39 protein-coding genes (2 of these 39 cut by a window edge) are annotated in these 57,671 nt (G+C 49.7%); 32 read left to right on the top strand and 7 right to left on the bottom strand.

Annotated elements, in window-relative coordinates; translation table 11 throughout:
- The 5 genes from MHB80_RS25525 to MHB80_RS25505 all read left to right on the top strand — a co-directional run.
- Positions 1-826, top strand: the 3' portion of a protein-coding gene (locus tag MHB80_RS25525; RefSeq protein WP_341279594.1) for an ABC transporter substrate-binding protein. Its footprint begins 218 nt before the window's first position; the window shows 826 of its 1,044 coding nt (coding positions 219-1,044); the start codon falls outside the window, past its left edge; the stop codon is at positions 824-826.
- 133 nt (positions 827-959) lie between these two features.
- Complete coding sequence (locus MHB80_RS25520) at positions 960-2,480, top strand: sugar ABC transporter ATP-binding protein (RefSeq protein WP_341279593.1); 1,521 nt, start codon at positions 960-962, stop codon at positions 2,478-2,480.
- Between the two features lie 6 nt (positions 2,481-2,486).
- Positions 2,487-3,515, top strand: a complete 1,029-nt coding sequence (locus tag MHB80_RS25515; RefSeq protein ID WP_341279592.1) for an ABC transporter permease — start codon at positions 2,487-2,489, stop codon at positions 3,513-3,515.
- A complete protein-coding gene (gene yjfF / locus MHB80_RS25510) occupies positions 3,508-4,473 on the top strand; it encodes a galactofuranose ABC transporter, permease protein YjfF (RefSeq protein WP_341279591.1) in 966 nt (321 codons plus the stop codon). Before MHB80_RS25515 ends, yjfF begins: the two co-directional genes overlap by 8 nt.
- A gap of 158 nt (positions 4,474-4,631) precedes the next feature.
- Complete coding sequence (locus MHB80_RS25505; RefSeq protein WP_341279590.1) at positions 4,632-5,717, top strand: ABC transporter substrate-binding protein; 1,086 nt, start codon at positions 4,632-4,634, stop codon at positions 5,715-5,717.
- A 125-nt stretch (positions 5,718-5,842) separates the two neighbouring features.
- Here the strand turns inward: MHB80_RS25505 and MHB80_RS25500 are convergent, their stop codons facing one another.
- On the bottom strand, positions 5,843-6,256 hold the full coding sequence (locus tag MHB80_RS25500; RefSeq protein ID WP_341279589.1) for a chemotaxis protein CheW: 414 nt from the start codon (positions 6,254-6,256) through the stop codon (positions 5,843-5,845).
- A 194-nt stretch (positions 6,257-6,450) separates the two neighbouring features.
- Between MHB80_RS25500 and MHB80_RS25495 the strand changes: the two genes are divergently transcribed.
- Positions 6,451-7,092, top strand: coding sequence for an NAD(P)-dependent oxidoreductase (locus MHB80_RS25495; protein WP_341279588.1), 642 nt, complete (start codon positions 6,451-6,453; stop codon positions 7,090-7,092).
- A 111-nt stretch (positions 7,093-7,203) separates the two neighbouring features.
- Here MHB80_RS25495 and MHB80_RS25490 read toward each other — a convergent pair whose 3' ends face one another.
- Complete coding sequence (locus MHB80_RS25490) at positions 7,204-7,440, bottom strand: hypothetical protein (RefSeq protein ID WP_338553137.1); 237 nt, start codon at positions 7,438-7,440, stop codon at positions 7,204-7,206.
- A gap of 111 nt (positions 7,441-7,551) precedes the next feature.
- A complete protein-coding gene (locus MHB80_RS25485; protein WP_341279587.1) occupies positions 7,552-8,436 on the bottom strand; it encodes a YihY/virulence factor BrkB family protein in 885 nt (294 codons plus the stop codon).
- Between the two features lie 183 nt (positions 8,437-8,619).
- Here MHB80_RS25485 and MHB80_RS25480 point away from each other — a divergent pair, with 183 nt between their 5' ends.
- From MHB80_RS25480 to MHB80_RS25435, 10 genes are all read left to right on the top strand, one after another.
- Positions 8,620-8,889 carry a hypothetical protein gene (locus MHB80_RS25480; protein WP_341279586.1) on the top strand — a complete coding sequence of 90 codons (270 nt, stop codon included), beginning with the start codon at positions 8,620-8,622 and terminating at the stop codon, positions 8,887-8,889.
- Positions 8,890-9,066: 177 nt separating this feature from the next.
- Positions 9,067-10,812 (top strand): histidine kinase, encoded by a 1,746-nt coding sequence (locus MHB80_RS25475; RefSeq protein ID WP_341279585.1) that lies wholly within the window; start codon positions 9,067-9,069, stop codon positions 10,810-10,812.
- The gene (locus MHB80_RS25470) at positions 10,809-12,434 is read left to right on the top strand and encodes a helix-turn-helix domain-containing protein (protein WP_341279584.1); all 1,626 of its coding nucleotides are present in this window, start codon (positions 10,809-10,811) and stop codon (positions 12,432-12,434) included. The genes MHB80_RS25475 and MHB80_RS25470 overlap by 4 nt, the downstream gene beginning before the upstream one ends.
- Before the next feature lie 1,041 nt (positions 12,435-13,475).
- Positions 13,476-14,345, top strand: coding sequence for an ABC transporter permease subunit (locus MHB80_RS25465; protein WP_341283075.1), 870 nt, complete (start codon positions 13,476-13,478; stop codon positions 14,343-14,345).
- 12 nt (positions 14,346-14,357) lie between these two features.
- Positions 14,358-15,251, top strand: a complete 894-nt coding sequence (locus MHB80_RS25460; protein ID WP_341279583.1) for a carbohydrate ABC transporter permease — start codon at positions 14,358-14,360, stop codon at positions 15,249-15,251.
- Between the two features lie 75 nt (positions 15,252-15,326).
- Positions 15,327-16,862: an ABC transporter substrate-binding protein gene (locus MHB80_RS25455; RefSeq protein ID WP_341279582.1), complete on the top strand. Its 1,536-nt coding sequence runs from the start codon at positions 15,327-15,329 to the stop codon at positions 16,860-16,862.
- 24 nt (positions 16,863-16,886) lie between these two features.
- Complete coding sequence (locus tag MHB80_RS25450) at positions 16,887-17,756, top strand: sugar phosphate isomerase/epimerase (protein WP_341279581.1); 870 nt, start codon at positions 16,887-16,889, stop codon at positions 17,754-17,756.
- A 113-nt stretch (positions 17,757-17,869) separates the two neighbouring features.
- The gene (locus MHB80_RS25445; RefSeq protein WP_341279580.1) at positions 17,870-18,961 is read left to right on the top strand and encodes a Gfo/Idh/MocA family oxidoreductase; all 1,092 of its coding nucleotides are present in this window, start codon (positions 17,870-17,872) and stop codon (positions 18,959-18,961) included.
- Between the two features lie 179 nt (positions 18,962-19,140).
- A complete protein-coding gene (locus MHB80_RS25440; RefSeq protein WP_341279579.1) occupies positions 19,141-21,117 on the top strand; it encodes an AraC family transcriptional regulator in 1,977 nt (658 codons plus the stop codon).
- 352 nt (positions 21,118-21,469) lie between these two features.
- Positions 21,470-25,240: an S-layer homology domain-containing protein gene (locus tag MHB80_RS25435; protein WP_341279578.1), complete on the top strand. Its 3,771-nt coding sequence runs from the start codon at positions 21,470-21,472 to the stop codon at positions 25,238-25,240.
- Between the two features lie 245 nt (positions 25,241-25,485).
- On the opposite strand, the gene MHB80_RS25430 is transcribed toward MHB80_RS25435, so the two are convergent.
- A complete protein-coding gene (locus MHB80_RS25430; RefSeq protein WP_341279577.1) occupies positions 25,486-27,216 on the bottom strand; it encodes a methyl-accepting chemotaxis protein in 1,731 nt (576 codons plus the stop codon).
- 465 nt (positions 27,217-27,681) lie between these two features.
- Between MHB80_RS25430 and MHB80_RS25425 the strand changes: the two genes are divergently transcribed.
- Both MHB80_RS25425 and MHB80_RS25420 read left to right on the top strand, forming a co-directional pair.
- On the top strand, positions 27,682-33,786 hold the full coding sequence (locus MHB80_RS25425; protein WP_341279576.1) for a X2-like carbohydrate binding domain-containing protein: 6,105 nt from the start codon (positions 27,682-27,684) through the stop codon (positions 33,784-33,786).
- A 645-nt stretch (positions 33,787-34,431) separates the two neighbouring features.
- Positions 34,432-36,060 (top strand): copper amine oxidase N-terminal domain-containing protein, encoded by a 1,629-nt coding sequence (locus tag MHB80_RS25420; protein ID WP_341279575.1) that lies wholly within the window; start codon positions 34,432-34,434, stop codon positions 36,058-36,060.
- Between the two features lie 117 nt (positions 36,061-36,177).
- Here MHB80_RS25420 and MHB80_RS25415 read toward each other — a convergent pair whose 3' ends face one another.
- Genes MHB80_RS25415 through MHB80_RS25405 form a run of 3 tightly spaced genes read right to left on the bottom strand, consistent with a single transcriptional unit; the run spans position 36,178 to position 40,160 of the window.
- Positions 36,178-37,230 carry a hypothetical protein gene (locus tag MHB80_RS25415; protein ID WP_341279574.1) on the bottom strand — a complete coding sequence of 351 codons (1,053 nt, stop codon included), beginning with the start codon at positions 37,228-37,230 and terminating at the stop codon, positions 36,178-36,180.
- Between the two features lie 20 nt (positions 37,231-37,250).
- Positions 37,251-38,318: a hypothetical protein gene (locus MHB80_RS25410; protein WP_341279573.1), complete on the bottom strand. Its 1,068-nt coding sequence runs from the start codon at positions 38,316-38,318 to the stop codon at positions 37,251-37,253.
- Positions 38,319-38,345: 27 nt separating this feature from the next.
- Positions 38,346-40,160 (bottom strand): HSP90 family protein, encoded by a 1,815-nt coding sequence (locus tag MHB80_RS25405; RefSeq protein WP_341279572.1) that lies wholly within the window; start codon positions 40,158-40,160, stop codon positions 38,346-38,348.
- A gap of 1,108 nt (positions 40,161-41,268) precedes the next feature.
- Here MHB80_RS25405 and MHB80_RS25400 point away from each other — a divergent pair.
- From MHB80_RS25400 to MHB80_RS25335, 14 genes are all read left to right on the top strand, one after another.
- On the top strand, positions 41,269-41,715 hold the full coding sequence (locus tag MHB80_RS25400; RefSeq protein ID WP_341279571.1) for a hypothetical protein: 447 nt from the start codon (positions 41,269-41,271) through the stop codon (positions 41,713-41,715).
- Positions 41,716-42,083: 368 nt separating this feature from the next.
- Positions 42,084-42,836 (top strand): Wzz/FepE/Etk N-terminal domain-containing protein, encoded by a 753-nt coding sequence (locus MHB80_RS25395; RefSeq protein ID WP_341279570.1) that lies wholly within the window; start codon positions 42,084-42,086, stop codon positions 42,834-42,836.
- Positions 42,817-43,494 carry a CpsD/CapB family tyrosine-protein kinase gene (locus tag MHB80_RS25390; protein WP_341279569.1) on the top strand — a complete coding sequence of 226 codons (678 nt, stop codon included), beginning with the start codon at positions 42,817-42,819 and terminating at the stop codon, positions 43,492-43,494. The genes MHB80_RS25395 and MHB80_RS25390 overlap by 20 nt, the downstream gene beginning before the upstream one ends.
- Before the next feature lie 1,138 nt (positions 43,495-44,632).
- Positions 44,633-45,550 (top strand): UTP--glucose-1-phosphate uridylyltransferase GalU, encoded by a 918-nt coding sequence (gene galU, locus MHB80_RS25385; protein ID WP_341283074.1) that lies wholly within the window; start codon positions 44,633-44,635, stop codon positions 45,548-45,550.
- Positions 45,547-46,212, top strand: a complete 666-nt coding sequence (locus MHB80_RS25380; RefSeq protein ID WP_341279568.1) for a sugar transferase — start codon at positions 45,547-45,549, stop codon at positions 46,210-46,212. The genes galU and MHB80_RS25380 overlap by 4 nt, the downstream gene beginning before the upstream one ends.
- Positions 46,213-46,298: 86 nt before the next feature.
- Entirely contained in the window at positions 46,299-47,438 is a 1,140-nt protein-coding gene (locus tag MHB80_RS25375; protein ID WP_341279567.1) for a glycosyltransferase family 4 protein, read from the top strand.
- 4 nt (positions 47,439-47,442) lie between these two features.
- Positions 47,443-48,942, top strand: coding sequence for an O-antigen ligase family protein (locus MHB80_RS25370; protein ID WP_341279566.1), 1,500 nt, complete (start codon positions 47,443-47,445; stop codon positions 48,940-48,942).
- Positions 48,939-50,099, top strand: a complete 1,161-nt coding sequence (locus MHB80_RS25365; protein ID WP_341279565.1) for a glycosyltransferase — start codon at positions 48,939-48,941, stop codon at positions 50,097-50,099. Before MHB80_RS25370 ends, MHB80_RS25365 begins: the two co-directional genes overlap by 4 nt.
- Positions 50,092-51,393, top strand: a complete 1,302-nt coding sequence (locus MHB80_RS25360) for a glycosyltransferase (protein WP_341279564.1) — start codon at positions 50,092-50,094, stop codon at positions 51,391-51,393. The genes MHB80_RS25365 and MHB80_RS25360 overlap by 8 nt, the downstream gene beginning before the upstream one ends.
- Positions 51,394-51,496: 103 nt before the next feature.
- Positions 51,497-52,372: a UDP-N-acetylmuramate dehydrogenase gene (gene murB / locus MHB80_RS25355; protein ID WP_341279563.1), complete on the top strand. Its 876-nt coding sequence runs from the start codon at positions 51,497-51,499 to the stop codon at positions 52,370-52,372.
- Between the two features lie 201 nt (positions 52,373-52,573).
- On the top strand, positions 52,574-53,911 hold the full coding sequence (locus MHB80_RS25350) for a UDP-N-acetylglucosamine 1-carboxyvinyltransferase (protein ID WP_341279562.1): 1,338 nt from the start codon (positions 52,574-52,576) through the stop codon (positions 53,909-53,911).
- Position 53,912: 1 nt separating this feature from the next.
- Positions 53,913-55,220: an oligosaccharide flippase family protein gene (locus tag MHB80_RS25345; protein ID WP_341279561.1), complete on the top strand. Its 1,308-nt coding sequence runs from the start codon at positions 53,913-53,915 to the stop codon at positions 55,218-55,220.
- 27 nt (positions 55,221-55,247) lie between these two features.
- The gene (locus MHB80_RS25340; protein WP_341279560.1) at positions 55,248-56,237 is read left to right on the top strand and encodes a glycosyltransferase; all 990 of its coding nucleotides are present in this window, start codon (positions 55,248-55,250) and stop codon (positions 56,235-56,237) included.
- Between the two features lie 212 nt (positions 56,238-56,449).
- Positions 56,450-57,671 carry the 5' portion of a sugar phosphate nucleotidyltransferase gene (locus MHB80_RS25335; protein WP_341279559.1) on the top strand. 212 nt of this gene lie beyond the right edge of the window, so only the first 1,222 of its 1,434 coding nucleotides appear in the window; the start codon lies at positions 56,450-56,452; its stop codon lies off the right edge, out of view.

Raw genomic sequence — 57,671 nt, 5'->3', positions numbered from 1 at the left:
AGCGAATACGAATTCCATTAAGGAATCGGCTACAGCAGCGGGTTACGATTTGAAGTTTTCCGATGCTCAGCAAAAACAAGAAAATCAAATTAAAGCGATCCGTTCCTACATTCAGCAAAAGGTAGACGTTATCGCATTTTCTCCAGTCGTAGAATCTGGCTGGGATACGGTATTAAAAGAAGCGAAGGATGCGGGTATTCCGGTCATCTTGACAGACCGCGCTGTTGATTCGGCAGATACTTCGCTGTACCAAACGTTTATTGGCTCCGACTTCGTTGAAGAGGGCCGCCGTGCTGGACAATGGCTCGTTGATAAATACAAGGATTCGACTGAAGAAATCAACATTGTTGAGCTGCAAGGCACAACAGGCTCGGCACCAGCGATCGATCGCAAAACAGGCTTTGAGGAAATCATCAAGGGCAATGCCAACCTGAAGGTTATCGCTTCACAAACGGGTGATTTCACTCGTGCGAAGGGCAATGAGGTTATGCAATCGTTCTTAAAAGCGAATAAAAAAATCGATGTTCTCTATGCTCACAATGATGACATGGCGCTGGGCGCGATTCAAGCGATTGAAGCAGCAGGCCTTAAGCCGGGCGAGGACATTATCATCATATCCATCGATGGCGTCAAAGACGGTTTCGTTGCAGCAAGCGAAGGCAAAATCAACTTTATCGTCGAATGCAATCCACTGCTCGGACCGCAATTGATGCAGGCGGTACAGGATGTGCTTGACGGCAAGACGATTGAGAAGCGTATCGTAACCGAGGAAGGCGTCTTTACTTCGGAGCAAGCGAAGGCTGCCCTGCCTGACCGGAAATACTAGAAGCAGCACAGAAGCCAGCGAAGGAAGCCGCGTAAGGCTGGTCTACGTACCAGGCGGACGGCTTCCTTTTTTATCGCTTACACATAAGCGAATAGGAGCATAGGCAAAATTCAAAACCAAAGGGGAGAAGAAGATGGAGCGGGAACGCGAACCTATCCTGCAAATGAGCAATATCCATAAAGGCTTTCCAGGCGTAAAAGCTTTATCCGGCGTCAGCTTTCGCCTCTTTCCCGGCGAGATCCATGCGCTGATGGGCGAAAATGGTGCAGGAAAGTCTACCTTGATTAAAGTGCTGACAGGTGTTTACTCCATTGATCAAGGCACGGTAGAGCTTGCGCGTCAGCGTATGGCCATCGACAGCCCTCAGTCGGCGCAAACGGCTGGCATTAGTACGGTTTATCAGGAAGTGAATCTATGTCCGAATTTGACAGTTGCTGAAAATATTTTTATCGGCCGCGAGCCGCGGCGTTTTGGCCGTATTTTGTGGAAAGAGATGAATGCGGCAGCCGAGGAGCTGCTGCTTACCCGCTTGCAAATTCGTTTGGATGTAAAGCTGCCGTTATCGGCCTATTCTGTCGCGATTCAGCAGCTTGTTGCTATTGGGCGGGCGCTGAATATTTCGGCGAAGGTGCTCATTTTGGATGAGCCGACGTCAAGCCTTGACCGCAATGAAGTGAAGCAGCTGTTCGAGGTGATGAACAAGTTGAAGGCAGAAGGGCTGGCCATTTTGTTCGTCACGCATTTTCTGGATCAGGTGTATGAGGTGTCCGATCGAATAACCATTCTCCGTGGCGGAGAATTTGTAGGGGAGTATTTGGCGAAGGAGCTTCCCCGGATAGAGCTCGTATCGAAAATGATCGGCAAGGAGCTGGAGCAGCTCGATGCGCTGCCGCGTGAGAAAGAGGCGGCACCCGCTGCTGAGCATTCGAAGGATCTGGTTATCGAAGCGAAGGCTCTGGGCCGCAAAGGGGCCATTGAGCCGTTCGACCTGACTATTCGCAAGGGCGAGGTTGTTGGTCTTGCAGGCCTGCTCGGCTCAGGAAGGACGGAGCTTGCGCGGCTATTCTTTGGCGCAGATCGGCCTGATAATGGCGCGCTGCGGGTGAATGGAGTGAAGGAAGGCATCGCTTCTCCTCGCGAGGCGATTGATCAGGGAATTGCCTTCTGCCCGGAAAACCGCAAAACAGAAGGCATTATCGACGAGCTGACGGTTCGTGAAAATATGATTCTCGCCCTGCAGGCGACGCGCGGCTGGTTTCGCGCCATTCCCCGCAAGCGCCAGGATGAGTTTGCTGACGAATATATCAAGGCGCTCAATATTAATCCGCCTAACCCGGAGCAGCTGATTAAGAACCTTAGCGGCGGCAATCAGCAGAAGGTCATTCTTGGACGCTGGCTGCTGACGCAGCCGAAGCTGCTCATCCTTGATGAGCCGACGCGCGGTATTGATGTTGGCGCAAAGGCGGAAATCCAGAAGCTTGTGCTGAAGCTGTCGGGTGAAGGCATGTCGGTGCTGTTCGTCTCCTCGGAGCTGGAGGAGGTGCTGCGGGTCAGCGACAGGATCGCGGTGCTGCGAGACCATGTAGTAGTCAAGGAAATAGCAGAAGATGAAATGAGCCAGCAGCAGCTTATGCAGGCCATGGCAGGGGAGTGAGCAAGCATGGTGAAACATCATTTATTTTGGCCGCTGGTCATGCTGGGGGCGCTGTTATTATTTAATTTGATTTATGAGCCGGAATTTTTCTCCGTGCAAATGCGGGCAGGCAAGCTGTACGGCAGCTTGATTGATATTTTGAATTTTGGCGCGCCGCTTATTCTCGTCGCTATCGGCATGACGCTCGTTATTGCCACGAAGGGCATCGACCTATCGGTCGGCTCGATCGTGGCTATCGCAGGCGCCATGGCCTGCATGATGCTCAGCCAAGGCACGGATCAGAACATGTTGGGCCTCGTGCTCAGCGCGATCGGCATTGCTCTAGTGCTGGCGCTAGTGCTGGGCTTATGGAACGGCATGCTTGTGGCAGTCTTCGGCATTCAGCCGATTATTGCCACGCTCATTTTAATGGTTGCTGGGCGCGGAGTTGCCCAGCTCATTACAGGCGGGCAGATTATTACCGTATCAAGCAGCTCCTATAAGTTCATCGGCGCAGGCTCGCTGCTCACGCTGCCCTTCTCCATCTTTATCGCTGGCGGAGTGCTGCTGATTGCAGCGCTGCTGACGCGCAAAACCGCCCTCGGCCTGTTCATCGAGTCCGTTGGCTGCAACCCCGAAGCGAGCCGCCTGGCCGGCATTCGCTCCCGAGTCGTCATGATCGCCGTTTATATGTTTTGCGGCTTATGTGCGGGCATAGCCGGTTTGCTGCTCAGCGCCAATGTATCCAGCGCCGACGGCAACAACGCCGGGCTGTGGTATGAGCTTGACGCGATTCTTGCCGTCGTCATCGGGGGCACCTCGCTCAACGGCGGACGCTTTTATTTACTCGGCACGGTTGTTGGCGCGCTCATTATTCAGACGCTGACGACGACGATCTACATGATCGGCGTTCCGCCGGAAATAACGCTTGTAGTCAAAGCGTTTGTCGTGCTGCTCGTCTGCCTTATTCAGTCGGAGACGTTCCGCAAGACGCTGGCACATCGCTTCAAGACACGCCGCTATCCGGCAGAGAGTGAGGTTAAACGCCATGCTTAAAAGGCAGTATATCCCAATCGTGGTGACAGCCGCGCTGCTTGCTTTGATGTTTGCGGCAGGCTCGTTCCGCTACACCGGCTTTTTCTCGCTGCAGGTGCTGCTCAATCTGCTCATTGACAACGCCTTTCTGATTATCGTTGCGGTCGGCATGACCTTCGTCATCGTTTCCGGCGGCATTGACCTGTCGGTCGGCTCGGTCATTGCGCTGACGACGATGATTTCGGCGAGCCTCGTCCAGCAGCAAGGCTGGCCGCCTGCCGTCGTCATTCCGCTTGTGCTCGTGCTGGGCGCAGCCTTCGGCTGGCTGATGGGAGCGATCATCCATTATTTTAAAATCCAGCCGTTCATCGTCACGCTCGCCGGCATGTTTCTGGCCCGGGGGCTGTGCTACGTCATTAGCATCAATACGATTACGATTGATCACCCATTTTATACGAGCATGGCGCAGACGAAAATCAATCTGCCGGGCGGCTTTTTCATCTCCATCAGCGTCATTATCGCATTGGTTGTGGTAGCCGCAGCGATTTATTTGGCCCATTATACCCGCTTCGGACGCAATACGTATGCGCTTGGCGGCAGCGAATCCTCCGCGCTGTTAATGGGGCTGCCCGTAGCCCGCACGAAAATTCTCGTCTATACCTTTAGCGGACTTTGCTCTGCCCTTGCAGGCGTCGTCTTTACGTTCTATATGCTGTCAGGCTACGGCTTGCATGCGGTCGGACTGGAACTGGATGCCATCGCTGCGGTCGTCATTGGCGGTACACTGCTGACAGGCGGCGTCGGCTATATTCTCGGAACCTTTTTCGGCGTATTGATTCAAGGGGTTATCCAAACGATTATCAGCTTTGAAGGCACGCTCAGCTCCTGGTGGACCAAGATTGTCATCGGCCTGCTGCTGCTGCTGTTCATCGTCCTGCAGCGTCTGCTCAGTGCAAGGCGGCAAATGCAAAAAGCTTAATAGATTGCGGTTCAGGGGTGCAGCGCAACGATTCGACGTTGTTCGCGGCACCCCATGAGTCGTTACGACGATGACAAAGTGCTCCGTATCCATTACAATACGATCAGTAAGCTGGAAGGGCATAGACGCTTTTACTGGCTGAACCGGAGGGTAGCCCTATGCGAAGACAAGCTGTATTTGTGAAAATAATTTATGCAATCGCTTTCTTGATGCTTCTGAGCAGCTGCCAGCTTACGGCCCCTGCTCCTTCATCATCGGGAATAGACCAAGCTCTGCACAACGAATCGGGTGTAGGTAAGGGCAAGATAGCAGGAGACGGAACGCTGCCCGAGGCAACAGGAATCGAGCTGCTGCAGCCAGTGAGGCCGATTGTTCTTGGTTTCTCTCAGCTCGGTTCAGAGAGCGAATGGCGAATGGCCAACACCAATTCGGTCAAAGAGGCGGCAAAAGAGGCCGGAATCGAGCTCTTGTTCGAAAATGCGGAGCAATCACAGGAAAAGCAGTTTGAGGCGATCCGATCCTTCATTAGGCAGAAGGTCGACGTCATTGCCGTTGCTCCGGTTGTGCATTCGGGCTGGGATGAGATTTTAACCGAGGTGAAGCAGGCGGGTATTCCGCTCATTATAGCCGACCGTTCAGTCGATGTGGGCGATTCCTCGCTTTATGTGACGCATATTGGGGCGGACTTATATGAGGAGGGGCGCAAGGCGGGCAAATATTTGGTCGATAAAATGCGGGATGCTGTGGAGACAATCCAAATCGTCGAGCTGCGAGGAACGGAAGGCTCATCCCCCTCGATCCAGCGTGGACAAGGGTTTCGGGATATTGTGCTGAAGCAGCCAAATTATAAAATCATGGCCAGCGTCGACGCTGATTTTACTTTTGAACGGGGCAAGGAAGTGATGGGCACACTGCTTGAACAATATGGCGATGAAATGGATGTGCTGTTTGCCCAAAACGACGATATGGCGCTTGGCGCAATTGAAGCGATTGAGGAATATGGACTGCGGCCGGGCGTGGATATTGTCATTATTTCAGTGGATGGGACGCGGCGGGCGTTCATGAAGCTGGCGGAAGGCAAAATCAACTGCATTGTCGAATGCAACCCGCTGCTTGGCCCGAATATCATGCAGGCGGTGCAGGAGCTCGTTGCCGGGCGCACGCTGCCGAAACGAATCGTGCCGCAGGAAAGCGTCTATACGGAGCAAATGGCGAAGAAGGAAATCCCGTTTCGGAAGTACTAAGTGCAGCTTTGATGGTGAAAGAATCACCTTGCATCCCCCATCTCTCATCCATCAACGATCATACACAGCACAAGGCAGTTCCCGTCAGCGTAGAAGCTGCATGGAAACTGCCTTGTGTCGTTTCACTATATGGTTTTGGTAGAAGCGAGGAACAGCGTTACATGCAGGATCGGAATTACCCGGTTATCCAGCCTGAAAGCTTGGTGGAAAATGTCCTTCTCTGAAGAATCCGGCACACGCTCAATGTCTGTTTCTTCAATGGAGGCCGTATTTTCGATATCATCGACGAGCAGTGCTACTTTGGCTTGCCTGAGCAAAATAATTTTTTGATAGCTGCCTTGGGCCTGTCCAAACAGATTAAATTTTTTGCGCAAGTTAATAATGGTGTAGAGGCCGCCACGAATGTTGGCCACGCCACCATGCCACGGCTCGGCGAAAGGAAGTGGTGTTCCTTCTACGGCTGCTTGAATCTCATCAATTTCCGAAAAATGGACAGCAAAAGGTTTGTTGGCCACGTTGAAAATAATAAAGTCGCTCATTAGAGATGGTCTCCTTGCCGTGTTTGGTATGCTTCGAGCAATTCCTATCTCCATTATATTATATCGTTCGACACGCTGCATATAGCTTTCAAAATAATGATTTGACATTGCAAGCAACTTGTAACTATAATAGTTACATTAAGTAGGTCGCTTTTCTACTAACAAACCTTATTTATACTCAGGAGGAATAGACAATGAAAATAGCAGTTATTGGCGCGACAGGTAAAGCAGGTAGCTTGATCATTCAGGAGGCTGCAGCAAGAGGCCATGAGGTGACGGCGATCGTCAGAACGGCATCGAAGTTTGCACAATCTAATGCAGCTGTATTGGAGAAGGATGCATTCAAGCTTACAGCTGAGGATTTGAAAGCCTTTGACATCGTAGTCAACGCATTCGGCGCACCGCAAGGCGAGGAAACGAAGCATGTGGAGCTAGGCAAAGTGCTGATTGAAGCGCTCCAAGGCGCACCGGAAACTCGTTTGATTGTAGTCGGCGGAGCAGGCAGCCTCTTTGTGGATGAAGCGAAGACGACGCGTTTGTTCGAAACGGAGCATTTCCCTAAAGAATATTATGCAACAGCCTTCAACCAAGGCAGCAACTTGAATGACCTTCAAGGCTCGACTGGCATCAAATGGACCTTCGTTAGCCCGGCTGCCTTTTTCAACCCAGACGGCAAACGTACAGGCTCTTACACGAAAGGCAAAGACAATTTCTTCTTTAACGCAAAAGGCGACAGCTACATCAGCTACGCCGACTATGCCATTGCCATTGTGGACGAGGCGGAGCAAGCTAACCATGTGAATGAGCGTTTCGCAGTCGTAGCGGAAGCGGAGTAAGCAAGAGGGGTTATAGTCAAAAACAACCGACAAGGGCAAGATTCATCTCATCATGAATCTTGCCCTTGTTAACGTTCTAGTGGCCTGCAGGTGGGGTGTTCTGTCGATGCACTAAGCAAGCTGAACTCGTTTGCCATTCGTCGATGAAGGCAGCAGCGAATAAACGTTTTGCAGGAAAAAAACGCTTGGGCTAAGCTTGAAGCTGGAGCCTTTGAACGTGCAGCGATCATAGTTGAAATGCAGGGACGATATTGTAATGGTGCAGTTGTTGAAAGTGCAGCCAATGTAGTGGTTGCCGTCTAAAAGTATTTCTTCCCCATCAAAGCGTTTGTTTATAATATATTCCATCCTATATTCCTCCTCGAAATGTATATCGAATTACTTTTATTTACCCGAGCAAACAGATATGAAACAGGCATTTCGTGCCATTGACTATTTAGATAGGAACAAGCACTTTTTTTATTTGACGAAAAAGGAGCCTGTCCGGTTGTGCGGCGGGCGCTCTTGCACACTGGGCTTAGCTGGGCGTGGACGGGCCAGCGAAGCATTCATTTCCCCGCCTAATATAATGATATGAGACGTAATGAATAACCAGACCAGCAAAATAATAATGCCGCCAATACTTCCGTAGGTTTTGGAGTAGCTGCCGAAATTATTAATGTAAAACTGAAACAGCATCGAGGCTGCGACCCAGCCGAAGGTTGTAAACAGGACACCAGGGATCACCTCCCGCAGCCGCAGCTTGCGGTTAGGGGCGATCCAATACAGGATGGTAAATACGAGAAGCATAGCAGTGAGCGGAATCGCATATTTCAGCAAATTCCATACCCACTCGCTTTCACTCGGCACATGAAGCAGGTCGAATAAGTAGCTGCTGATCGTCTTGCCGAATACAAGCATAAGCATGACGAGCGTAATGACAAGGCCAAGCACGAGCGTGGCGATCAGCGCAATGCCGCGGATTTTCCAGAAGGGGCGGCTTTCCTGCTCCTCATAGGCGGTATTCAGACCTTTAATAATCGCATTCATGCCATTGGACGCCGACCAGATCGTCGCGAGCATCCCGAACGACAGCAGTGCCCCATTGCTGCCCTGCGTAATTTCTTCAAGCACCTGGCTGATCACTGCGCCCGTCTCGGCAGGGAGCAGGCGAATGAGCTCAGGAGCGAGGCTGTCCCCCGATAACTGCACGAAGCCAAGCAGGCTGACAACAAACAGCAGAAAGGGGAAAAAGGACAAAATCAAATAAAAAGTCAGCTGCGCCGCGACGCCCGGCACATCATCATCACGGAAACGGACATACATATCGAGGAAAAATCGCATCGTCTTTGATTTAGGGGCCATGAGCAGCTGCCTCCATTCAGGATCTATTTTTTAACTAAGTTATTCATATATGGTCATCTAGTCTGGTTCATCCGCAGCACTCACAGTGGCCTATGTCATTGCTTATGCTTACCCGAACAGGCGGCAACTCAAGCGAAATGAAGCGCAGGCTATTAATCTCGCAGCAGGTACAACTTTTTCCAAATGATTATCGTCTATAGCATAAATGGGCGGACAGGAAGTGATGGTTTGGATGTTTATTTGAAGGCGAGCGTCGTTATCGCACTGCTGCTAGGGGTGGGCCTGCTGTTTATCGCTTCGTCGAAGAAGCGCTATGGCCAAGATGTGCACATGAGCGAGCGTCGAAAAACGCTGCGGCGCATCGGTGCCTGCATCGTGATCTTCACAACGCTGCTGATCGTGTTCGGCTTATTGTCCTATAACGCCGAGGAAGTGCATCAGATGGGACATTGAATATTGAAACAGTAAGGGGTTATCCGCAAGGTCGCGATTAAATAAGGCGACCCTGCGGATAACCCCTTTTATTTGTTGCGGGTCAGCCGTGGGCAAGCAGGGAAAAACGATATTATTGAAAACGCTTGCAAATAATACTATACTTTGATAAAGCGGCAGAAGAGAGAGGGGTAAGGCATGAGGTTCCGGCATCCGTTTTTTTATCGAACGCTCCGCTTTAAGCTGTTATTTGGCTTTCTGCTGCTCGTCATTCCGATTGTTTCCTTCATGATTTACAACAATTTGTATGCGATTAATGTCGTACGCAACCAGGTAGCCCAGTCCAATAAAAATTTGATCAGCCTCTATATGGGCCAAATTGACCGCAATTTGGAGGATGTGGAGAAATATCTGTTTAATATTGCGGCGATGGAGACAGGCCTGCTTGTGCTGGAGCAGCCGCGTGAGCAAAATCCCGACAGCTATTCGTTCGAGAAGATCCAGCTGAGCAACCAGTTGAGGAATGAATTGCCCAATTATAAGTCGATGGACATGTTCTTCATTTATTCGCCGGAGAACGATGATTTGATGAGCGTATTCGGCGTTGCCCCGGATTATGCCAGCCGCTCCGTGATGGAGCAGGATATTGTAGATAATATCAAGCTTGCCAAGAAGCCGCTGCAAAAGGATTGGTTCGTTCAGCATATGGCAGGCGGTGATTATTTAGCCTATGTCATTCAATACGGCGACATTTATATAGGCGCAATGGGCAATGTCGATCAGTTGATGGTTCCACTGCATTTAATTGATTTGGGTGAAAATGGCCGGGCCTTTCTGACGGATGACCGTATGAAGCCCATTATAGATACGCCGCTGGATGACGGCATCTCGATTGAGCCAAGCAGCAGCGACAATGAAGGCTACCAGCTTACGGGAAGCAACGACCAATTTATCGCAGTCGGCGAGCGCTCCTCGCGAGGCCGCTTCGGACTGGTCGCCCTCATTCCCGACAGCGTCGTGCTGGAGAAGCTTCCCTTTTTGCGCAGCATCGTCTCGCTCATCTCCTTTGGGGCCATTATCATTTTGCCGATCATTTTGCTGCTGCTGCGCAAGCTGGTGCTTGTCCCGGTCAATCGCATTATTATGGCGATGCGCCGCATCGAAGCCGGCAATCTGGATATGCGGCTCACGAAGCCGTCCTCGACATTTGAATTTGAGGTGATGAACGAATCGTTCAACCGCATGATTACGCAAATTCAGGAGCTCAAGGTTAATGTGCTGGAGGAGCAGCTGAATTACAAAAAAGCGCAGCTTAAGCATTTGCAGCTGCAAATCAATCCGCATTTTTTTCTTAACTCACTTAACATTGTTTATAATTTGGCGCAGGTGAAGGACTATCATCTCATTCAGGAAATGACCCATTGCCTGGTGCAATATTTCCGGTTTATGTTCCGCAGCAACCTGTCATTCGTGTCTCTGTCTGATGAGCTTGCCCATACGATGAATTATTTACGCATTCAGGAAATGCGCTTTCCGGGCGATCTGACCTTTGCTTTCCATACAGATGAGAGTCTCGGAAAAATACCGATTCCACCACTAGTCATTCAATCGTTCGTGGAGAATACGATTAAGCATGCGGTAAATACGGATACACAGGTTCATATTGCTGTTACCGCCCAAGCGCTTAATGATGATACGCTATATGTCCGCATTGAGGATACGGGGGAAGGTTTTCCGCCGCAGGTGCTGGCGCTGCTCCAGCGCGATATGGAGCTGAGCAATGAAGAAGGCGATCATATCGGGATTCAAAATGTGAAGCAGCGGCTGGGGCTGCTGTATCATGATGCAGCCCGCATGGCGCTTAGCGGCAGCTCCGGGCTTGGAGCAGTCGTGGAGCTGTGGCTGCCGATGCAACCAGAAGAGACAGGGGGACGACGAGAATGAGACAGCTGTTGATTGTCGATGATGAGCGGCATGCGGTGCGGGGCATTAAAGCAGGCGTCGAATGGGAGTCGCTCGGCATTTCGGTCGTGCATGAGGCGTACAATATCCGAACCGCCAAGGAAATCATGAGCGACAGCAAAATCGATGTGCTAATTTGTGATATCGAAATGCCGCAGGGCAATGGCTTCGAGCTGCTGGACTGGGTGAAAATTCATTTTCCCCAGACGGAGGCGATGTTCCTTACCTGCCATGCGGATTTCTCCTATGCGCAAAAGGCGATTCAGCTTGGCAGCTGCGATTACATGCTCAAGCCCGTTCGTTACCCCGAGCTGGCGAGCACGGTCAAGCGCGCGCTGGACAAGCTTACGAAAGCCGATCTCGACCGCGAGAAGCTGCACTTCGCAGACATGTACGAGCATTATTACCAGCTATGGGAATCGTACCAGCCGATGTTTATGGAGCGCTTCTGGCAGGACCTGCTAAGCCGCTCGATTCCTTCAACCAAGGAGGGCGTTCGCGAAGCACTGGCGAAGCATAACATTGCCTACGAGGAGCTGCCGCACTATAAGCCGGTGCTCATTAGCGTCCAGCGCTGGCATAAGGAGCTGACGCTGCGCGAAGAGAAGATTATGGAATATGCGCTGCGCAATTCCTTTGAAGAGATGATTCTAGCGAAGTCCGGGCTTGGCCGAATCATACAAGTGCGCAGCGGGGCGCTGCTTGCGCTGCTGCCTATTCGCCAGGAGGATGGAGAGCAGCTGCATGAACAGATCGATTCGTACATCGAGGCATGCAATCGTTATTTTTTCTGCGACTTGTGCTGTTATATGGGCAGCGCGGTGCCCGTGGAGGAAATATGCGAGATGTACGAGCAGCTTGCCGAGCTGGAGTCGCATAATGTGACTCGGTCAAATGAACGGCTTAGCCTAACTAATTGCAGCGTTAGCCCAGATGTCGCGCCGCTTCCGGTAATGAGCGGCTGGGCAGAGATGCTCAAGCTCGGCTGCGGAAAAGAAATGCTTGAGGAAATCGAAAAGTATTTGGACAGCGTCAAGCATACGGGTCAGGCCGATGCCCGCTGGCTGCGCAGCTTCTATGAGGATTTTCTGCAAATGGTGCATCAGGTGCTGCATGCGAAGGGACTCCGGGCGCATCAGGTGTTCTCCGCCATGGTGCTGATGAAGCGGGCGGATGCCGTCACCCGTTCCATCACCGACTTGTCGGAGTGGGTAGGGGTGCTGATCAAGGAGGTCAGCGGCAATCTGAATGTTGTGGACGAGACACAGACCGTTGTAGACAAGGTGAAGCATTATATTGCCAAGCATATGAGCGAGGATTTATCGCGTGAGGATATTGCCGGCCATGTGTGCTTGCATCCAGATTATTTGGCCCGGCTGTTCAAGAAGGACACGGGACTGACGATTTCGGAATATGTGCTGCAGGAGCGGGTAGCGCTCGCCAAGCAAATGCTGGCGAAGACAGAGCTGGCGATTACGAGCATTGCCTACGAGCTGGGCTATGGCAACTATTCGCATTTTTCAAAAATGTTCAAAAAAGCGACATCAGTCGGCCCGCAGGAATATCGCAAGCTTCAGCAAAGCGGGCAGGCTAAGGGAAGCTGATGGCCCGGTTATTTTCTTAGTCACAGAAGAAGCCCAGCAAAAACGACTATATGATCAAAGTAATTAGAGTGTGTATGCAAACTTAAGCAAGCCAGATCCAGATCCGGATTCAGATCGAATTTAGTGTCAAACAATTTGCCTCTCCTACCGGGAATGTTACACCTCATGAAGGTAAACATATGTACCGAAAGTCAGCTTCATATCCATCGTTTCAGTGGGCCACTCCCTGCGCAAAAATAGACTGGGTGGACAGAGCAGCCGCTATTTCAACAGAATCACCGAGAAAGGCACAGGTGGCGGACTCAGGAGCCGCTAATGCGCTGCAAATAGCCATTTTGACGGAATATTCAGGGCCATAACGGATTTCCTGTCCGCCTACGACCAGAAACCGCATTAAAAGCCAGAATAGCGGAATCTCAGTCCGTCAAAAAAAGAGTGAGCGTCCGGAAATGCACGATCTCGGCAATGCGGCTTAGCCACCGGAGGCTTAGCAACAATCGGGGGCTCCGGTTCTCATGCCTTGAATCGTCAGATAAGATTGGCATCGATTCTCCAGCCTTGATAAAGTTCTGGGCAAGGAATGGCAGGGCTACTCCAGTTTGCATACACACCCTAGCAACCTTATTATAAGACTATATAGTGACCTAGTAGAAGCCTGCTCTGTACGCGCAATCGTACGGGGCAGGCTATTTAGCTATTTGATAAAGGACATGTCTTTTTTCAAATATAGAGAAAGGATGTCCTAAGGCGATCCATTCTCTATATTTCTCGGACTGAAACGCGCCGCCAAAGGAAGGCGACAGCCGTTTCACCTTGGTTCCCTTCCTCAAGATGTCGGAAGATGACAACGAAGAAGTCGGTTTAGTCGTAGTGTGCTTGCCCGCGAAAAACTAAGATAGAGGTAGAAGAAGTGAAGGGGGAACCGCGATGGCGACGACGGCAAGCACAGCTACATCAAAACCAGCGGAGCAGCAGACGGAAGTAAGACGGGCACAAAATCCCGTATTGAAAAGGCTGAAGCGTTACGCACCATTATTCATTATGATTATTCCCGGAGTCATCTATTTGTTCATCAACAACTATTTGCCGATGCTGGGTCTGATTATCGCCTTCAAGGATGTTAACTTTGCAAAAGGCATTCTAGCCAGCGATTGGATCGGCTTTAAAAACTTTGAATACTTATTCAAAACCGAGGATGCTTGGATCATTACCCGCAATACGCTGCTCTACAACATATCTTTTATCATATTAAACCTGATTATAGCAGTGGGCATCGCCATCTTGCTCAATGAAGTAAAGAAAAAAGTGGCCGCCCGTTTTTATCAAAGCATTGTACTCATTCCTTATTTGATCTCAATGGTTATCGTTGGTTACTTGGTGCTTGCCATGCTAAGTGGTGAAACCGGATTCATAAACAAACAGATCCTTCCGCTCTTCGGAATTGATCCGATCTCTTGGTACAGCGAGCCTAAATATTGGCCCTTCATCTTAGTTATCGTTAACGTTTGGAAAAATGTCGGCTATCTCTGTATCATTTATCTTGCAGCTATTATCGGCATTGATCCGGAATATTACGAAGCGGCAACGATCGATGGAGCAGGCAAATGGCGTCAAATTACGCAAATTACGATTCCGCTCATTGCGCCGGTTATTACCATTATGACACTGCTGCAAATTGGCCGGATTTTCTACTCGGATTTTGGTTTATTCTATCAAGTACCGCTGAATACGGGCGAGCTGCTCTCAACGACGAACGTAGTAGATACGTATGTATATCGGGCACTCATCAATCTCGGCGATATCGGAATGTCCTCCGCTGCTGGCTTGTACCAATCCGTTGTCGGCTTTGTGCTCGTGCTGCTGTCCAACTATATTGTAAGTAAACGAAACCGCGACAATGCGCTGTTCTAGGAGGTTATAGTCATGGTAAATACGAAGGATAAAATTTTTCAAGTTGCGATTCATGTGTTCTTTATCGCTGTTGTGATCATGTGCCTCATGCCATTCGTGCTGCTGCTGACGACTTCCTTTACGAGTGAAGCGTCCATTGTCAAGGAAGGGTACTCCTTAGTTCCGAGTGAATGGAGCCTCGATGCTTACAAGTTTTTGTGGAGTGATGCTGAAAATATTACCCGCTCTTATGGCATTACCATATTCGTCACGCTAATCGGAACCTTCGTCGGATTGTCCATATCGGCGCTGCTCTCTTATCCGATGTCGCGCAGCGATATGCCAATGAAGAAGCAGCTCGCCTTTTACGTCTTTTTCACGATGCTGTTCAACGGTGGACTCGTTCCGACCTATATCATTTACACTCAAGTATTTGATATGAAAAACTCTCTGCTGGCGCTTATTATTCCAGGCTTGCTGACGAATGGCTTCTTCGTCCTCATTATGCGGACATTCTTCCAAAATTCGATTCCGCATGCGATTATTGAATCCGCTTCCATTGACGGCGCTGGAGAATTCAGAATTTTCTTCAAGATGATTTTGCCGCTGTCGCTGCCGATTCTGGCAACGATTGGGCTCATGCAGACGATTGGCTACTGGAATGACTGGTTTAACGGGCTCATCTATATTACCGACAGCAAGCTGTTCAGCTTGCAAAACCTGCTGAACCGGATTTTGCTCAACGCCCAGTTTATCCAAAACAACGCAGCGACGCTTAATGCGGGGGAAGTAGCCAATGCGCAAATTCCGCTGGAAACGGTAAGGATGGCAATGGCGGTTATCGGTGTAGTGCCGCTGCTATGCGCATACCCTTTTTTCCAAAAGTATTTCGTTAAAGGGCTGGTTATTGGTGCTGTTAAAGGTTAAGGAGATTAACGTTCGGCTACACACGGCTCTCGGCCGGTTAGCATACAAGCTTGAACATACAGGGAGGTTGCAGAGATGAGAAAACGGACAATTGGAATAGCAGCGATGCTGCTGAGCGTTATGCTGGTGCTTGCAGCATGTGGTGGCAACAGCGGCAGTTCAACATCGAATGCCGGAGCAACGAATGCTGCAGGTGGAGAAACAGGCGGAGCGTCTGAACTCAAGCCTTATGAAATGACGGTGGCTTTCTTAAGCATCGGCAATACGAAGGATTTGGCTGAGGTTCAAGCTGAGGTCAATAAAATTACACAAGCTAAAATCAATGCAACGGTTAAATTCCTGCCAATCGATATCGGAGCATGGCAGCAGCAGATGAATCTAATGCTTGCAGGCAATGAGCCGCTGGATATTCTCGTAACCGGCACAGGGCTTAACTTTGGCACACAGGCTGCTAAGGGCCAACTGGTAGAGATGGATGAACTTCTAGCGAAATACGGACAAGATATTCAAAAGGTTGTCGGGGAAGATGTGATTAAAGCCGGCTCCTCGAATGGAAAAATTTACGCTCTTCCAAGCGTACGTGACTGGGCAGCAGATTATGGCCTCGTTATGCGCCAGGATATTGTAGACAAACACAAAATCGATGTCAGTGCGATCAAGACGCTGGACGATTTGACGGCTGTTTTCCAAACGATTAAAGCTAATGAGCCGGGCATGGCGGCCGTTCTGCCAGAGGGCCCAAGCTTCTCGGTTATCCAATCCATGGTGGGCAGCGTCATCGACCCGCTTGGCGACGAGAATGGTGTACTCGTTGGCTTTGATGGCGAGCTGAAAGTAGTAAACTGGTACGAAACGCCTGAATATGCGAGCTTGGTGAAAAAAGCAAGAGAATGGTACAACGCAGGCTTTATCCCTAAAGATGTTTCGACGAACCAAACGACTTCCGAGCAGTTGATCAAAGCTAACAAAGCGTTTGCCTTCATGGCGCACATGAAGCCTGGCTATGAAAGCAAGGAGTCGCTGCTTGCAGGTACGCCGCTCGTTGCAGCACGTATTTCTCCAGCGATTTCGACGACTTCTTCAATCGCTAACATTATGTTCGGCATTGCAAGAAACTCCGAGGACCCTGAGCGCGCTATGATGTTTCTGAACCTGCTTTATTCGGATGCAGACCTCGTTAACCTGATCGACTATGGCATTAAAGGCAAGCACTATGAAGTGAAGGAAGGCAATATCGTAGGCTTCCCGGCGGGCGTAGATTCTTCCAGCTCGACTTACAACCCGACACATGGCTGGATGTGGGGCAATCAATTGCTTTCCCATATTTGGGAAGGGGACAGCGCGGATCTGTGGACGAAGCTTGATGAGTTCAACAAATCGGCAGTGAAATCGAAAGCGCTTGGCTTCAGCTTTACAGCGGACCCTGTGAAAACAGAAGTGGCGGCTGTACAGAACGTGAAGGAGCAATTCAAGATTGGTCTGGAAAATGGCACGCTTGAACCGGATAAATATTTGCCGGAATATATTGCGAAGCTGAAATCGGCCGGCATGGAGAAAATCGTAGCCGAAAAACAAAAGCAGCTTGATGAGTGGGCTGCAGCCAATAAATAATATTCGAAGGAGTGATGGTCTGGCATGAGCATTCAAGCAGGCATTAACATTTATTCCGTCCATGAGCAGCTAGCTCAAGATTATTACGGCACTTTGCGCCAGCTCGCGGAAGCAGGCTATACCCATCTGGAAATGCTAGGCTTCAATATGGTGAAAATGTCGCGGTTCAGCGATGAGTTTCCAGCCAAGGAGGTTGCCGCCGAGCTGGCGGCTTCCGGCCTTAAGGCTATCGCAGCCCATGAAGGGCCGATGCCGGGCGAGGATTTGCTGGCCCATCGCTGGGATGAGCTGATGGATTATTACGAACAGCTAGGCTGTACGTCACTGGTGCTCCCATCCGTCTGGATGGATGACCGTGACAGCACGCTGCGTCTCGCCGAGCAGTTGGAGCAGCTTGGCGGCAAGCTTGCGCAGCGCGGCTTCCAGCTTTATCTCCATAATCATGCTCATGAATTCAAGTCGGATGGCGATACAACATTGTTTGATATCCTCGCCGCCCATACCGATCCCAAGCATTTGAAATTTGAGCTGGATCTCGTGTGGGTGATGCGGGCTGGGGTTGATCCGATTGCGGTAATGGAGCGTGTAGGCGACCGCTGCGATATGATTCATCAGAAGGATTACAGCAAGCAGCTGTCTGGCCCGCTTAATTTATTCGAGTCGATGCGTGCGAACGGCGACGAAGGGCTTGGGCTGATGGATGTATACCGCAAATATATCGTGCCTTCGGACTTTGTTGATCTCGGTACAGGCGCCTTCGATTTTGCCCATGTGTATGGAAAGATCAAGGAACTCGGACATGTGAAATATGCGTTGGTTGAAAATGAAGGAAAATCAGCGGACAAGCTTGCCAGCGTCCGCAACGATCTGGCATATTTGCGCACATACATTTAAAATATAAGCATTTATATGCTCATATCTATAACTATGCTTATATTTCATCGCGAAACGGTTGCTTTGCCGCCAAAAGACGGCGACAGCCGTTTCACCTTAGGAGGCTGCAAACGATGGGGAAATTGAAAGCAGGCATTATAGGCTGTGGAGGCATCGCCTTTCAGAAGCATATGCCGTCACTTAAAAATAATAGCGATTTGGTTGATATGGTTGCGTTCTGCGATATCATCCCGGAGCAGGCGGAGAAAGCGGCGCAGCAGTTCGGTACAGAGGATGCCAAGACGTATACCGACTATAAGCAGATGTTAGAAGATAGCTCAATTGATATTATCCATGTGCTGACGCCAAACCTGCAGCATTCATTTATTACCGTAGATGCGCTGGAGGCGGGCAAGCATGTGATGTGTGAGAAGCCGATGGCGATTAACTCGGCAGAGGCGCGTAAAATGCTGGATGCCGCAGAGCGGACAGGCAAAAAGCTGACAATCGGCTACCAAAACCGTTGGAATGATGATTCCCAAACGCTGCATCAAGCTTGCCAGGAAGGCGCGCTCGGCGAGGTGTATATGGCGAAAGCCCATGCGATCCGCAGGCGGGCGCTTCCAACATGGGGCGTATTTGCCGATAAGGAGCAGCAAGGTGGCGGCTGCCTGATTGATATTGGCACGCATGCACTTGATTTGGCATTATGGTTTATGGACAATTACAAACCGAAGTCCGTTAGCGGCTCGGTGTTCTACAAGCTGCGGGATAAGCCGGAGGGCAATATGTTCGGTCCGTGGAAGCCGGAGGAGCTGGAAGTCGAGGATTCCGCCTTCGGCCTCATTAAGATGGAAAATGGCGCAACGATTTTTCTTGAAAGCTCCTGGGCATTGAATACGACGGATGTGAAGGAAGCGAAGGCATCACTTTATGGCACAAACGGCGGCGCAGAGATGAAGCAGGGCGCAGATTATGCTGGAGAACTGATCTTCAACAATGTCCAATTCGGCAAGCTGATGGAAACGAAGGCGGCTGCCGGTCCCGGCATCGCGTATTTTGGCCCCGGCTCGAATGATCCGGGCACGAAGGAAGCCCGGCAATGGCTCGAGGCGGTTATCCATGATACGGAGCCGCTCGTTAAGCCGGAACAGGCTTTCGTGGTGACGCAAATTTTGGAAGCCATCTATGAATCGGCAGCGACCGGCAAGGAGATTTATTTGTAAAAGCATACAAAGAAGCTCGCAGCAATATTCGGCCCAGCCGAAGCTGCGGGCTTTTTTTGCATTTTAATAGAGCCAGGCGTTATTTTCATTGTAAATGAGAAGTCTTATCAATTATAATAAAGGAACTAAGGGATAGCTCGATCGGTTCATTTAAGGCAGGGAGTGGGGAGGTTGAGGAATTGAAGCTGGATGAACATATAAAACTATGGAACCAGGCGGCTATTAAAATATGGGATATTCGCCATGTCGTCATGCAGCCAGGCGAGCTGCTGGAGGATTATTTGCTGCCATCAAGCGGCTTCATTTACAGTGTGCGTGGTGCTGGGTATTTGAAGCTGGACGGCGACGAGCATGAGGCTCAGCGGTTTCATGTCCTGCATGGCGGCAAGGGCATGCGGCTGGACGTGTGGGCGGAGGAAGAGTTCGAATATTATTTGCTTTTGTACCGGGCGGTGTATGTTTTGCCGGGCAATAAAGAGCTGGCTCGGCTCATGGATCGACATCAGCCGTTTGCGCTGCAATATGGTTTTCAGCCGCAGGAGCCGCTGCCATTGCTTCGTCCGCTGGACCATATTCGCGAAGCATGGCAAAACGCAGATGATTTGGATCGCATCCAAATCAAGGGATTGTTTTATCAATTTATCCATGAGCTGCTTCGGCAAATGAAGACACAGGGCATTAAAGTAAGCAAGCCGGACCTCGTTACGCAGGCCATCCGTTATATAGAGGATCATTTTCAGGAGGCTATTACGCTGGAGTCGCTGGGGGAAAAGCTGAATTACAGTACCCGGCACCTGTCGATGCGCTTTAAAGAGCATACGGGAGCAAGTCCGATCCATTATTTGATTAAAATTCGGGTGAAGCGTGCGGCCGAGCTGCTCATTGGCACGGATGCGGCACTGAATGAAATCGCGCTTGAGGTTGGCTATGCGGATGTCTATTATTTCAGCCGAATTTTCAAAAAACATACCGGCTTATCCCCCGTTCGTTTTCAAGAGCGGGAACGTAAGAAGCGGCTTTCAGAAGATCGTCCATTCATCTTATCTGAAATATCCATTGGAACGGGCAAGCTGCGGCGTTATATTGGTAATTATGATAATCATTATCAATATAAACGTGGAGGGTCTGTACGAATGAAAAGAAATACAACATCTGGTCTCGCTATTAGCTTGTTGCTTACGTTAACGCTATTGCTAGGTGCCTGCTCATCAGGTACTGCGAATACGAGTACGAACACCGGAGCTTCTGCTTCCCCAACCACTGCGACGGAATCAGCGTCGCCCGCGCAAAATGACAGCGGCCAAGCATCGCCAACGGAAGCAGCAACTCGCATCATCAGCACAGAGAAAGGCGATGTGGAAGTGCCTGCCGAGCCGAAGCGCGTCGTTGCGCTATATATGCTTGGCGATGTGGTGGCGATGGGCGTGAAGCCGGTCGGTATTTCCGATGTGTATGAGGGAGCTGCGTTTGAGCAGGAGCTTACGGGTATTGCAACGCTCGGCGAATGGTTTGAGCCGAATCAGGAGGCGGTACTAGCTCTTGATCCAGACTTGATTATTGCCCCTTCTGAGGATACGTATAACAAGCTACGTGATATTGCTCCGACGGTGTACATTCCGTTTGACAAAATGACGACGGATGAGCGAATGAAAATGCTGGGCAAGGTGTTCGGCAAGGAGCAGGAAGTAAATACGCTGATGGAAAACTTTAACAAGAAAGTGGAAGAGAGCAAGGAAAAGCTGAAAGCAGCAGGCGTTTATGACAAAACGGTTTCTATTATTGAAGGCGGCAAAAAGCAAATGTCGGTCATCGCCAGCAAGCAGTATGGCCGCGGGTCGCAAATTATTTATGAATACTTGGGAATGAAGGCTCCGAAGGTGATTCAGGATAAAATCGATGTCGCAACAGTTGGCGATGGCGAAAACGTATCGCTGGAGGTTCTGCCGGAATATATGGGCGATTATATTTTCCGCTCCTCATGGACGGGTATGGATGATTTATCCGACAACTCGATTTGGAACAGCATCCCGGCTGTAAAAGAAGGCCGCTTGGTCGAAATCGAATTTGGACTTGCGTATTACAGCGATATTTATTCGCTGGACAAGCAGCTTGATTTTATCGTGGAGAAGCTGCTGGAGGGTGCACCAAAGGCATAGCACCTGTTTTATCTTTATACCAAAGCTAGCCAGCTGCTCTACAACAGCTGGCTTTTTGATGAGGGAATGCCCGTTCACATGTGCAATTAGCGGCTGTGAACGGGCATTCTCTTTTTCATTTATAAATAGAAGGGATCCAGTATTTGTGCAGTTTTATCAAGTAAATGGCGCAGTGTGAACAAATGAAACCTGGGTGAACAATTTGTGGGAACAGCAGCGGTTCAGCCTGCTCCGAATTGTTCAATTGAACGATAGCCAGTGGTTGGTTACAATTCATTGTGACGCTCCAGCATTTTTTTGCAAACGCATACATGCCTGGGGTGATCTATATACAGAGAGGGGATTCATCGTATTGAATAAGCGAAAATGGCTTTCGGCCGCATGCTCCTGTCTATTGGTGCTGTCCATGCTTGTATCTGCTTTTCCTGCCTATGCGGCAGAGGGGCTGCAAAACGGGGACAATTCTTCTAATGTGAGCGCAGCGGTACGTGATGATTTTACCGAGCAGGAATTGAAGGATAATGACTATATTCTTTATTTTGTGAATGCAGGGGATGCAACGCCATCTACAGTAGAAGGCACTGATAAGTTTGGACTGTATTCCTCCGTAACCGAGCAGGTCTATGGGGCGGATGCTGCAACCGGAAAAAAATGGGGGTTAGTAACGACTACATCAGCTGCAAGAACAGGCGATGCTTCAACGAAGCTGGGTACGCTGCGTTATTATAACGGCTCGCAAGTAAGGGATAAGGCGATTGAATACAAATTTGAGCTGCCGGAAGACAGCTATGATATTACGTTTGGGTTCAAAAATCCATGGAGCGGCCGCAGCGTCAATATGGTTGTGAACGGGACGAATCTCTTCGGTGAAACTGCTATTGGAGAATATGATGCCGTAAAGGAGGTAACTTACCGCAATTTAAGGCTGACAGGAAATGAAATGCAGGTTCGCGTTCAAGGGCCAGCAACTGCAGCATTAAGCAATTATAATGATCCAATGCTTAGCTATATTATTGTTCGTTTGAATGTCACGGTTCCTTTGTCCGACTTGGGAAATAAGCTGGATGAGGCAAGAAGCGAGGCAACTGATGTGAAGTACACACGCTACAGCGTACAGGTGCTAAATGATGCAATTGCCGATGCTGCTAGTACATTCGATGCACTGTCTGCAAATGGAACAGACATTCAAGACCCTGCGGTGCAGGAGCAGATTCGCTCGGCTATCGCTTTATTGAATGTCGCGCTTGCCCAGCTTTCGCTGGATGTGCCGAATACGTCGTTTAAGCCGGGCACGGTTTGGAATGATACGACCGGTGCGCTTATTCAGGCACATGGCGGCGGCATCATCTACGATGAGCATACGCAAAAATATTATTGGTATGGCGAGGATAAAACCAATGGCTATTTGCCAGCCCGCGGCGTTCGGGTATACTCCTCAACCGACTTATACAATTGGGAGGATCATGGTCTGGCATTGACTGCGATTGGGTCGATGAATGATTTTACGAATGATCCGCTTATCTCTCAGCTGTATGCAGGCAGAACGGATCAAGCCAGCATTTTGAACGATATTGGGACGGATCGCATTATCGAGCGTCCAAAGGTTATTTACAATGATGCAACCGGAAAATACGTGATGTGGATGCATACGGATGGCCCGTCGGAAACGTCGACAGCCAACTATGCAAAGGCGGAGGCTGGCTACGCGCTGAGCGATTCGCCAACAGGACCATTCGTCTACGGCGAAAGCCACCGGATGGACCGTGCTCCTGCGGATGCCACCTACAATGGGCAGCCTAACCAGCCGGGAATGGCGCGGGACATGACGCTGTTCAAGGATGATGATGGTACAGCTTACCTCGTCTATTCCAGCGAGGAAAATATGACGATGTACATTTCCAAGCTAAACGAGGAATATACCGATATTGTCGGCTGGCATAAAGACGGCAATATCGAGCGCGATACCGTATATAAAGCCGAATATGGTGTCGATTACGTTCGGGTATTTCCGGGAGGACAGCGGGAAGCTCCTGCCTTGTTCAAATATCAGGGCAAATATTATATGATCACATCAGGCGCCACCGGATGGGACCCGAACCTTGGGAAATACACGGTTGCCGATGATATTTTCGGTGAGTGGAAGCCGATGCGCGATGTAGCGCCAGGCAGCGGTACGACGTTCGGCTCGCAAAGCACGCATGTTCTTCCGATTGATCCAGCAGCGGGCAAATTCCTCTATATGGGCGATCGCTGGGACAAAAATGATTTGAAAAATTCGCGTTACATTTGGCTGCCGATCGAATTTGGCCAAAATGATGAAATCGCGCTGCGCTGGCGCGATGAATGGACGCTGGATGAGCTGAACGCTATGGGACGTATTACGATTAATACGCCTTTGCCTTCGCAAACCTCGATTGGCAAAGTGCCTGTGCTGCCAGATACGGTGCAAATTACATTGTCTGGCGGTTCGCAAACGACGGCTGCAATTGCTTGGAATGCAACGCCGGAGCTGTTTGCTAAGCCTGGAATTGTTACGCTGAAGGGTACGCTTAGCGGGGCGAGCAGCAAAACGATTGAACAGAAAATTTATGTGGTGCCGGATCGCAGCGCTTATTTCGTTCATGCCGGAGGTGCGGCGACAGCCGATTATAACGACATGATTTCCTACATGGAAGATACGCTTATTAATAAAGAAGCGATCGATCAGAAATATGATCCGGACAATGGTCAAAATTGGGGTTATGTTGGTGACAATACCTTGACCTCGGGTACGGCTAGTGGCGATTTGTTCGCCTCACTGCGTTATTTAAAGTCTGGTACTGGCGATGATTTGCCGTACCGTTTTGATATCGCAAATGGCGAATACGATGTATATGTAGGCCTGTTCGACCCATGGTCGCAATATAACCCTGGTACTCGTAAAGCTCATATCGTTATCAATGATGAAATTAAAACGAGCAGCTATACATTCAGCGCTTCGCGAGATGTACTGGGATATGAAGACGTTAATGTATCTGATGGGAAGCTTGCGCTGACGGTTCGCCGGGCGGTTAGTGGCGCTCCCGATCCGCAAATCAGCTGGATTATGATTGTTGCTAAGGAGCAGACAGCCGTTCAGGCGGCAAATCGTCTAGGCGAAATAGCAGCACCAGCACAAGGGGCGGTACAACTGGCGCTTCCGGAAGCCCCAGAAGGCTTCACAGTGGCGATCAAATCCTCCAACAGTGCGGTAATTGGTACCGATGGTACGATTACGCCGCCAGAGCAAGCAACAACCGTTCAATTGGAGCTGGAAGTGACGCGGCTATCGGATCAGACCAGCGCTGTTATCGTTCGTTCGGTTATCGTTCCTGCCAAAGCAAGCAGCGGTGGCGGTACAGACCCAGGGACAGACCCAGGCACGAATCCTGGAACTAACCCGGGAACAAACCCAGAGACGAATCCTGGCTCGGGGTCCGGCAGCAATCCAGGGTCAGGCTCGGGAAGCAGCTCAGGCAATGGGTCGAATCCAGGGACTACGCCGGGAACTGGTACGGATCCGGGAACGAATCCAGGAACAGATCCAGGAACAGGAACGAATCCGCCGGCATTCCCGGATGTAAGCAGTCATTGGGCAGGAGCGGCAATTGGCAAGCTGACGGCTCAGGGTATTATGCAAGGATATCCCGACGGCACGTTCCAGCCGGATAAAAAGATGAATCGCGCCGAGTTTATGACGATTATTTTCCGCTTGTTGAAGCTGGACACGGCTGCCGGTTCATCGAAATTTAGCGATGTGTCGGAAGGATCTTGGTATGCAGGCTCGGTAAATGCGTTGGTCAATGAAGGAATTGTTAGCGGATTTGCTGATGGCAGCTTTAAGCCGAATCAGGAAATTACCCGCGAGGAAGCTTTTGTGATTTTGTACCGTGCGATTAAGGGGCAGCTTGCTGCTGGCACGGCGAGTGGCGAAGGCAGCTTTAAGGATGGCGACAGCATCTCTGCTTGGGCAGCGGAAGCGGTTCAAGCTCTGGCAGAGCATGGTCTGATCAGCGGTTATAAGGATGGTTCTATCAAACCGGAGCAATCGATCAATCGTGCTGAAATAGCTACGATTGTCGCCAAGCTTTTGCAAGAGAAGTAGAAAATGAGAAGAGCAAGGTTTCCCGGGATCGCCTTGGAAACCTTGCTCTTTTATTTTACCCTCGAAACGGTGACTTTGCCGCCAGAGGAAGGCGACAGCCGTTTACGCTTGAAATATAGGAAAGGATATGATGTTTTGATCCATTCTCTCTATTTCTACGCGAAACGTCAGCTTTGCCACCAGAGGAAGGCGACAGCCGTTTACGCTTGTTTGTTTTTCAACTGTTCCGTTGGCAGATGCCTTCGTCAGTTCACTTTAAAGCTGGAAATAGCTGTTTCCAAATCGCTAACAATGCGATTCAGTGCTTGTGCTGATGCTGCGATATGCTCCATCTGCGCAAGCTGTTCCTCCGTTGCCGCCGCCACGTCATCTGTTTTCTCTAAATTGGAGGCAGCGCCAGCTGCAGCTGATTCTGTCGAAGCACTAATTTGCTGCGAGCCTGCGGACAATTGCTCAGCAATGGCCGAATTATCATGGAGCTGATTCGCAATTTGCTCAATAGCGATAGAGATAGCATCAAGCCGCTCCTGCACAACTTTCAGCTGATCGCCGCCATTTTCGACCTCTTGAACGGTTGTCGCCATATAGCTGGATGCACTGCCGATTTCACTGCGTGTGCCAGCTACGAGCGTATTGATGCCTTCCGCTGACTCCAGCGAGGCCGCCGCCAGCTTGCGGATTTCCTCCGCAACTACGGCGAAGCCTTTGCCTTGTTCTCCTGCCCGTGCTGCCTCAATTGAGGCGTTCAGTGACAAAATATTCGTTTGACCGGCGAATGCGGTAATATTTTGAGCGATTTTGCCGATTTGCTGCGAGCGATGCTCAAGAGACTGAATGCTTTCCGACAGCTTCGTAATTACGGAACGAACATCCTCCATCTGGGCGATGAGCGCAGCGAGCGCCTGCTGGCTTTGCTCGGTTTGCTCTGACGTTTCAGAGGAATGCATGGCAATGGAGGTTGTATTTTCGGCAATACGCTGAATGCCAACCGCCATTTCTTCAATGGCACGGGATGTTTCCTGCGCTATTCTAGCTTGAACCATTGAGCTTTGAGCGACCTCCTGAGTCCGGATCGCGGTATGCTCAGCGGCCTCGGTCGATTCCTGCGACGCAGCTGTCAGCTGGGAGGAAGCTGCGCTTACCTCGACCGAAGACTCCGAAATGCCGGCAATCAGCTTGCGCATCGTGTCTATCATATGATCGACGGCTGCTGAAATGCGGCCAAGCTCGTCCCCTCCAGGACTTTCATCGCGCTGCACCGTCAAATCTCCCGCTGCCACTTGATTGGATTTGGCGACGATTATGCGAACTGTCCGCATAATTTGACGAACGGTGATGATAACAACGACGACTAAAAGAAGGCTGAAAATAGTAGTTGCTAGGATTGCTACAAGTTCATTTTGATCCACTTGCTTGTTAGTGGTCGCAATCGTCAGCTCCGAATACTTGTCTATGCTTTCTCCAATCTCGTCAAGGCCGGAGCGGCTGGATTTAAAAGCGTCGTCAATTTCGGCATTGCGGAACTGGTGCTGATCCACGGCAGCAGCCTGTACGGCAGCAGAGGACCACAATTCAAATTTTGGCTGGAATTGGCCTAGAATCTCCTCAATCGTGCGGCCAGATTCACCATATGCCAATTTTTGTAAAGATTGCTCTACAATAATAGCGTTTGCTTTTCCGACACGTTCGAATACCTGCGCGATATTCTCGGACAACTCTTTGCGCGCTTCCTCCGCTTCAGCCGCGTTTAACGTACCAGACTCCACTTTTAAATACGCTTGATAAGCTTGATACATGTCGCGGTCTGCATTCAAAATAAGTGAATTGACCTGATAGGATGTGTTGTAAATCTCCTTTGTCATCGTATGCACAATTTGCTGCTGGCCGTTCAGGTAATAAAAGCTCGATACCACATACGCAATAAGCGGAATTGCAGCAAGCAGAGCAAGACGCCAGCGTAAAGATAGTTTTAACATAAAATCCCGCCCTCTTTTCTAAAAGTAAATCTAACAAAGTATATATCGGTGAAAATCACGTTTTCCGTAACAATTTTATGAAGTGTTTTTAAAATAATTATGTCGAAGCTGTATGGTGAAAAAAGGTGGGGAAAATGCTAGGCTATTTTCTTGGATAAAGCCTTGCCAGTCGCGGTTTATGCTCGATTGAAAATTCGACACATTTCGATAAAAATTCAGGCCTGAATCCCTCTTTTTTTGGGAGGAATATGCTGTAATTTGTCGAATTTATTCATAGCTAGAAATTTCCTGACTTAATTATGACACAGAAGCTATTGGGTGGCGTCATCAGAGAGAGTATAAATGAAGCATAGAGGAGGGTGAGTCCGGCGGGATGTACGAGCCTGCATATATTAGGAATCGGGTTTTTGAAAGAGCTTGCAAGACATAGACAGCAACTTATTAAAATTCTGGAGGCACTCAGCTATGACAAAAAGGCATCACGCATCGATATGGCCACGAATAGGAATTTTTATGCTCGCTTTTATCATCATGCTTCAAGTTTGTATCCCTTCCATTTATGCAGCTCCTACGCCGGACACCTTTACAAAAAAAAGCGGAGAGACGTTGCCTACGAAATCTATGACAGCTGGAGCCTATGGTAATGGACTATACATCGCGGTTGGATATGATGGGGCAATTATTAAATCTACAGATGCCGAGCATTGGGAAAACGTAAAAACAAAGGCCGATTCTAATTATAGTGGAGTAATTGCTCCAGCAAGCTTTATTTTTTATGGCGTTGCTTATGGCAATGGCGTCTTTGTTGCCGTTGGTTCTGAAGGGGTTATTTTAAGCTCCACGGATGGCGTGAATTGGACACAGCGAACCTCGGGGATTTCTACCCAGATTTCTAATGTCGAATATTTTACCTTTAATGGAGCTGGAGCCTTTTATGCACTCTCGAAAGGGAAGTATGTTACCTCTACCAATGGTACTACTTGGACAACGGTTGTACCTACTGGATTGCCTTCTGACAAATCCATCACTCAAGTTACAGTGGGAAACAATGGGGCGCGCCTCGGTGTGTCGAGTGAGGAAGGCAAAATTTATTCGACGACTAATGGCACGACTTGGACTTTCGTTCAGCCAGTGACCCCAGCCTCACTCCCCGCTAATGGAGCCAATTTTCTGGAATGGATGAATGACCGTTATTTTATGGCAGATATTAGCGGCTATATCTGGACCTCTACCGATCTCGCCACTTTTACCTTAATGGGTGCCCCGTCTTTACAAGTTGGGTCAAATCCAACCGGCCAAATGAGAAAAGGCTTTTATGATGGAACGCATTATTATTTGTTTGGCAGCGAGGGAAGCAAATATGGGTCTGTTTATACGTCAACAGATGCGACAACTTGGACGCTGCAGCCTTTTGAACGAGAGTTTGTTGATCAAAACGCTTCCTTTATAAATGGAAAATATTTCTTGTTTGGCAATGAAGGGATGAGCGTCTCAGATACGGGCTCGAATTGGAGCTATAAATGGGGCGGGAATTTTAATGAAATTATTTATGACGGTACCAAATATATAGCCGTTGGGCAGCTGGGAAAAGAAGGAACAATTTGGACTTCGAATGACCTGTCTGCGTGGACGAAGCAAAGTATTTCGGGACAAGCAGATGCTTTTACATCAGTGGCGCACGGAAATGGCAAGTACGTGGCAGTTGCCGGACCTTATCACGGCGCAACAAAATTGGCTACCTCCAGTAACGGTACAAGTTGGAGCCTGCAAGGGAGCTTACTTGGCAATGAATTTTTTAATGATGTTGCTTATGGCAGTGGGATATTTGTGGCTACAGGTTATACCAATAAGGCTGTGATCGAGACATCGGTGGACGGTGTAACTTGGACTGAGCAGACTTTGCCTACCAATACGTTGAACTATTTAGCCTCGGTTGCTTATATTAATAATCAATTTGTAGCGTTAGGAAATGCTAATGATAATTTTGGAAATGTGATTGAATTAGCAATTTTGACTTCAACTGATGGGATAAATTGGGTAAATCACTCTAGCAGTTATCCTAATTCAACCGATTTTGTAACCAATATAATTTTTGATGGAAGCAAATATATTTTGCTTGGGTACGATTCATTAACCTATGAAATGTTTACCCGTACGAGTGCGGATCTTGTGACATGGTCTTCTCCTGGTTTAACAGGAGGATATTCAGCATATGGTGGTTCGACATTTATAGGGAAAAAAGGCAATATGCTTTATGGACTTTTTACAGATAGCAGTTATGAATCAGAGGACATTTTTTATTCAAATGATGACGGTGCTACTTGGCAAGCAACTTCTACTTTAGATGCTACCAAGAGAGCATCTGCATTAATGACCGTCAATAACGAAATTGTTATATCCGGTCCTAACAAACTGGTTATGACCTCGGAAGCGGTAGTTTCTTCATCGGCAATTACCCCTGGTACGGCAAGCTTTGATAAAGAAACATCGGCGCAGGTGGATGTAGCAGTAACGATGACGCTGAACGGCAATACGCTGAGCAGCATCACGAATGGCGGAGTGACGCTGACAGCGGGAACCGATTACACAGTTGCGGGCAACACGGTAACGATTAAAAAGTCGTATTTGGCGCAGCAGTCTGTAGGCACGACGAACCTCGCGTTTAATTTCAGCGAAGGAGCAGCGCAGACGTTGGCGGTAACGGTGAGCGATACGACGCCGCAAAACAGCCAATTGAGCCAGACAACAGCGAGCTTCGATAAAGAAACATCAGCGCAAGCGGATGTAGCTGTAACCTTGACGCTGAACGGCAATACGCTGAGCAGCATCACGAATGGCGTAGCAACGCTAACAGCGGGAACGGACTACATGGTTGTGGGTAACGTAGTGACGATCAACAAAGCATATTTGGCTCAGCAAGCAGTAGGCACGACGAACCTCGCGTTTAATTTCAGCGGAGGAGCAGCGCAGACGTTGGCAGTAACGGTGAGCGACACAACGCCGCAAAATAGCCAGCTTAGCCAGACAACAGCAAGCTTTGATAAAGAAACATCAGCGCAAGCGGATGTAGCTGTAACTTTGACGCTGAACGGCAATACGCTGAGCAGCATCACGAATGGTGTAGTAACGCTAACAGCGGGAACGGACTACACGGTTGTGGGCAACGTAGTGACGATCAACAAAGCATATTTGGCGCAGCAAGCAGTAGGCACAACGAACCTCGCGTTTAATTTCAGTGCAGGAGCAGCGCAGACATTGGCGGTAACGGTGAGCGACACGACGCCGCAGAACAGCCAATTGAGCCAGACGACAGCGAGCTTTGATAAAGAAACCTCGTCGCAAGCGGATGTAGCTGTAACGTTGACGCTGAACGGCAATACGCTAAGCAGCATCACGAATGGTGTAGCAACGCTAACAGCGGGAACAGACTACACGGTTGTGGGTAACGTAGTGACGATCGACAAAGCATATTTGGCGCAGCAAGCAGTAGGCACGACGAACCTCGCGTTTAATTTCAGTGCAGGAGCAGCGCAAACGTTGGCGGTAACGGTAAGTGACACAACGCCGCAAAACAGCCAATTGAGCCAGACAACAGCGAGCTTTGATAAAGAAACCTCGTCGCAAGCGGATGTAGCTGTAACGTTGACGCTGAACGGCAATACGCTGAGCAGCATCACGAATGGCGTAGCAACGCTAACGGCGGGAACAGATTACACGGTTGTGGGCAATGTAGTGACGATCAGCAAAGCATATTTGTCGCAACAGTCAGTAGGCACGACGAACCTAGCGTTTAATTTCAGTGCAGGAGCAGCGCAGACGTTGGCAGTAACGGTGAGCGATACAACGCCGCAAAACAGCCAATTAAGCCAGACAACAGCGAGCTTCGATAAAGAAACATCAGCGCAAGCGGATGTAGCTGTAACGTTGACGCTGAACGGCAATACGTTGAGCAGCATCACGAATGGTGTAGCAACGCTAACAGCGGGAACGGACTACACGGTTGTGGGCAATGTAGTGACGATCAACAAAGCATATTTGGCTCAGCAGTCAGTAGGCACGACGAACCTCGCGTTTAATTTCAGCGCAGGAGCAGCACAGACGTTGGCGGTAACGGTGAGCGATACGACGCCGCAGAACAGCCAACTCAGCCAGACGACAGCGAGCTTCGATAAAGAAACATCAGCGCAAGCGGATGTAGCTGTAACGTTGACACTGAACGGCAATACATTGAGCGGTATCACGAATGGTATGTCAGCTCTAACGCCAATGACAGATTATACGCTTGTGGGTAACGTAGTGACCATAAGCAAAACGTATTTGGCACAACAAGCTATAGGCACATCGAATTTGTCATTCAACTTCAGTGGAGGCACAGCGCAGATACTGGCAGTTTCGATCAGTGACTCTACCATTCCGGCACCACAGGATAGCAGCCTGAGCCAGACGACAGCGAGCTTCGATAAAGAAATATCGGCGCAAGCAGATGTGTCCGTCACTCTAACACTGAACGGAAACACATTGAGCGGTATCACAAACGGTATGTCAGCTCTGACACCAATGGTAGACTATACGATTACTGGCAACGTAGTGACAATCAGCAAATCATATTTGGCACAACAAGCGGAAGGTACAACAAATCTCTCATTTAACTTTAACGCGGGAGCAGCGCAGACGTTGGCGGTCACCATTAGCGATACGACGCCTGCCAATTACGAGGCACCTGTCCTGCAAGCTATTAACTCTGATAATGCCAAGGCGAATCTGCAATGGAATCCAGTAGATGGAGCAGATGGCTACAAAGTGTATATGGCTCTCCAATCTGGGGCCTACAATACAGAGGTAACCACTGTTGGCCAGTCAGTATACAGCTATGAAGCAACTGGCTTAACGAATGGCACAACCTACTATTTTGTAGTAAAAGCCGTTTTTGCAAGCGACCTGAGCGATGCTTCCAATGAGCGGTCGGTGACGCCAATAACGGTTGCGGAAGCACCGACAGCGGTATCCGCCGCAGCTGGAAATGGTCAAGCAACGGTCTCATTCACAGCACCAACAGATAACGGCGGAAGTATCATTACTGGCTATGAGGTTGTAGATGCAGAGGGACATACAGTAGCAACGGGACTCGTTAGTCCGATTACCGTTACAGATCTCACGAACGGGACGAGCTATTCCTTCACGGTAAAAGCGATTAATGGTGCAGGCTCTAGTGAAGCATCCGTATCGTCCAATACCGTTACGCCATCAGCGCCTACAAGCGGCGGTGAAACGACACAGCCAGGTTCTTCGTCTTCCTCATCCTCAGGAACATCTGGTACAGGCGTAGACATCTGGATTAATGGGCGTCAGGAGAGAATCGGAAGTTCAGCTACATCTAATGTAAATGGCAGCACTACGACTACGATTACAGTCGATCAAGCCTTGCTGGAACAGAAGCTGACTGCAGAAGGTCAAGGTGCGATTATTACTATTCCGCTTCTTGGCAACAGCTCAAACGCCGTAATTGGCGAGCTGACAGGTCAAATGATTAAAAATATGGAGCAAAAGCAAGCTGTTCTTGAGCTCAAAACCGATCGGGCAACCTATACGGTGCCTGCTCAGCAAATCAACATTGATGCAATCTCCAAACAGTTGGGTCAAGCAGTTTCGCTGAACGATATTACGCTTCGGCTTGAGATCGGTACTTTAACGGATAATATGATGAAAATTGTACAGGGATCAGCAGACAAAGGTGGATTTACGTTGGCGGCACCTTCACTTGATTTTGCAGTGAGCGCGGTATACAACAATCAGATCATCCCTATTACCAAGTTTAGTGCATATGTAGAACGGACTGTCGCCTTGCCTGCTGGCATTGATCCGAATAAAATTACAACCGGTATCGTAGTCGAGCCGGACGGTACGGTTCGCCACGTTCCAACTAAGGTTTTAGAGGATAAGGGTCAATATTTTGCCAAAATCAACAGCTTGACCAATAGTGCTTATTCGATTGTCTGGCACCCGCTTGAATTTAAGGATGTTGCCAATCACTGGGCCAAGGAGTCGGTCAATAATATGGGCTCACGTCTTGTCATCAATGGAACGGGCAATGAGCTATTCAGTCCAAACAAAGATATTACGCGTGCAGAGTTTGCGGCGATTATCGTGAGGGGGCTGGGGCTTAAGCTTGAAAATAGTGCGGCCTCATTTACCGATGTCCAATCAGCTGATTGGTATGGCTCTGCTGTTCAAACAGCGAGCGCTTCTGGTTTAATTAATGGGTTTGAGGACGGCTCGTTCCGTCCGAACGACAAAATCACCCGTGAGCAGGCGATGGCGATTATCGCCAAAGCAATGAAGATCACAGGATTGAAGGACACACTCCCGGCGGTAGAGTCAGGAGAGTTGCTAGGCCGCTATAATGATGCTGCAAAAACGTCCGCTTGGGCAACTGCGGGTATTGCTGATGTGCTGCAAGCCGAAATTGTTACAGGCAGAAGCGACACGCAGCTGGCTCCAAAGGCGAATATGACGCGCGCAGAGGTAGCAGCAATCATCGAGCGCCTATTGAAAACATCCGGTTTAATCTAATGCTTTAAAATCTACAAAGCCATATCTTTCTTCTATATTAATATAGGCATATGCCGCCCACCGCGGCATGGCAGAGCCTAACACTTATTTAGAGCATTCCTTCTTGCTGTATAACAGCAGGAGGGGATGCTTTTTTTTTGAGGACACAGATTCCGCTATTCTGGCTTTTACTGTGCTTTCAGGCCTTAAGCGGACAGGAGAGCCGCTATTGCCCTCCATATCCCGTCAAAATGGTCATTTACAGCGCATTAGCGGCTCCTGAGTCCGCAGCCTGTGCGAAAACCGTGAATCTTTTGAAATAGCTGCTGCTGTGTCCGCCAAACATATCATTGTGCAGGGTGAAGCTCCTAAAAGTGAAGAGAATGAAGTGGAGCCGCCTTACAGTACGTAAGATCACATTCAAGAGGGGTAGCATTCCCCGCAGTAGCAGGAATACGTTTGACACTGAATCTAAATCTAAATTCAACAAGCATCTAAATCGCTTACGTTTGCATACATATCCTAGCTTCAATAGACGCCTCGAAAAATTTTTTGAAACTTTTTTGATCCAATAGTGATCCAAACGTAAACAGCCTGCGTGTTAGTGTATGTAAAGAACAAGCGGACAACGAAAACACATAAAACGATTCTAAGGAGTGAAGCAAGATGAAGATGAAAAAATTAATCGTTCCAATGTTAAGCTTGACCCTATTAATGCCGACTATGGCAGGTGCAGCAGCGCCAGCAGCTACAGCGGTGAAGGCATCGGTGAACACACCGGCAGCCGAGCTGAGAGCAGGACTTGATTATTTGCTCTCCGAGCATTTCACCCTTGCGGTATCAGCGATGACGAAGGCCTATGACGGCACTAAAGATGCAGACGCTGCTTACAAAGCGCTCGACCAGAATGCACGGGATATGCAGCCGGCGATTGCTTCGCTTTACGGCGATGCAGGCGCAGCTGAGTTCGAAAGAATTTTCCGCGCACACAATCAGTACACAGACGATTTAGTCAAAGCAACGAAGAAAAAGGATGCAGCAGCAATTAAGACAGCGGAAGAGAAAGTAAGCGGGTTTGTAGACGAGTTCGGCAATTTCCTCGGCGCTGCAACAGAGGGCAAGCTTCCAGCGGATGCAGCGAAGCAAGCGATTCGCAGCCATGAGGATCACGTCCAAGAAGTATTTGAGGATTATGCAGCTGGCGATTACAAAGGTGCATATGAGGCTTACCGTAAAGGCTACGCCGAAATGTTCGGCATTAGCAAAGTGTTGTCCAGTGCAATCGCAGCCCAAATGCCGGCAAAATTCGAAAACACTAAAGCAGACTCCAAAGCAGCTGATCTGAGATCCGCATTGAATCAATTGGCTGGCGAGCATTTTGCCCTGTCTGCCCTGCAAATGCAAGAGCAATACGATGGAAGAGCCGCTTCTGACGCTCTGATCTGGGCAGAAGCGATGAACACAGCTGATTTCAAAGCAGCAATCGCCTCCATCTATGGGGCAGAAGGCGCAGCCGCTTTCGAGAAAATTTGGGTAACGAACCATGTAAATGCCCAAGCTGATTTTGTAACGGCAGTTAAAAATAATGATGTGGCAGCAAAAGCAGCAGTTGAAGCGCGTATCGCTGGCTTCACGACTGAATTTGCGACATTCCTTGATTCTGCAACAGCGGGCAATCTGCCTAAAGAGGCGGGCCAGGCCGCTCTGACCGCACATGAAAATCAAGTACAGCAAGTGCTTACGCAATATGCAGCTGGCGACTACACGGCTTCGTACAAAACGAACCGCGAAGGCTACAAGCTGATGTTCGGTGTTGGTCAAGCGCTCGGCAATGCGATTGTCACGCAGTTTAACGACAAATTCCAAGACGCAACTACACCTACAACTCCGACAACACCAACTGATCCTGCCACGATGGTAAAGGTTTGGATGCAAGTAGGCAGCAACGTCCTGAACATTAACGGTATTGTTACAAAAATGGATACAGAGCCATTCATCTGGAGCGGCATGACTTATATTCCGCTTCGCTACCTGAGCGAAGGCATTGGCGCTGACGTGAAATGGAATAAAAAAGCGCAGCAAGTTACGATTAAAGCAGGCAGTGATACGCTGAAATTTTGGATCAACAAAGACTTCATGGAAGTAAACGGGATGAAAAAATCCGTTGGCGCTAATGTATTTGTCAACTCCGACAACAGAACGGTCGTTCCACTTCGCTTCATTACGGAACTGCTTGGCTGGAACGTACAATGGGGCAAAGCCGATCATTCCATTACGTTGACAAAAGCAATGTAAGACAAAACGTCTACAAATCGAAATCCCCGCAAGCCGATCACTTGAAAAAGTGTCCGCTTGCGGGGATTTTTTTGCCTAAAACAAGGTGTTGAACATAAGGCAGTTACAGCTGACTTTCTACACGAGCAGCTTGTCTGCTGCCTTTTTACTATAAAAATCATTACCGTTGCGGGCATCATAACGTTGTGCGGATGCTATGGCGAGACCTTCAAAATGAGCGGCGAGCGCCGGAAGGCTGGTATCTTCATGAGCTGCAAGGAAGGACGCTGGAAGCCGGAGCTTAACCTGCGATCCTTCTTGAATAAGCTTCTTCAGCAGCTGAGCCGTATTTAGATGAAACAGCATAATTTCATAAGGGTTCTCATGGTCGAGGGTGAACGGCAAATGCAGCTCTACGACCTCGACCGCTTTCGCGGGCTTGGTCATCGTCAAATATTCAATATGCTGGGCGACGCTTTCCAGCAGATCGCGTTTGCCTTTGACAAGGCGATAGCCTTTCGTTTGCGCTTTTTTCGCTTCCTCGTGAAGGCCCAAGCGCTGCATAGGCAACAGCAGCTCTGGCAGCGTAATATGAGGCACCTCAGCACATTTCATGTTCCCTGATAAGATCGGCTCTGCCGCCTTTAATGCTTGCTCATCCTCGCCCAGTCTAGCATGAAGCCAAACAATACAATGCTGCTCACAGGCGTTGCAGTCGCTCATATGATCCCGTTCCTCTTTCGTAAACTGTTGAAGATAAGCCTTGGCTTCATCGAGCTTGCCATGATCAAGGGCGAGACGGGAGCGGAAATATAAATAGGTGCGTTTGCTGTAGCCATGCTCTTTATAACGTTTGCCCAAATCCTCAAGCAGCTCTTGAATTTGCGACATCGGAATTTCTGGAAAATTCGATATCGTGCCGACGATCCACTTATATCGCCATAACAAGCTGCTGCCATCGTATTCCTCAGGGTTTCGATCATATTGACCTAGCTGCCAGGAGAAGGCGATAATCGCTTTCAGCGGAAAACCGTGAAAAGCAGCGGTCTTCACGAGGTGCTGGCGTGCATAAAAGCCATTTTCAATATCGCCCTCCGCATCAGCCAGTCGAACGGCAGCCTCCAGTACCTCCAGCTGGGCAGCACCGGGAGGGAGATCAAGCGCCTGGTTCATTAAGTCATCAAAATCCATTTCCAATGATGCTCCTCTGTCTATTTGTTAAATACTTGTAAGTAGCTAGCGGCATTTTTACTATAATAATCATTGCCATTGCGAGCATCAAAACGTTGTGCCGCCGATAGGGCGAGAGCTTCAAAGTGCGCAGCAAGCGCGGGCAAACTTGTATCCTCATGCGCAGCGAGGAAGAAGGCTGGCAGACGAAGCTTCGTTTCGGAGCCTTCTTCAAGCAGCTTCTTCAGCAGCCGCGCTGTGAACAGATTAAATCGCATAACCTCATAAGGATTCTCATGATCAAGGCTAAATGCCATATGCAGCTCGACGACCTCGACCGCCTTCGCCGGATTGATATCCGTCAAATAGTTAATATGCTGTGCGACGCTTTCGAACAGATCGCGCTTGCCTTTGACCAGTCGATAGCCTTTCGTATGAAGCTTTTGGGCTTCCTCCGGAGAGCCTTGACGCAGCAAAGGTGAAAGCAAATGCGGCAGCGTAATATGAGGCACCTCAGCGCATTTCATTTTGCCCGATAAAATCGGCTCTGCCGCCTTTAATGCCTGTTCATCTTCGCCCAATTGCGCATAAAGCTCAACGATATGATTTTGCTCGCAGGCGATGCAATCGGTCATATAGTCCCGTTCGACCTTCATTAGCTGCTCGAGAAAATCCTTTGCTTCATCCAGCTTTCCATGGCTTAAGGCAAGGCGAGAGCGGTAATATAAATAAGTGCGGCGGCTGAAGCCGTGCTCCTTATAGCGTTTGCCCAAATCCTCGACAAGCTCCTGAATTTGCGCCATCGGAATTTCCGGGAAATTCGAAATGTTGCCGACGATCCATTTGTAGGACCACATTAAATCACTGCTGTCGTAATTGTCGGGGTCTTGGTCATATTGTCCCAACTGCCAAGAGAAAGCGATAATCGCTTTTAGCGGGTAACCGTGAAAAATAGCCGTCTGTACAATTTCGCCTCTCGCCTCAAAGGCGTTATCGATATCGCCTTCTGCATCTGCGATTCTCACGGCAGCCTCCAGCACCTCAAGCTTAGCGGCGCCGGGGGGCAAATCATAGGCCTGATCCATTAAATCTTCAAAATCGAGCTCCATTTATGTTCCTCCTTGTGTATTAAGCTTTTAGGCATTCGAGGAAAGTCCCCAGTCGATAAATTTAACCATGCCTTGTCCGAGTACGCCAAGCTCCTGGCGCGTCATTGGATAATGACCCATCAGCAAGGCGTTGGTGTACAGCATTTGGGCAGCAGTCGAGAACATTTCGTTGTCGGCGCTGTTGAAAATCTTCTGCACGAGCGGATTGTTTAAGTTGAAATAAAGCGTCGAATACGCCGACTCCGTAAAACTTGTGCCAAGGTTGCCAAGAACGGAGGCGAGCAGATCGGAGCTGTTCTCCTTCGCTTTTTCCAAGGAGCGCAGCGATGATGATTCCTTTGACAGCGTATATAGGGCGGGAAGCTCTGCTGGAGCAAACCGTTTAAGCTGAATTTGGCAGCGGAAGCGCTGCAAAGCTCCATCCGCAAGGCGAATGCGCTCGTAATATTGATTGCGCTCCTCGTTCGTTAAATCCTCGAAGGACAGCGATACATCTTCCGGCAGCAGCCTTTCCATATCCAGCTCAGGAAGAAGAAGCGACAGGCGCTCAAGCAATTCATGGTTATAAATATAGCCGCCATTAAGGACGAGCATCGATTGCGCTGCGGCAACATGGGTAATTTGACGATATTCATCAACAGATAAGGTGTAAAATATTTTCTTATTATCGGCCAGCAGCTCGCCAAATGTTCGTTCTCCGTATGTGCTTTCGAAAGTTAGCCAACGATAAATCGTTTGCAGGAAATCCTCATCCTGCGCAGCGAGTGCCTTCATCGACAAAGCATGCAGCTCAATGATGCGTTTCAATCGATCCGGCTCATACTCGCCTATGCGCATAAGCTCATTGCGAATCGATTGTCCAAGCTCCTCGCGCACCGTTTCCAGCCGTTCATCCTCATAAAAATGCTCGCGGGAGGCCGTCGGCTGCAGCTCATCCGTCCAAATGAGGCATTTGACGAAAAATGCCCATTCCGGTAAAATGTTTTCCGCTTTGTCCGAGACGAGCATTTGCTTCAAATACACTTTGTGGGAACGGCGGGTATTCAGGTTCACACTATGCGGCAAAATAAAAGCGATACCGCCCGTTCGGCCATTCGCTGTTTGGAGCGGGATGAAATCCTGCATCGGCTCCCCTAGCAGCTTTTCACCGAAGGCAAGCACTTCACGGCGACGACCGCGCGCCAGCTCCGGCTGCATAATCCAGTCTGGCCGCGATTCATTAATCGTCTTCGCGACTCCATTTGCATGCAGCCTAACCGGATAGGGCAGCAAGGCGCCATAATAGAAGAGTAAATCTTCAACCATTTGCGGCTCGTAATAAGGCTCGCTATCTGGCTTACAGCGCAAATAAATTTTCGTTCCCGGCGATAGCTTGGTGCTTAGCTGGCGAATCGTATACGTTCCGTCCGGTTTGCCGCGCCATTCCATGGATGGTCCGCCCTTCACCGATTGGGTCAGAACGACGATTTCGTCGCTGACCATAAAGCAGGACAGCAGACCGATGCCGAAGCGGCCGATGAATGAGGTTTCTTTTGCGATAAAATCCTGACCGACCTTGGAGGAGTGTCCAATCATTGCTAGAAACTGATGAATATCCTCCTCGGTCAGTCCTACGCCGTTGTCTTCAACCGTCATCGTCATTTGGCTGCCGCTGCCTGCAATTTCTACCGTCACATTTCCGGTGAAACCAGGCTCAAGCTGTCCACGTGCTGTAATAGCGTCCGTCGCGTTTTGCAGAAGCTCACGCAAATAAACATTAGGACTACTATATAAATGGTTGGAAAGTATATTGATCATTCCGCTTAAATTAACCTGAAAGCGATACTCCTGTTCGTTGCTCATCGGATTCTCCTTTATTATAGAAGGGTTTTAGTTTACATCGTCCTAACTATTCTACTATTTTCCATACATGCAATTCCAATATTTATAGCATAATGAGCCATATGACCCATAAGCTTATACCCTAAATCTCTATCTTTCAAACATCCATAGTCGTAGAGAAGCGCCGATTTATCCCCAGTATAATTTCGCTGGCAAAGTGGAGCATGGGCAGACTAATATATATGCATAGCAAGCAGACATTTATAATAGATAGTTTACAGCATAGAGGTCAAACTTTTCGGTGCGGTTTCTCACTAATTTGGTGACAAGAAAGAGCCATTTTAAAATAATGAGTCATGCGGCCCATACACCTATACCCTTCGCGACTACCTAAAGTTTCCAAATAGTCACGCATGCTTATTGGATCGGTATAGGAGGAAAGGAATGGGGTATAATAAAACTATACAGTATAATAGAAGGAGGCGGCATACAATGATCTTTCGCAAAGGAAGCCTAAAAGTCGGCATATTAAACGGTATTCTTCTCGCGCTGCCCTTCTGGATCCTCTTAATTTGGTTATTATTCAAACTAATTAACTAGCCTTATGTGGCTATTGAATCAGGCAATTCGGGATAGAGTATTGAAACATTAGAACGCTTGCAAAGCTCAGAACATTGGTTCAGAGCGCAAGCGTTTTTTTGTTCATTTTCCTGAAAATAAAGCAAAGGTCAAAAACACCGTCATGCCGCACGGCGCCTATAAAATAAACTGACATGCTTCGCTGGCAAAAGGCAGCGAAGCAATAGCTGTATATTGCGTCAATAAGACGCAATAAAGTTCTCATTTTGCGTCATGCAGCTTAACCGCTGTACCTATGTTGAAAATGCCCTTTTGTAGACAATAAAGCACGGTTATACAATACCTCAACCATTTACTGAAATTGGATATAGGACGCGTGGGGCAGTTAATGGGCTAAATGATCAATTTATTTAATTCGACACAAACTGACACTCTTTTCGCTTTTCTTCTTTTATAATTATTCAATACGCGTAATATACGACACACTAAAAAGAGCGCATTGGATAGGTTGCCCGCTTATATTTTCAAAAAAGAGGTGGAGGGATTTAGGATGATAACGAATCAACAATCACTCAGACGGGTGGATGATTACGGCGTTGTGGGCGAGCAGTTCGATCAAATCACTGATGATCTTCACGGGCTTGTGCAGCGAAAGCAGCGAGCCCTAAAGACGAAGGCCTTTTTCAAAAAGCTTGCTGACGATCCCTTGTTTGCACCCGAATTAGGGAGAACCTCAGGGAAAAGCCTGACAGAATGGCTGCTTATGGCGCAATATCCGATTAAGCAGGAGCGGGTATTCGATTATGAAGAGCAGCGTTATGTGCCTTCTGAGGCGAGGCCTCGTATTGATTTAGCCGAATTGTTGACGCTGCTGCTGCGTAAAAAAGGAATTAATGGCACGTTTGAAGATATGATGGACTATGTCCTTGAAGGCGGTTCGTTCCAACAGTTTTTGTCGGAGCGCAGGCTGGCGAAAAGGGCCACTATGCAAGCGTAAACAGCCGAAAGCCGTCCTCTGGTGGCAAAGCTACCGTTTCGCGTAGAAATATAGAGAAAGGATGGAGGGGAATTCATATCCTTTCCAAATATTTTAAATGAATGTTTTGAAAACTCAGAAAACTAATTTTCAAAACAGCTTGAAAAAGTTATTCTTTATGAATATAATCAAGTCGAAAAAGCTCATATCGAGTAATTTCGCGAAGGGATAAAACTGTCGAAGGATAGAGAAAGGTGCAAAATGGCTGCTCGCCCGATGCTGAAAGTTGCTTATAAGGGCCGGGCGGCTGGGCGGCGAAAGTAGTAGACACCTCTTTTTTTTATCAAAAAGGTCGCGTTTTGAATAATTTTCAAATGGAGGTAAATGCATTGGAATTAAAACAATATTGGCATGTTGTGAAAAAAAGAATTTGGTTGATAGCAGTACTCGTCTGCATAGCAGGAGTGGCGACAGGCATCTATTCTTATTTTTTTCAACAGCCGGAATTTGAGGCGTCGACCAAGCTGATCGTTAATCAGACAGGCAGTCAAAACGATATTATCGCCAAGCTGGATTTAAGCACGATCAATTCCAACATTCAACTGGTGAAGACGTACAAGGAGATTATAAGAACGCCGAGGGTGATGGACAAGGTTGCCCAGAAGCATCCTGAGCTTGGCCTTACGGCAGGCGAGCTGATTGAACGGATTAGCGTAACCTCGGTCAACGACACGCAGGTGATGTCGGTCACGGCTAAGGATTCCTCTTATAGCCGGGCCGCGAACATTGCGAATGCGGTATCGGAGGTGTTCATGCAGGAGCTGCCAAGCTTGATGCAGGTTGATAATGTGTCGATTTTATACGAAGCCGATCATACGCTCACTCCTCCTCCTGTGTCGCCTAAGCCGACGGTGAATATTGCGATTGCGATTGCACTCTCTATGCTGGTAGGCATTGGATTCGCACTGCTGCTCGATTATCTCGACGATACGATTAAGACGGAGGAAGACATTCAGGCGGTGCTTGGCTTGCCGACGCTGTCGCTCATTCCGAAAATCCGCGAGGTTGATCTAGGCAAGCACAAGGACAATTCGATAGACCAACCGATGAGGGGGAAAAATAATGTCACGTTCGAAGCCTAATTGGCCGCTCATTACGGAAACGAACCCCAAGTCGCCGATATCGGAGGCTTACCGCATCCTTAGAACGAATATTGATTTCTCCAATTTGGAGGAAGAAATTCGCACCCTGATGGTGACCTCCACGAAGATGAATGAAGGAAAAAGCACAACCTCGGCGAACATTGCCGTCACCTATGCCCAGTCGAACAAGAAGGTGCTGCTGATTGATGCCGATATGCGCAAGCCGACGCAGCATCAGCTGTTCCGAGTATCCAATCAGGTTGGATTAACCTCGGTGCTGAGCAATCAGAAGGAATGGGAGGCCGCGATTCAGACCACCTCGGTGAGCGGGCTCAGCATTTTACCAGCAGGTCCGGTTCCGCCGAATCCTTCGGAGATGCTGGCATCCAAGCGAATGGACCAACTGCTGGAAAAAATGAAGGAGCATTACGACATTATCATTGTCGACACCCCGCCGATCATGGTCGTGACGGATGCGCAAATCGTAGCATCCAAGTCCGACGGCGTCGTCCTCGTCATCGATTCCGGCACAGTGAAGAAGGAAGCCGCGATTAAAGCGAAGGCGAGCCTGGAGCATGTGAAAGCGAGGATTTTAGGGGTAGTGCTCAATAAAATCAAGCGGAGCAGCTCGGAAGGGTATTTATATTACTATCAGTGAGTTTGAGGCTTCGTTTTAAGTATTTTTAATCTCTTAATTGTTATTTTAAAAGCGTGAATGAAAAAGGCTCCACTGCATGAAAGGCTTGGCCTCCGATCGCCATTACCCTTGCATTCCTCGAATGAGCCCCCTAATAGGGGGGAATGCAAGGGTAAAAACGAACGCTACGCTTCTCCAGCTCAAGCCTTTCATTCCGTTCCGCCATTTTCATCACTATTTTTAAACCGAAATTGAAGTGATTCAACAACTGCTAGCCATTTGTTTTTTTGAAAATATAAGAATTAATAAGTTTCACGGTTATTAATGGGCTTATATTTCATCGCGAAACGGTAGCTTTGCTGCCAAAGGACGGCTTCAGCCGTTTCACCTTGAAATATAGGAAAGAATATGATTTTTCATCCTTTCTCTATATTTCTCGGAATGAAACGCGCCGCGCCGCCAAAGGACGGCGACAGCCGTTTCACCTTGAAATATAGGAAAGAATATGATTTTTCATCCTTTCTCTATATTTCTCGGAATGAAACGCGCCGCGCCGCCAAAGGACGGCGACAGCCGTTTCACCTTGAAATATAGGAAAGTATATGATTTCCTCATCCTTTCTCTATATTTCTCGGAATGAAACGCGCCGCGCCGCCAAAGGATGGCGACAGCCGTTTCACCTTGGGTAATGTCTCCTGCACCTATATCACTGGAGGCACTCGATCATGCTGTGGGCCGCGAACGGCCTTAGACGTTGAGCGTCGGTGGTGTGGGGTGAGGAGGGGTTAGATGCCCTTTAATTTAGTGAGGAGTTTAGGTGAAAGGGGCAAGCGGAGTGAAAGGTTTGGAATGGAGAAGCGTAGCGTTCGCTTTTGTCCTTTGATTTCTACCGCTGAGCGGTTTAATTCAAAGAAATCAAAGGGCAATGGCGATCGTAATCCAAACCTTTCACGCAGCGCCGATTCCCTTTCACCGAACTCCTCCCCACTATTACGTGCAGAAAAACGGGCGAAAAGGAGTGAAAGCATTTAGAAGTTCGAGCTATACGATCATGTATAGGAGAGGAGCCAGACACACGAGAGTATAGCTGGAACTTTTAACTCCCATGAACTGCTTCCAAATTAAATAAAAAAATCGAAGAAGGATAGGGTGATGGATGATGAAAAAAGTGACAAAAGCAATTATTCCTGCAGCTGGACTTGGAACGCGCTTCTTGCCTGCAACGAAAGCAATGCCGAAGGAGATGCTGCCGATTGTCGACAAGCCGACGATTCAATACATCGTCGAAGAAGCCATCGCATCCGGTATCGAAGACATTATTATCGTAACAGGCAAAGGGAAGCGGGCCATTGAGGACCATTTTGATATCGCATTTGAGCTCGAGCATACGTTGATTGAGAAAGGAAAGCTGGAGCTGCTGCAAGCGGTACAGCGTTCCTCCAATGTAACGATCCATTATATTCGTCAAAAAGAAGCAAAAGGGCTCGGCCATGCTGTATGGTGCGCCCGCAAATTTATTGGCAATGAACCATTCGCCGTTCTGCTTGGCGATGATATTGTCGAATCCGAGGTGCCTTGCACAAGGCAGCTCATTGAACAATATGATGCGACGGGCAAATCGGTCATCGGTGTTCAGACCGTAGCTGTCGATCAGACGCAGCGATATGGAATTGTCGATCCGGTAGGGATGGAAGTAGAAGGCAGCCGGCTCGTGCAGGTCAACCGTTTCGTCGAGAAGCCGAAGCCAGGACATGCCCCGTCCAATTTGGCGATTATGGGCCGTTATGTGCTGACGCCGGAAATTTTTGATTTTCTGGAGCTTCAGGAGAAGGGTGCCGGCGATGAAATTCAATTAACAGACGCGATTCAAAAGCTGAATGAAAGCGAAGGCGTTTTTGCATATGATTTTGAAGGCAAACGTTATGATGTCGGAGAAAAGCTTGGCTTTATTTTAACGACGATCGACTTCGCTCTGCGCAATAAGGAGCTTAAGCTTCCGCTGATGACGGCGCTTGAGGAAATTGTCGAGCAGCAGCAGGCCAGCCAGCTCCAAGCACTGAGGAGGGATAGCGTATGAGTGTAAATCGGCCACAATACAAGTCGGAAACCCGCACGCTGACTCTCTCGCTGCAAGCCGCAGCGAAGCGGATTATTGATGTCGTTTGCTCGATTGCGGGAATTGTCTTTCTGCTTCCGGTGTTCATGCTCGTCGCGTTGCTCATTAAGATCAGCGATCCGAAAGGCACGGTATTTTTCAAGCAGAAGCGGATTGGACATAAGGGAAATACGTTCAGCATCATCAAGTTTCGTTCCATGCTGCATGATGCCGAGCAGCGGCTGCGCGCCGACCCGGTATTGTACAAAAAATATATCGACAACAGCTACAAGCTTGATCCCTCCGAAGATCCACGCGTAACCAAAATCGGCAGCATCCTGCGCAAAACGAGCCTGGACGAGCTTCCCCAGCTCATCAATGTGCTGAAGGGCGAGATGAGTCTGGTAGGACCGCGCCCGATCGTGCGTGACGAGCTGAAGGAATACGGAGAGAAGGCGGTCCCCTTCCTATCGGTCAAGCCGGGAGTAACCGGCTATTGGCAGGTAAGCGGACGCAGCGACGTTGGGTATCCTGAGCGCGTCGATCTGGAGCTTTTTTACGTCTACAACCAGTCCGTATGGCTGGATCTGAAAATATTATATCGCACAGTCATTATTGTGCTGCTGCGTAAAGGCGCTTATTGAAATTAAAAAATGGCAAAAAGGATTAGCGGAGACCAACCTTTTCACGCAGCTTTCCCCTATATGCCATAAGACAAAGGAGTTGCCCTATGAGAGTGGCTATCGTTCATGAATGGCTGGTAACCTATGCAGGTTCAGAGAAGGTAGTGGAACAACTGCTGAATATTTACCCTGATGCGGACCTGTTCTGTGTAATTGATTTTCTGGAAGAGAAGGACCGCCATATGCTGAAGGGAAAAAAGCCAATTACAACTTTTATTCAGCAGCTGCCTTTTGCGAAAAAAATGTACAAAACCTATCTTCCTTTTATGCCGCTAGCGGTCGAGCAGTTTGACTTATCCGGCTATGATGTCATCATTTCCAGCTCGCATGCGGTTGCGAAAGGCATTATTACGGGGCCTGATCAAATTCATATTTCCTATGTGCATACGCCGATCCGTTATGCCTGGGATTTGCAGCATCAATATTTAAGCGAGCTGGGCAAGCTGAAGCAGCTCGTATCCAAGCTGCTGCTGCATCAAATTCGCATGTGGGATGTGCGGACAGCGAACGGAGTGGACGTGTTTCTCGCGAACTCGTCTTATATCGCCCGGCGCATTCACAAAATTTATCGACGCCAGGCACAGGTTGTATATCCGCCGGTTGAAGTGAAGGCGTTCGGCAATCATTCTAATCACGATCGGAAGGAATATTATTTTACCGCCTCGCGTCTTGTACCGTATAAGCGGATTGATCTGGTCGTCGAGGCCTTCGCCAAAATGCCGGACAAGGAGCTGATCGTCATTGGCGACGGTCCGGAGATGAAGACGCTGAAGCAGCTGGCAACGCCGAACGTCAAGCTGCTTGGCTACCAGCCGAATGCTGTGCTGCTTAAGCATATGCAGCAGGCCAAAGCTTTTATTTTCGCAGGTGAAGAGGACTTCGGCATTAGCATGGTCGAGGCTCAGGCAGCGGGAACGCCAGTTATTGCCTACGGCAAGGGCGGTGCTCAGGATATCGTCAAAGGACTGGGCGAAAACAATCCTACCGGCTTGTTTTTTGAGAAGCAGGATGCGGAATCGGTTATTGACGCGGTACGGCAGTTTGAGCTGCTGTCCTGGATGATTACGGATGCCAACTGCCGCCAGAACGCCCAGCAGTTTTCGGTGGAGGCGTTTTTGTACCACATTTCCAGCATTGTCAGCGGCAGCTTTAATGAACGGTTTAATCCGATGAAAGTGCAGGCCTAGCTCGATGCTTGCCCGTTTGCCGAACAAGCTGGCGCTTTATGCCGCAATGCTGCTGTCACTGGGCGTTATATGCCTCGCTTCCGTGCAGCATATTTACGTGCTGCTGTTCGTTGCTGCTGGAGCGCTCGCTTATGTCGCGATTAGGAAAGACGCCGTTTATTATGTCGTCATCCCGGCGCTGCTGGCCTACCAGTTGTATTTGCCGCTTGCGGTTTCGGTAACGCTGTCGAGTCTCGTGCTGGTTATGCTTCTGCTGCGCTCGGCGTCGCAAGGAAAGCTGATGCATTATTTTCGCACACAGCGGCTTGTTAAATATTATGTCGCCCTGCTAATCGCGATGGCGGTGGGCATTATTTATGCCCCGGACCGGGTACTCGGCTTTAAGCTGATTGCCTATTCCATCATAGGTCTGCTCGCAATGCTTGCGGGCTACTATTACCGGGCTCGCGGGCTCTCCGTTGAGCAGACGCTGCGCGGTATTCAGCATGTGTATTTGCCGATTGGCTTGCTGAACATTTATTTTATTATTGCGCCTGACCAGGAGCTGCAATTTTTAAGGTCGAAGATCGCGAGCTTCCTGATCGAGCCGAATACGCTGGCGGCGTTGATTAATGTAGATATTAAAGCTAATATATTGGACCCCTTTAAAGCGGGAACCTTGTTCGTTAATACGAATGTGGCTTCGGTTTTTTTCGGCATGATGCTTTGTATTGCGCTGTCGCTGCTGCTTCGCAAGGGCGGCCTGCTGCAGCTCGGCATCTGCTTCATTTATTTAGGCGCTATGCTGGCGACGCAATCACGAGCCGGCGTGCTCGCGCTTGGCATTGTGGTGCTGGCTTATGTGTGCATCCGGTTCCGTGTGCAAAAGCTGTTCAAGCTGTCGCTGCTGCTTGTTATACCCGCAGCAATCATACCTTTTATCGTTACAGGCGACATTATTACGAACTTGACGAGCAGGCTGAATGCCGATGCGATCGAAGGCGATCCCCGGACCTACATTTGGAAATTCACCTTCCAAAACTTTGCCGAGCATCCGCTGCTGGGCCTTGGCTATGGCGGCTGGGAGCGGATTTTTCCTTTTTACGCAGCGACAGTCGGCTTCAGCAGCAAATATCCGCCGCATAATTTGTTTGTCATTATGTGGACTTGGAGCGGCTTGTTCGGACTGATTGCCCTCATTTTGCTGCTTTTCGGCATTTTGTGGCGCGGCATCCGCCGTTATTATCGCACGGGCTCGGCACTCGACAGCTGTGTAGTAGGAGCAGCACTGTTCGTTATCGTGCAAGGAATGTTTGATAACTTTTTCCTGCATGATCTGCGGGTCGCTTCCGTGTTTTTCTTTCTTGCGGGGCTTATTTTGTATGAGCAGCGGGAGGATAGCGATGAAGCGCGAAGCAGCAACGATATTAGAAGCCAGAGCGGAAAACAGGCGGGGAGCGGCAATGGCCAAGCGGTTCAGGAGCGGGCTTTGACGCCGCAGACGGCAGAAGTTGGAGGGAAATGATGAGGATTGGCGTACTGAGAAATACCTTTTTGCCTGCATCGGAAACGTTTATTTATGAGCAGCTGAATCAATATCGGAATGTGCAGGTGGAGGTCATTACCCGGGAGGTCGCGAATCGCGATAAATTCCCTAATCAATGGAGCATTAACACAATTGTGGGCGCAGCAGGGTCGTCGCTCCAGAAGAAGCTGACGAAGCTGCTTTACACGCTGACATTGACCTCGACTCGTCATATTAACCGGATCGTTGAGCAGCGCGAGATTGAGCTTGTGCATGCCCACTTCGGGGTAGATGCGGTATATGCGGTTCCCGTCTGCAAGGAGCGCGGCATTCCGCTGTTCGCTACGTTTCACGGGTACGATATTACACGGCTCCCGAAGCTGATGCCTGGGCCGCTTTCCTGGCTCGTCTATTATGTGAAGTTTAAGCGGCTTGTGCGGGACACGACGTTGTTCCTTGCCGTATCGAACCATATTAAGCAGAAGCTGATGGCGCATGGCGTGCCCGAGCAAAAGATCAAAATCCATTACATCGGCATCGATTTGAATAAAGTTTTTTATCGGGAAGCACCGGAACGTGACACGATTACGATTATGACCGTTGGCCGGCTGACCGAGAAGAAGGGCATCGCCTATTTAATTGAAGCGTTCCACCGATTGGCAGCCCGGCGCAAGCATGTGCGCCTCGTCATTGCCGGAGACGGACCGCTGAGGCAGGAGCTGATCGAGCTTGCTGCATCGGGAGCCGGGAGCGGGCGAATGACGTTCCTTGGCAGCATACCTCACCATGAGGTGCTGCAGCGGCTCAGCGATTCGGATATTTTCTGTTTGCCGAGCGTAACGGCGAAGGATGGCGATCAGGAAGGGCTTGGCATGGTCATTTTGGAAGCTTCCGGAACGGGTCTACCTGTTGTTGCCACCAGCAGCGGAGGTATTAAGGATGCGGTGCAAAATGGCAAAACCGGCTATTTGGTAGAGGAGCGCAGCGCCGCCCAGCTGGAAGAAAAGCTCGATATGCTCGTAACCAGCCAGCCGCTGCGCGCAGCCATTGGACAAAATGGCCGCGCCTTTGTTGAGCAGCAGTTCGATCTGCGCTTGCAGACGGAGAAGCTGGAGCAGCTCTATAAACAATATATTGGAGAGAAGCAGCATGTCTAAGCCATTTATTATTGTGTCAACCGCCGATTGGGACAACCCCTTCTGGACGAATAAGCAGCATATTGCCGACAGGCTTGCGGGCCGCGGACATCAGGTGCTGTATCTGAATTCGCTCGGCCTCCGCAAGCCTTCAAGCAATGGCAAGGATATTAAGCGCATTATAAAGCGGCTCAGTCAATTTTTTAGCGGGCTGCAGCAGAAAAAAACAAATCTATGGGTATGGTCGCCAGTCGTCATCCCCTATCAGCGGTTCAGCTTCGTTCGGAAGCTGAACTTTTTTATTGTCCGGCAGTGTGTGTTGCATTTCGCCCGGAAGCTTGGGATGGAGGATTACGTGCTGTGGACATACAATCCGCTGACGCAGCCGCTGCTGAATATGCGCGAGCAGCTGTCGGTTTACCACTGTGTAGATGAAATTTCCGCGCAGCCCGGCATGCCCGAGCAAATTATTAAGGAGCAGGAAGCGCGGCTGGTGGCGGATGTTGATGTCGTGTTTGCTACGGCTCCCAATCTGTATGAGACGCGCAAGGCGATTAACGAAAGCACCTATTACAGCCCGAATGTAGCGGAATTCAATCATTTTAACAAGGCGTTGTCACCGGATACGGACATTCCCGCGGAGCTTTTGCAGATGAAGGGCCCCAAGGTCGGCTTCATTGGAGCCATTAGCGGCTACAAGCTGGACTTGGCATTAATCGAAAAGGTCGCGTCCCGCAACCCTCATGTGCATTTTGTGTTCATTGGACAAGTAGGAGAGGGCGATCCTTGGACCGATGCAGATCGGCTTGGCCAGACGCCGAACATTCATTTGATCGGGCCGAAGCCGTACAGCGAGCTGCCGGGTTATTTGAAAGGCTTCGATGCCTGCCTGCTGCCAAACGTCATTAACGAATACACGACGAATATGTTTCCGATGAAATTTTTTGAATATTTATCAGCAGGCAAGCCGGTTGTCATGACGCCGCTGCCAGCGGTTCGGGATTATTACTCCTACTGCTATGTTGCGGCAGATGCTGATGCCTTCGACAAGCAGCTGGGGCTGGCGCTGAATGAGGGATTGCTTGGCAATTACGAGCAGTTGATCATGGATCGCGTCGCCGAAGCGAAAAAGCATGACTGGGAATCGCGCATTGATACGATGCTTGCCGTCGTGGAGGCGCATATCAAAGGTGCAGGCGCACCTGAGGCGCTGCGGGCAGCGAACTTGCCAGGAGCAGCGGCGCTGGGCACACCTGCTTCACCAAGAAGCAGTAAAACTAGCAAAGCCGCTCGCAGCGTGGGCAGCAAAGCGTAGTCTTGCAGCCTAGCATCAGCGGCCAGCTGCTGTATTTGTGCTAGCTGTGCCCTATCATGCAGCGATATTAATCGAAAAAGACGAGGACAGAGGAGTGGAGAGCTTGTTCGAACATATTGTGCACGAAGCGAATGTTCCGCTGAGCCGCATTACGACGATGAGCGTTGGCGGCCCTTGCCGTTATTACGTCGTTCCGAAAAGCGTGGAGGATATTCGTTTTGTAACGGCGATTTGCGAGCGTTTTGGCTGGAAGCTGCTCATTATCGGCAATGGCTCGAATGTGCTTGCAGGCGACGAGGGCTTTGATGGCGTCGTCATGCATGTCGGCAAAGGATTGAAGGAATACGGCCTTAAGGATGGCGAGCTGTACGCCGAAGCTGGAGTAGCGCTGCCAAGGCTGGCGTATTCCATGGCGAACGAAGGCATCGCCGGATTTGATTTTATGGCTGGCATCCCCGGCAGTGTAGGCGGCGGGCTTGTCATGAACGCTGGCTGCATCGGCAAGGAAATCGGCGATGTCGTCAGCAGTGTCACGCATGTCAGCGACACGGGCGAGGTGATTACGAGCAGCGCCGAGGAGCTGCAGTTTTCCTTCCGCCGGAGCTGGTTTCTGGATCGGCGCCACATTATTGTGAGTGCGCGCTTCCGGGCTGAACCCGCAACGGATTCAGCGCAGGTGATGGAAGCAACGAAGCGGGCGGCGGATATCCGCAAGGGCAAGTTCCCCATCAATGTCAAAACGGTGGGCAGCACCTTCAAAAGCCCGCCCGAAGGCCCGCATCCTGGCAGACTGATCGAAGAGGTCGGGTTGAAAGGATTTGTTATTGGCGGCGCACAGATTAGTACGGTGCACGCGAACTGGATCATTAATCAAGGCAGTGCAACAGCCAGCGACGTAAAGCGGCTCATTGAGCTGATGCAGACGACAGTAGCCAAGCAGCTCGGCATCCAAATGGAGCCAGAAGTGTTGTTCGTATAAATAAAAAAACAAAAGGGTGAGTGAAAAGGCGAGAGGAGTGAAAAGGCTGGTTGGAGAAGTGGAACGTCCGATTTTTGCAGCTTGATTTATACCGCTAGAGCGGTTGATTCAATAAATGAAGTTGCAACAGCGGTCGGAAACTAGCCTTTTCGCGCAGCGATGTTCCTTTTTCTGCCCCCTTTAAAAAGGGAGAGAAAGCATATGGTACAAGCTCATTCAAGAGCGCTCGGCACAAAAAGGATTTCGGAGCCTTATTTATTAATTGAGGGAGGTTATCCCCTTTCAGGTGAAGTGTCGCTTCCCGGTGCCAAAAACTCGGCGCTGCCCGCTATTGTGGCCGCCTGCCTCTCCGATGAGGAGGTCGTGCTTCATAATGTGCCGCTTGAGCTGAATGACGTAGCCAAGCTGATCAAGCTGCTGAACGATTCCGGCGCAAACGTGGAAATCAAAGGCGACGAGCTTCACTGCAAGGGCAGCGCGTGGATGGGCGGCACGCTGAATGCCGAGCTGGCGGGCAAAATCCGCCACTCCCTGCTGCTGCTCGGAGCGGCGGCGCACTGGCGCAGCTCGCTGTTCCTGCCGCTGCCGGGCGGCTGCAACATTGGCAGCCGCAAGCATGACATGCACGTCAGCGCGCTGCAGGAGCTTGGCTTCGCGATGGAGGAGAGCGAGCTGGGGCTTCACTTGCGCGAGAGCCAGCCGAAGGCGAGGACGGTTATTACATTTCCGTATCCAACCTTTGGCGGGACTCTGAATGTTTTATTCGCATCCGTTCGTTCGAATGCGGTTGTTGAGCTGCATAATGCCGCCCGCAATCCCGAGGTGCTGGATGTCATCAAGCTGCTCAGCGATATGGGGGCAAATATTGAATGGCTGTCATCGAACAGCCTGCAAATTACGGGCGTAGAGCGTCTGCACCGCGCAGACTTTACGGTGATGAGCGACCGCATTATCGCTTCAACGATTATTTCGGCAGTTGGTGCAACGAAAGGCTCGGCAACGATTCGCAATGCAACGACCCGCATCCTGGAGTCCGAAGTAGCCGTATGGCGGCAGGCGGGCCTGAAAATAGAAGAGATCGACAACGGCATTTATGTGGAATGGAATCGGCCGCTGGAAGCAGTGAACGTCACGACGGCTGCTTATCCGGGCTTCCATACCGATATTCAACCGCTGCATACCGTATTGATGATGAATGCAAGCGGCACGAGCGAGCTCAAGGAGACGATTCTCGACGGACGCTTCTCCTACTGCTACGAGCTGAACAAGCTGGGCGCGAACATCGAGGTGAAGGATGGCGGCTTCCTTTGCGTCAATGGGGCAGCGGGACAGACGGCGGTCATTCACGGCGTAGACGAGCTGTATGGAACCGATCTTGTTGCAACCGATATTCGCGGCGGAGCGGCGGTTGCAGTTGCTGCGCTGGCGGCTGTTGGGACAAGCCGGATTACGAATTTGTATCAGCTGGAGCGGGGCTACGGCAACTTCACCGAAATTTTCACAGCGCTGGGCGCGCAGATTATGAAGGTGAACCACTAGCATGCTGTTCCAGATTTTAACGACGATCGGCACCCGGCTGCTTGTATTATTCGGAGCTTTTATCGTTTCGGTACTGACAGCAAGGCTGCTGGGTCCCGAAGGCAAAGGGATGATAACGGCCATACTCGTCATCCCTACGCTCGTTGTGACAATCGCCGATCTTGGCATCCGGCAGGCGGCTGCTTATCTCATCGGTAAAAAAATATTTAACTATAACGATATTGTATCGACCTTATTATTTATGTGGTTAATCTCCTCCTCCCTTAGCGTGGCTGTCGTTATGGGTATTTTGCTGCTCCAGTATGGAGGAGAGTACAGCTGGGAGCTGCTTGTCATTTGTACGCTGACGGTGCCCGTTAATCTAGCGATTCAATATTTACGCGGCATTATGCAGGGCAAAGGCAATATTGGCAGCATTAATAAAGTGGAAATTATTAAGACGGCGCTTAATTTCATCATTTTGCTCATTCTCGTCTGGGCGCTTGGCATGGGAGTACTCGGAGCGGCGCTGACACAGCTGCTGATGGCGGCGTTCACGTTAGGCTACTCCATGAAGCTGCTGCTGGGCGAAGTGAAATTCAAGTTCAAATATATTCACCCCATTCCGCAGCAGATGATGCGGCAGGGCTTCTCTTTTGCGCTTGCGCTGTTCATTATTCAGCTTAATTACCGGGTGGACGTCATTATTTTGGAGCGGTTCACGAATGTCATCGAGGTCGGCATTTATTCGGTTGGCACGAATCTAGCAGAGCTGATCTGGCAGCTGCCTGCTGCTATTGGGCTCATTTTATTTTCACGCAGCGCAAGCTCCAGCAGCAGTCAGGAGGCAGTAGAACGGACGGCGAAGCTGATACGCGTCATTATGCCTGTGCTTATCGTGTTCGGCGTTTTCTTCTGGTTCATGTCGCCGCTGTTTATCCGCCTGCTGTATGGCGCTGATTTTGCCGAATCGGGACAGGTTATTCGCTACTTGCTGCCGGGTATTATCGCCATGGTGCTGTTCAAGCTGATTCATTCGGACCTGTCGGGCAGAGGCGCGCCGCTGTTCTCGCTGCGGGTATCGGTTATTGCGCTCATTATGAACGTCGTGCTTAATTTCATTCTCGTTCCCAAATACGGGGCGGTTGGGGCGTCGATTTCCTCCAGCATCAGCTACATGTATGCGGGCGTCGCTTTTATTATTTTTTACGCAAGGCGTGAATCAATCAGTTTGAGCAGGCTTTTAATTTTAAACAAAGAGGACTGGGCGCAAATCAAAAGTAAAATCGGCTCAATCGGCGTTCGTTTCATGAAGCTGCGAAGCCGCTAAAGGGCCAAAGATAACGGAGATGAGGACATGCTGGTATCGATCATCACGGTGTATTACAACCGGGTCAATCAAGTGAAGGAGTCGATTCAAAGCCTGCTTGACCAGACGTATGCGAATACGGAAATTATTTTGGTTGATGACGGCTCGACGGACGGCACGCTGCAGGCGCTGGAAGCTTTTGAAGATCCGCGCATTCGGCTGATCAGCCACAGCAATCGCGGCTTCACCCGTTCGGTCATTGAAGCGGTGAATCAGAGCAAGGGCGAAGTCGTAGCCATTCAGGGCTCTGGCGATATTTCGTTCCCGGAGCGTATTGAGGAGCAGGTAAAGGTGCTGCAAAGCAGGCCGGATGTTGGTGTCGTTGGCTGTATCGTCGAGAACGTCAACAAGGTGACGAACACAACGACGATTTATAACAAGTATAAGCAGGGCGTCAGTGGAATTGATCAGCTGCTGCAAAATAACTTCTACACCCACGGCGAGGTTATGTTCCGCCGCGATGCTTACGAGCGGGCGGGCGGCTACCGCGAGCTGTTCAAGTTCACGCAGGATTACGATTTATGGCTGCGGATGGGGCTCGTCACGGAGTTTGCGCTCGTCGAGAAGCTGCTGTATCGCAGATACACATTGCCTGACGGCGTAAGCGGCTCCGTTGAAAAAATGATGGTGCAGCAATATCTTGCTGAGCTGGGCAGACAGTGCGCTGAGCTTCGTATTCGCGAAGGGCGCGACCTGATTGACCGCTACGGCGTGCATGCCCTATTTTTCCTAAAAAGATCGAAGCGCCTCGCGCTCAAGCTGTTTAATCTCGGCGTTTCCGCCATTGTAAATGAGCGGGACATGGATAAGGCGAAGCGGCTCGTGCAGCTCAGTCTGGAGCAAAATTGGACGGCAAGAGGCAGCGTGTTATCGGGGCTGCTGGCTGTGCTGACCCGTTTCGAGGGCGGCAAAAAAGCAATGCTGTCGATGCTGCTCTTGCTGCGGCAGGTGAAGAAAAAGGTAGAGAAAGCGGCGTAAAGCTAGTGCCGCTATATTCAAGCATTTTGAAGCGTGGTGAAAAAGCGGAGCTTTTCAAAATATAAGAAAGTATAAGTATTCTCTTTATACTTGGCTTATATTTCACCGCGAAACGTTAGCATTACCGCCAGAGGACGGCAAAGCCGTTTACGCTTGTGCAGCGCAGCATTTCTTTCACCACAGTTTCACATGCAAAAGGAGGAGCAAAACCAATGAAGCTGATTCTTTTATCGGGCGGTTCAGGTAAACGGCTGTGGCCGCTGTCTAATGATGCAAGGTCGAAGCAATTTTTGCGAATTTTGGATGGGCCCGGCGGGCTAAAGGAATCGATGGTCGAGCGGGTATGGCGCCAGCTTGGCGAGACAGGCCTGCAACGCTCATCCTATATCGCCGCCGGCAAGGCGCAGGAGGAAATGATTCGCGTGCATGCCGGCTTGTCGGTGCCGCTCATTATTGAGCCGGAGCGGCGGGACACATTCCCGGCTATCGCATTATCAGCGGTTTATTTGTACTCCGTTGCCGGAGTCAGCCTGGATGAAGTCGTGACGATTCTCCCGGTTGACCCCTATGTGGAGGATGCCTTCTTCCATAAAATAAGCGAGCTTGCGCAGGTCATTCACGATTCTGGCTGCGATATGGCGCTGATGGGCGTCAAACCGACCTTCCCATCGGAAAAATACGGCTACATCGTGCCGGAGACTGACGAGCCTAAGCTGATTATTAATGCGGCAGGCGACGTCATGGAAGCGGAAGGGATTGACACAGAAACAGGCAACGCCCGCTCGTACCGGCTTGTCCGGCACTTCACTGAAAAGCCGCGCGAGGATGCGGCATCCGAGCTGATGCAGCGCGGAGCGCTTTGGAACTGTGGCGTGTTCGCCTTCAAGCTCGGCTATTTAATTAATCTGCTGATCGAGAAGCGGATTCCAATTCAATACGATGAGCTCGTCAATCAATACAGCACGCTGGTGAAGACAAGCTTCGATTATGAGGTCGTGGAGCGGGCGAAGCAGGTTGCCGTGCTTCCTTTTGACGGCTGCTGGAAAGACCTTGGCACCTGGAACACGCTGACGGAAGAGATGGGAACGTCGGAGCTTGGCGAGCATATTACAACAGAGCTTGCAACGGATACGCATGTCATTAACGAGCTTGGTATTCCGATTACGATTCTTGGCATCAAAAATGCCATCGTCGCTGCAAGTCCTGACGGCATTCTGGTGTCCGACAAGGCATCCAGCCCGCGTATTAAAGAAGTGCTGAAAAATCGCGACAAGCGCCCGATGTACGAGGAACGCAGATGGGGCTACTATATCGTGCTTGATTATTTGAAATATCCGGACGGCAGCGAGGTCATGACAAAGCGCGTCTGCCTCGATAGAGGGAAAAACTTCAGCTATCACTATCATAACAATCGCTGCGAGGTGTGGACGATTT

This window comes from Paenibacillus sp. FSL H8-0537 (assembly GCF_038051995.1).
Classification (GTDB): domain Bacteria; phylum Bacillota; class Bacilli; order Paenibacillales; family Paenibacillaceae; genus Pristimantibacillus.
Note: the sequence above shows the minus strand (reverse complement) of the source record. Positions and strands in the feature narration are given on the sequence as shown.

Coding starts and splice junctions, on each gene's coding strand:
- MHB80_RS25390 (WP_341279569.1), top strand. CDS start 42,817: ATGTCACGTTCGAAGCCTAATTGGCCGCTCATTACGGAAACGAACCCC.
- MHB80_RS25405 (WP_341279572.1), bottom strand. CDS start 40,160: ATGAGCAACGAACAGGAGTATCGCTTTCAGGTTAATTTAAGCGGAATG.
- MHB80_RS25515 (WP_341279592.1), top strand. CDS start 2,487: ATGGTGAAACATCATTTATTTTGGCCGCTGGTCATGCTGGGGGCGCTG.
- MHB80_RS25365 (WP_341279565.1), top strand. CDS start 48,939: ATGATGAGGATTGGCGTACTGAGAAATACCTTTTTGCCTGCATCGGAA.
- MHB80_RS25400 (WP_341279571.1), top strand. CDS start 41,269: ATGATAACGAATCAACAATCACTCAGACGGGTGGATGATTACGGCGTT.
- MHB80_RS25465 (WP_341283075.1), top strand. CDS start 13,476: ATGATTATTCCCGGAGTCATCTATTTGTTCATCAACAACTATTTGCCG.
- MHB80_RS25425 (WP_341279576.1), top strand. CDS start 27,682: ATGACAAAAAGGCATCACGCATCGATATGGCCACGAATAGGAATTTTT.
- MHB80_RS25420 (WP_341279575.1), top strand. CDS start 34,432: ATGAAGATGAAAAAATTAATCGTTCCAATGTTAAGCTTGACCCTATTA.
- MHB80_RS25340 (WP_341279560.1), top strand. CDS start 55,248: ATGCTGGTATCGATCATCACGGTGTATTACAACCGGGTCAATCAAGTG.
- MHB80_RS25450 (WP_341279581.1), top strand. CDS start 16,887: ATGAGCATTCAAGCAGGCATTAACATTTATTCCGTCCATGAGCAGCTA.
- MHB80_RS25350 (WP_341279562.1), top strand. CDS start 52,574: ATGGTACAAGCTCATTCAAGAGCGCTCGGCACAAAAAGGATTTCGGAG.
- MHB80_RS25495 (WP_341279588.1), top strand. CDS start 6,451: ATGAAAATAGCAGTTATTGGCGCGACAGGTAAAGCAGGTAGCTTGATC.
- MHB80_RS25375 (WP_341279567.1), top strand. CDS start 46,299: ATGAGAGTGGCTATCGTTCATGAATGGCTGGTAACCTATGCAGGTTCA.
- MHB80_RS25470 (WP_341279584.1), top strand. CDS start 10,809: ATGAGACAGCTGTTGATTGTCGATGATGAGCGGCATGCGGTGCGGGGC.
- MHB80_RS25445 (WP_341279580.1), top strand. CDS start 17,870: ATGGGGAAATTGAAAGCAGGCATTATAGGCTGTGGAGGCATCGCCTTT.
- yjfF (WP_341279591.1), top strand. CDS start 3,508: ATGCTTAAAAGGCAGTATATCCCAATCGTGGTGACAGCCGCGCTGCTT.
- MHB80_RS25505 (WP_341279590.1), top strand. CDS start 4,632: ATGCGAAGACAAGCTGTATTTGTGAAAATAATTTATGCAATCGCTTTC.
- MHB80_RS25490 (WP_338553137.1), bottom strand. CDS start 7,440: ATGGAATATATTATAAACAAACGCTTTGATGGGGAAGAAATACTTTTA.
- MHB80_RS25410 (WP_341279573.1), bottom strand. CDS start 38,318: ATGGAGCTCGATTTTGAAGATTTAATGGATCAGGCCTATGATTTGCCC.
- MHB80_RS25485 (WP_341279587.1), bottom strand. CDS start 8,436: ATGGCCCCTAAATCAAAGACGATGCGATTTTTCCTCGATATGTATGTC.
- MHB80_RS25370 (WP_341279566.1), top strand. CDS start 47,443: ATGCTTGCCCGTTTGCCGAACAAGCTGGCGCTTTATGCCGCAATGCTG.
- MHB80_RS25475 (WP_341279585.1), top strand. CDS start 9,067: ATGAGGTTCCGGCATCCGTTTTTTTATCGAACGCTCCGCTTTAAGCTG.
- galU (WP_341283074.1), top strand. CDS start 44,633: ATGAAAAAAGTGACAAAAGCAATTATTCCTGCAGCTGGACTTGGAACG.
- MHB80_RS25380 (WP_341279568.1), top strand. CDS start 45,547: ATGAGTGTAAATCGGCCACAATACAAGTCGGAAACCCGCACGCTGACT.
- MHB80_RS25360 (WP_341279564.1), top strand. CDS start 50,092: ATGTCTAAGCCATTTATTATTGTGTCAACCGCCGATTGGGACAACCCC.
- MHB80_RS25430 (WP_341279577.1), bottom strand. CDS start 27,216: ATGTTAAAACTATCTTTACGCTGGCGTCTTGCTCTGCTTGCTGCAATT.
- MHB80_RS25520 (WP_341279593.1), top strand. CDS start 960: ATGGAGCGGGAACGCGAACCTATCCTGCAAATGAGCAATATCCATAAA.
- MHB80_RS25455 (WP_341279582.1), top strand. CDS start 15,327: ATGAGAAAACGGACAATTGGAATAGCAGCGATGCTGCTGAGCGTTATG.
- MHB80_RS25345 (WP_341279561.1), top strand. CDS start 53,913: ATGCTGTTCCAGATTTTAACGACGATCGGCACCCGGCTGCTTGTATTA.
- MHB80_RS25500 (WP_341279589.1), bottom strand. CDS start 6,256: ATGAGCGACTTTATTATTTTCAACGTGGCCAACAAACCTTTTGCTGTC.
- MHB80_RS25460 (WP_341279583.1), top strand. CDS start 14,358: ATGGTAAATACGAAGGATAAAATTTTTCAAGTTGCGATTCATGTGTTC.
- MHB80_RS25480 (WP_341279586.1), top strand. CDS start 8,620: ATGATTATCGTCTATAGCATAAATGGGCGGACAGGAAGTGATGGTTTG.
- MHB80_RS25415 (WP_341279574.1), bottom strand. CDS start 37,230: ATGGATTTTGATGACTTAATGAACCAGGCGCTTGATCTCCCTCCCGGT.